This window comes from Streptomyces sp. AC558_RSS880 (genome assembly GCF_019049255.1).
In the GTDB taxonomy this organism is placed as follows: Bacteria; Actinomycetota; Actinomycetes; order Streptomycetales; family Streptomycetaceae; genus Streptomyces.
The window spans coordinates 1-57,671 of record NZ_JAGMUJ010000061.1; the positions used below are offsets into that span (position 1 = coordinate 1).

The window sequence follows — 57,671 nt, forward strand, 5'->3', positions numbered from 1 at the left end:
TCCTCGCTGCTGCACTGGACCCGCCGGATGATCGAGATCCGCAAGCAGAACCCGGCGTTCGGCCTCGGCTCCTACACCGAACTGCCCTCCTCCAACCCGGCCGTCCTCGCCTTCCTCCGCGAGTACGAGGACGACCTGGTGCTCTGCGTGAACAACTTCTCACGCTTCGCACAGCCCACCGAGCTCGATCTCAGCGCCTTCGGGGGACGGCACCCGGTCGAACTGTTCGGCGGGGTGCGCTTCCCGGCCGTCGGCGACCTGCCGTACCTGCTGACCCTCGGGGGGCACGGCTTCTACTGGTTCCGGCTCCGCAAGGACGCCGCGTAGAACCCGGGGCGGGGCGGTTTCCCCCGCTCCGCCCGGGGCACGCATGAGTAACACCCCGCCCACCGGCGGCGCCCTCGTGGCGCGCCGAAAGAGGGGAGAGGACGCGACGCCATGTCGGAAGCCGTCACACGCACCGTCACGACCCCGCCCGGCCTCCTTGCGTCACTGGATCCACTGTTGAGGGAGTGGCTGCCGCGGCAGCGCTGGTTCGCGGGCAAGGGCCGCCCGGTCACCGGGTTCTCCCTGGTCGCGGCCACCGAGATGCTGCCGCCCACCGCCAAGCTGGGCCTGTACCACCTGCTCGTGCGCGCGCACCAGCCGCTCCAGCCGGGTCACGGCGGCCCCGAGCAGCCCGGCGACTGCTACCAGCTGTTCATAGGCGTGCGCGAGGCGCTGCCGCCCCGGCTCGCGCCCGCGCTGATCGGTCATGTGACGCGGGGCCCGCTGGCCGGACGGACGGTCTACGAGGCCCTGCACGACACCCGGCCCGCCGAACTGCTCCTGGAGGCCCTGCGCACCCGGGCCCGGATCGGCGGGCTTCGCTTCGAGCGGGACCCGCGGCAGGAGATCCGGTCCGGTCTGGTGCCGCGCCTGGTGACCGCCGAGCAGTCGAACTCGTCGGTCGTCTACGGAGATACGTTCATCCTGAAGCTGTTGCGCCGGATCGTGCCCGGGATCAATCCCGACCTGGAGCTGCCGCTGGCGCTGGCCCGCGAGGGCTGCCCCCGGGTGCCCCCGCCGACGGCCTGGCTGGTCGCGGAGCCCGACGAGTCGCCCGGTCCGCCGCCCCCCGCCGAGCCGTACGTCCTGGGGGTGCTCCAGCCGTTCGTGCAGGGCGCGACGGACGGCTGGGAGCTGGCGCTGCGGGAGCTGGCCAAGGGGGAGGACTTCGTCGCCGAGGCGCGGGACCTCGGACGGGCCACCGCCGAGGTGCACACCGCGCTGGCCCGCGCGCTGCCCACGGTCACGCTGGGGCACGCCCAGCTCCGCTCCATGGCCGCCGGCATGACCGAGCGGCTCGAGGCGGCCGTGCACGCGGTGCCCACGCTGCGGCCGTACGCGGACGGGCTGCGCTCGGCGTTCACGGCGCTGGACGATCTGGCCGCCGAGGGCCGCGTCTGGACCGCGCAGCGGGTGCACGGCGATCTGCACCTGGGGCAGTGTCTGCGCTCCCCGGCCGGGGAGTGGTCGCTGATCGACTTCGAGGGTGAACCGGCGCGTCCGCTGGCCGAACGCCGGATGCCGCAGCCGGCGGTGCGGGACGTGGCCGGCATGCTGCGGTCCTTCGACTACGCGGCGCGTTCGGTGGACCCGCCGCAGCCAAACTGGGCCGTGCGGTGCCGGGCGGCGTACTGCTCCGGCTACGCGGAGGCGGCCGGCCGGGATCCGCGCACCGAGCCGGTGCTGCTGCGCGCGTACGAGACCGACAAGGCGGTCTACGAAGTGGTCTACGAGGCCCGGCACCGTCCCGAGTGGCTGCCCGTACCGCTGGCCGCCGTGCACCGGCTCGCCTCGACCGACCTGATCTGACCCATCCGACCCGCGTCCAGGAGGCTTCGCCCGTGACCCCCCGCCCCGAGTCCAGCGGTTCGCATCCGGAGCAGTCGGCCGAGCGGCAGCCCGCGGCCGCCGAGCCGGTGAAGAAGGCCGTCGCGAAGAAGGCCGTAGCGAAGAAGACCGCCGCGGCGGCGAAGGCCGTGGCCAAGAAGGTGACGGCGACGAAGGCGACCGCGGCGCCGAGGAAGGCCACCGCCAAGAAGACCCCGGTGAAGAAGACGGCGGTGAAGAGCACGGCGGCCAAGAAGTCGGTGGCGCCGCAGACGGCGGTGAAGAAGGCCGCGGCGAAGAAGACCCCGGCCGAGAAGGCGGGGGCGAGGAAGGCGGCCGTGGAGGAGACCGCCGCCGCGCAGACCGTCCCGCCCGAGATGGAGATCGCCGTCTCCCCCGCCGTGGACGCCGCCGACCGGGAGCGGCTGCTGAGCGGGACGCACCACGCCCCGCACTCCGTGCTCGGCGCGCACCCGGTGCCCGGCGGGGTCGTCTTCCGGGCGTTCCGGCCGTACGCCCTCGCGGTGACCGTGGTCTCCGGGGGCCTCACCGTCGAGCTGCACGACGACGGCGACGGCTTCTTCTCGGGACTGCTGCCACTGGGCGGGGTCCCGGCGTACCGGCTGCTCGTCACGTACGAGGGGACGGTGCAGGAGACGGAGGACGCGTACCGTTTCCTGCCCACGCTCGGTGAGCTCGACCTGCATCTGATCGGCGAGGGCCGGCACGAGGAGCTGTGGACGGTCCTGGGCGCGCACCCGATGACCCACCAGGGCGTCACCGGCACCCGGTTCTCGGTGTGGGCGCCGAACGCGCGCGGGGTGCGGGTGGCCGGCACCTTCAACTTCTGGGACGGCACCGGCTTCCCCATGCGGTCGCTGGGCTCGACGGGGGTGTGGGAGCTGTTCGTGCCGGGGATCGGCGAGGGCGAGCTGTACAAGTTCGAGATCACCCGCCCCGACGGTTCGAAGACCCTGCGCGCCGACCCGCTGGCCCGCCGTACGGAGGTGCCGCCGGCCACGTCGTCGATCGTCACGTCCTCGGCGTACGAGTGGGGTGATGCGGCGTGGCTGGAGCGGCGCGCGGAGGTGCCCGCGCACCGGGCGCCGTTCTCCGTGTACGAGGTGCACCTGCCGTCCTGGCGACCGGGGCTGACCTACCGCCAGCTGGCCGAGCAGCTCCCGGCCTACGTCAAGGACCTCGGCTTCACGCACGTGGAGCTGATGCCGGTCGCCGAGCACCCCTTCGGCGGCTCCTGGGGCTACCAGGTCACCGGGTTCTACGCGCCCACCGCCCGCCTCGGCACCCCGGACGACTTCCGGTACCTGGTCGACGCCCTGCACCGGGCCGGGATCGGGGTGATCATGGACTGGGTGCCGGCGCACTTCCCGCGCGACGAGTGGGCGCTGGCGGAGTTCGACGGCCGGCCGCTGTACGAGCACGAGGATCCGCTGCGGGCCGCGCACCCGGACTGGGGCACCCTGGAGTTCGACTTCGGGCGGCGCGAGGTGCGCAACTTCCTGGTGGCGAACGCCCTGTACTGGTGCGAGGAGTTCCACATCGACGGGCTGCGGGTGGACGCCGTCGCCTCGATGCTCTACCTGGACTACTCGCGCGAGCCGGGCCAGTGGACGCCGAACGAGCACGGCGGCCGGGAGAACCTGGACGCGGTGGCGTTCCTGCAGGAGATGAACGCGACCGTGTACCGCAGGGTGCCGGGGGTCGTGACGATCGCGGAGGAGTCCACGGCCTGGGACGGCGTCACCCGGGCCACCCACCACAAGGGCCCCAGCGGCTTCGGCGGGCTCGGGTTCGGGCTGAAGTGGAACATGGGCTGGATGCACGACTCGCTCCAGTACATGAGCCACGAGCCGGTGCACCGCCGGTACCACCACGGCGAGATGACGTTCTCGATGGTGTACGCGTACAGCGAGAACTACGTGCTGCCGATCTCCCACGACGAGGTGGTGCACGGCAAGCGGTCCCTGGTGTCGAAGATGCCCGGCGACTGGTGGCAGCAGCGCGCCAACCTGCGGGCCTACCTGGGCTTCATGTGGGCCCACCCGGGCAAGCAACTCCTCTTCATGGGGCAGGAGTTCGCGCAGGGAGCGGAGTGGTCGGAGGCGCACGGCCCGGACTGGTGGCTGCTGGATCCGCACTACGGCGCCGAGGCCGACCACCGCGGGGTGCGCGATCTGGTGCGCGACCTCAACACCGTGTACGGGCACACCCCGGCGCTGTGGCGGGGCGACACCGAGCCGTCCGGTTTCCGGTGGGTGACCGGGGACGCCGCCGAGGACAACGTGTTCGCCTTCCTGCGGTACGACTCCGACGGCTCCCCGCTGCTCGCGGTCTCCCACTTCGCGCCGGTGGTCCGGCAGGACTACCGGATCGGGGTGCCCGACGACGTGCCCGCCTGGCACGAGGTGGTGAACACCGACGCCGGCCGCTACGGCGGCGGTGACGTCACCCGCCCCGACCCGGTCAAGCCGGAGCCGCAGGGACGGCACGGGTTCCCGGCGAGCATCCGCCTGACCCTGCCGCCCCTGGCGACGGTGTGGCTGCGCCCGGCCTGAGCCGTTCCGCTCAGTTCATGGCGTCGGCCAGCGGCTCCGGCAGCGGCTCGGTGTGCAGGACGCCGAGCCGCTGGGTGGCGCGGGTGAGTGCCACGTACAGGTCGCTGGTGCCGTAGCGGCCCGGTTCGACCACGAGGACCGAGTCGAACTCCAGGCCCTTGGCCTGGCGCGGGTCGAGCAGCACGACGGTGTGCGCCAGATCGGGTTCGGCGCCCGCCGTCACCCCGTCGAGGCGGGCGGCCAGGGCGCGGTGCAGTTCGCGCGGGGCGATGACGGCGAGGCGGCCCTCGTCGGGGGTGAGTTCCGCGACGGCCTTGGCGACGGCGCCGGGCAGGTCGTCGGTGGCGCGGGCCCAGGGGCGTACGCCCGTGGAGCGGACGGAGCCGGGCGGCTCGAAGCCGGGGTGCTCCGCGCGGACCACGGCCGCGGCGACGTCCATGATCTCGGCGGGGGTGCGGTAGTTGACGCCGAGCCGGGTGTGCTCCCAGCGGTCCTCGACGTAGGGGGTGAGGATGTCCGCCCAGGAGCCGACCCCGCCGGCCTCGGAGGTCTGTGCCGGGTCGCCGACCAGGGTCATCGAGCGGGTCGGGCTGCGCCGCATCAGCAGCCGCCACGCCATCGGGGAGAGCTCCTGCGCCTCGTCGACGATGATGTGCCCGAACGCCCAGGTGCGGTCGGCGGCGGCGCGCTCGGCGGCGCTGCGGTGATCGTCCTCCTCGTGCCGTTCGGCGAAGCGCTCGGCGTCGATGATGTCGTGCGCGGACAGCACCTCGGAGGAGTCCGGGTCGTCGTCCTCCTTGTCCTCGAACTCGTACGTCCGGGAGGCGTACGAGACGTCCAGGACGCCCTGGGCGAAGGCGATCTGGGTCTGCCGTTCGCGTTCGGCGCGCTCGCGTTCGAGCCGGTCGTCCTCGCCGAGGAGTTCGGCGGCCTCGTCGAGCAGGGGCACGTCGGAGACGGTCCAGTGCCGGGTCACCGGGCGGCGGACCGCGGCGGCGTCCTCGTCGGGGAGGTAGCCCTCGGGTGCGGCGAGGAAGTCGGCGACCAGGCGCTGCGGGGTGACCCTCGGCCAGAGCCGGTCGATGGCGGACCAGACCTCGGGGTTGTCGGCGAGTTCGTCGCGGATCTGGGTGATGTCGCTGGGGTCGAGCAGGTTGGAGCCGTCGTAGGGGTCGGTGCCGATGCGTTCGGCGAGCATGTCGGTGAGCGCGTTGAGGATGTGGCCCTCGAAGTGCTCACGGGCCACGTTGTGCGGCAGTTTCGCGGCGCGGGTGCGTTCGCGGGCGACGTTCACCAGGCCGTCGTCGAGCATGAGGATCTCGCGGTCGTGCTCGATCGCGATCACCGGGTCGGGCAGCGCCTGCCGGTCGCGTACGACGTCGGCGAGGACGTCGGCCATCTCGGCGCGGCCCTTGACGGCGGCGGCCTCGGGGGTGTCCGTGCGGGTGGTCTTCACGCCGGGGTACAGCTCGCCGACGGTCGCGAGGAGTACGCCGGTCTCGCCGAGGCTGGGCAGTACCTCGCCGATGTAGCCGAGGAACGCCGGGTTGGGGCCGACGATCAGGACGGCGCGGCGGGCCAGCAGTTCGCGGTGCTCGTAGAGGAGGTAGGCGGCGCGGTGCAGGGCGACGGCGGTCTTGCCGGTGCCGGGGCCGCCCTCGACGACCATCACCCCGCGGTGCGGGGCGCGGATGATGCGGTCCTGGTCGGCCTGGATGGTGCGCACGATGTCGCCCATGCGGCCGGTGCGCGCGGAGTTCAGCGCGGCGAGCAGTACGGCGTCGCCGGTGGGGTCCTCGTGGCCGGTGCGGGTCTCGTCGCCGAGGTCGAGGACCTCGTCGTGCAGGGCGGTGACCCGGCGGCCCTCGGTGGAGATGTGCCGGCGACGCCTGAGCCCCATCGTGGTGTGGCCGGTGGCCAGGTAGAACGGGCGGGCGACGTCGGCCCGCCAGTCGATGAGGACGGGCGTGCGCTCGGCGTCGTCGGCGCGCAGGCCGATGCGGCCGATGTGGTGGGTGTCGCCGGAGGCGAGGTCGATGCGGCCGAAGCAGAGGGAACCGTCCACGGCGTTCAGCGCGGCGAGCAGCCCGGAGCGCTCGGCGACCAGGATGTCCCGCTCCAGCCTGGCCTGCCGGGGGGTGTGGCCCTGGGCGAGCGCCTCCGTGACGGACACCTCGGCGTCGCCGCGCAGGACGTCCACGCGTGCGTACAGCCCGTCGATGAATTGCTGTTCCTGCCGCAATTCCTCGTCCGGAAATTCGGTGTTTGACAATTCCGCTCCCGCCCGGATATACTGTGCTCGTTGAACTTCACTGCGACTCCTCCAAAACGAAGTCGCGAATCAATGAATATACGCAAAGAAAACCCCCGGGCGCAATTGCCCGGGGGTTTTCTCGTGCCGAGTACCAGGTCAGAGCACGTCCGCCAGCTCCTCGAGGAGCCGCCGCTTGGGCCTGGCCCCCACCATCGACCGCAGCGGCTCCCCGTCGCGGAACACCATGAAGGTCGGCATCGACAGCACCTTGTAGGCGTTGGTCGTGTCCGGATTGGCGTCCACGTTCAGCTGGACGACCTTCAGCCGGCCCTCCTCCTCGGCCGCCAGCGCGCTCAGCACCGGCGCCATCTGCCGGCACGGCGGACACCAGTCGGCCGTGAACTCCACCAGCACCGGCAGCTCCGACCCGATCACCTCTTCTTCGAAGTCCGCGTCCGTGACGTCCGGCACTCCGCTCATCACAGTTCCCCTCCCAGTTCGCACACCGGCTCCGGACCGCCCGGAACCGCAGCGTCGGCGGCCAGCCCGTCCCGCGCCGACTCCGCCCGCGCCAACTGCTCGCCGACCTTCGCCCGCACCGCGCGCAGCTCACCGATCAGGGCGTCGAGCTCGTCCAGCTTGCGCCGGTAGACCTGGAGCGAGGCGGGGCACGCGTCGCCCTCGGGGTGCCCGGCCCGCAGGCACTCCACGAAGGGCCGGGTCTCCTCCAGGTCGAACCCGAAGTCCTGGAGCGTGCGGATCTGCCGCAGCAGCTTCAGATCGCTCTCGTCGTAGGTCCGGTATCCGTTGCCGGTGCGCCGCGCGGACAGCAGTCCGCGTGACTCGTAGTACCGCAGCGTCCGCGTGGTGGTCCCGGCGCGTGCGGCCAGCTCGCCGATTCGCATGCAGACGAACGTAAGCCTTGACGTCGGCGTCAAGGCAAGGGCGTACGGGACGGAGGGAACGGAGGGAACGGAAGAAGCCGAGCGGCCGGACCCACGGGGGGTGGGGTCCGGCCGCTCGGCGGCGGTGGAGGCCCGGAGACGGGTGCCGGGCCTCCGGCGACCGGGCGGCTGAGCAACGGGGGAGTGTCCCAGCCGCCCGGGGTCTGCGGGGTGCGGAGTCGGTGGCGTGGGCCGTCAGGCCTTGGCCAGCTCCTTCTCGCCGCCCTTCTCGGGCAGCTCGGCGCGGGGCTCGTCGGCGTCGCCACCGGTGCCGTGGTCGTCCAGCAGCGTCTTCTCGTCGAAGGGGGCACGGCCGGCCAGGACCTCGGCCACCCGCTCCTTGTCGATCTCCTTCGTCCAGGTACCGACCAGCACCGTGGCGACCGCGTTGCCCGCGAAGTTGGTCAGGGCGCGGGCCTCGCTCATGAAGCGGTCGATGCCGACGATCAGGCCGATGCCGTCCACCAGGGCGGGCTTGTGCGACTGCAGACCACCGGCCAGCGTCGCCAGGCCGGCACCGGTGACACCGGCGGCACCCTTCGAGGCGACCAGCAGGAACAGCAGCAGCGGGATCTGCTCGCCGAGCGACATCGGCGTACCCATGGCGTCGGCGATGAACAGCGAGGCCATGGTCATGTAGATCATGGTGCCGTCGAGGTTGAAGGAGTAGCCGGTCGGGACGGTGATGCCGACGACCGGCTTGCTGACGCCCAGGTGCTCCATCTTCGCGATCAGGCGCGGCAGCGCCGACTCGGAGGAGGAGGTGGACAGGATCAGCAGGAACTCACGGCCCAGGTACTTGAACAGGGTCCAGATGTTCAGGCCGGCGACGATCCGCAGCATCGCGCCGAGCACCAGGAAGACGAACAGCACACAGGTGATGTAGAAGCCGAGCATCAGCACCGCGAGGCTCTTCAGGGCGTCCAGGCCGGCGGAACCGGTGACCGCGGCCATGGCACCGAAGGCGCCGATCGGGGCGGCCCACATGATCATGGCGAGGACGCGGAAGACCAGGCGCTGGATGTGCTCGATGCCGCGCAGCACCGGCTGGCCGGCGTTGCCCATGGCCTGCAGCGCGAAGCCGCAGAGCAGGGCCACCAGCAGGGTCTGCAGGACCTCGCCGGAGGTGAAGGCGGACACGATGGTGGTCGGGATGACGCCGAGCAGGAACTCGGTGGTGTCCTTCGCCTCCGCGTCGACCTGGGCGTGACCGGTCTCCTTGACCGTGTCGGTGATCGCGAGGCCGGTGCCCGGGTCCAGGATGTTGCCGACGACCAGGCCGATGGCGAGCGCGACGACCGACATCACCATGAAGTAGCCGAGCGCGATACCGCCGACGGCGCCGACCTTGGCGGCCTTCCGCACGGAGCCGATGCCCAGCACGATGGTGCAGAAGATGATCGGCGAGATCATCATCTTGATCAGGTTCACGAACCCGGTGCCGATCGGCTTCAGCTCGACCGCGAAGTCGGGGGCGATCAGACCGACGGCGATACCGAGGGCGACCGCGATGATCACCGCGATGTAGAGATAGTGCGTGCGGTCCCGCTTGGCCTTGGGTTCGGCAGGTGCCGTAGCGGATGTGCTGGTCACGGCGGCCCTCCTTGACGACGTCGTCGGCATCACCGGCGTGCGGCTCACGTCCGGGGGATGGGTTTTCGGGGAATGCCGTGACTATGCCGTGCCCTGTGAGCGCGGTCACCCTTCCGTTCATTTAGTTCACCGTGGAACCGGGAGGCAGACTGGCGGCATGCGCATCCCCCTCCCCCGGCCCCGCAGCCTCGCGGGCCAGCTCTTCGCCATGCAGGCCGTGCTCATCGCGGTCGTCGTGGCCGGGTACGCGCTGTTCACGTACGTCAGTGACCGCAGCCAGGCCGAGCAGGCGGCGGGACGCCAGGCCACCGCGGTGGCCCGTTCGGTCGCCGACTCGCCCTCCGTGCGGGAGGCGATCCGCACCTCCGACCCGTCGTCGCGACTCCAGCCGTACGCGCTGGCGGTGGTGCGGGGCACAGACGTCGACTTCGTCACGATCATGGATCCGCGGGGCATCCGCTGGACCCACCCCGATCCCGACCAGATCGGCCTGGTCTTCCAGGGCCACACCGGCCCGGCGCTGGAGGGCCGCACCTTCACCGAGACCTACACCGGCACCCTCGGCCCGTCGGTCCGGGCGGTCACCCCGGTCCGGGACGGCGACCGGATCACCGGCCTGGTCAGCGCCGGCATAAGGGTCGAGGAGATCAGCCAGCGCGCCCGGGGGCAGCTGACGGCCCTGCTCGCGGTCGCGGCCGGCGCCCTCGGCCTCGGCGCGATCGGCACGTACGTCATCAACGCCCGGCTGCGCCGCCACACCCACGGCATGAACGCGACCGAGCTCAGCCACATGCACGACTACCATCAGGCCGCGCTGCACGCCGTGCGCGAGGGGCTGCTGATGCTGGACTGGCAGTACAGGGTGGCGCTGATCAACGACGGCGGCCGGGAGCTGCTGGGTGTGGACCAGGAGGAGGACGTGGTGGGCAGACCGGTGGCGGAGCTGGGCCTCCCGGCACCGCTGACGGGCGCGCTGCTCGCCTCGGAGCCCCGGGTGGACGAGGTGCACCTGACGGCGGACCGGGTGCTGGTGGTGAACACCTCCCCGGTCACCGGCGGCCAGCGGCGCGGCTCGGTGGTGACCCTGCGGGACGTCACCGAGCTCCAGTCGCTGATGGGCGAGCTGGACTCCGAGCGGGGCTTCACCCAGGCGTTGCGGTCGCAGGCGCACGAGGCGGCGAACCGGCTGCACACCGTCGTCTCGCTGATCGAGCTGGGTCGCGCGGAGGAGGCGGTGGACTTCGCCACCGCCGAGCTGGAACTGGCGCAGGCGCTCACCGACCAGGTGGTGGCGGCGGTGAGCGAGCCGGTCCTCGCGGCGCTGCTCCTCGGCAAGACCGCCCAGGCCAACGAGCGGGGCGTGGAGCTGGTGGTGTCGGACGACAGCCGCCTGGACGACGGCCTGCTCCCGGACACCCTGCCCGCCCGGGACCTGGTCACCATCCTCGGCAACCTGATCGACAACGCCGTGGACGCGGCGCAGGGCGGGCTGCACCCGCGGGTGACGGTGACGGCACTGACGGAAACGGAAGAGGACGGCTCGGAGCTGATCCTGCGGGTCTCCGACACCGGCCCCGGCGTGGCCCCGGACCACGCGGAGGCGGTCTTCCAGCGGGGCTTCACGACCAAGCCGTCCGGTCCGGGCGGGCGGGGGCTGGGCCTGGCACTCGTACGGCAGGCGGCGGGCCGGCACGGCGGGACGCTGTCGGTGACGTCCTCGGACGAGGGCGGCGCGGTGTTCGAGGCGCGGCTGCCGCTGAGGGACGCCGCTGGCGCAAAAGGTTTGAAGGGCGCCGTATGAGCGGGGAACCCATCAGAGTGCTGGTGGTCGAGGACGACCCGGTGGCCGCCGACGCCCACGTGATGTACGTCGGCCGGGTGCCCGGCTTCGTCGCCGTCGGCAAGGCGCACACCGGCGCGGAGGCACGGCGGGCCCTGGACCGCACGCCCGTCGACCTGCTCCTCCTCGACCTGCACCTGCCCGACGTGCACGGACTCCAGCTGGCCCGCTCACTGCGGGCGGCAGGGCATCACGCCGACGTGATCGCGGTGACGTCGGCGCGGGATCTGGCGGTCGTGCGGGAGGGGGTGTCGCTCGGGGTCGTGCAGTACGTACTGAAGCCGTTCACGTTCGCGACCCTGCGGGACCGGCTGGTGCGCTACGCCGAGTTCCGCGCGTCCGTGGGCGAGGCCAGCGGCCAGGACGAGGTGGACAGGGCGCTGGCGGCACTGCGGGCACCGGGGCCGGCCGCGCTGCCGAAGGGGCTGAGCGGGCCGACGCTGGAGCGGGTGACGGGGACGCTGCGGGAGGCGGAGGACGGGCTGACGGCGGCGGGGGTCGCCGAGGCCGTGGGGATCTCCCGGATCACGGCCCGGCGGTATCTGGAGCACCTGGTGGAGGCGGGGAGGGCCGGGCGGGCGCCGGTTTATGGGCAGGTGGGGCGACCGGAGCTGGTGTATCGGTGGGCTCGGGGGGTGGAGAAGGGGCGTTAGGGGGTGGGGGTGTCCAGTTCGGCGGCGTAGGCGCGGGCCTGGGTAGCTTCGGTGGGGGCGTCGGCGCGGGTGAAGGCGTCGACTGCTTGGAGGTGGGCGGTGCGGGCCTCGAAAGGGCGGTGGGCGTCTTTGTAAGCGAGAGCCAGTCCCAGGAGGATCCGCCCCTTGTTGTACCAGTCATCGAACTCCCGGAGCATCTCCAAACCCTTGCCGTACGCCTCGATCGCCTCCTCCGCCCGGCCCGCCGTCTGCAGGACGAAGCCGAGGTTGTTCCATGCAGAGGCCTGGCGGTAGCGATCTCCGATGGCCTGGAACAGATCACGGGCCCGGGTATGGGCGTCAATCGCCTCCCCCACCCGGCCCGCCGCATGCAAGGCGATACCGAGGTTGTTCCATGCAGAGGCCTGGCGGTAGCGATCTCCGACGGCCTGGAACAGATCACGGGCCCGGGTATGGGCGTCAATCGCCTCCCCCACCCGGCCCGCCGCATGCAAGGCGAGACCAAAATTGTTCCAGGCCGTGGCCTCGCGGTAGCGATCTCCGACGGCCTGGAACAGATCACGGGCCCGGGTATGGGCGTCAATCGCCTCCCCCACCCGGCCCGCCGCATGCAAGGCGAGACCGAGGTTGTTCCGCGCAACGGCCTCATTCAGCCTGTCACCGGCAAGCTGCGTGGCCTCCCGCGCCACCTCCGCGACAGCGATCCAGTCATCGAAATACCGCCGCCAGGTCAGGTACTCCCCCAGACACAGAGCCAGCCCCACCGCCGCTCCCGCGAACCGCTCCTCCCGCCCCCACCCCACCGCAGCAACCAGACCCGCCCGCTCCGCGTCCAGCCACGCCAACGCCTGTCCCCGGTCCCCGAACCGCTCCGGCTCCTCCATCCCCGGCAACCACCGCAACCGGCCGTCAGCCGCTTCCGCCCACCGCACGTAGAGCTCCAGCACCCGTTCCCGCGCCGCTTCCCCCTCCTCCCGCAACCCCGTGTCCCCCGCCACCACACCCGCCCCGAACACCCGCACCAAGTCATGCAACCGCCACCATCCGCGCTCACTCCCCCTCTCCACGAGGTGCGCACGGGCCAGGGCCTTCAGGGCCCGCACAGGAAGCTCCTCGGCACCGGCCAGCGCGGCGACGACCTCGTCGCTCACCTCGGGCCCCGGCGCGAGGGCGAGCAGGCGCAGCAGCCGCGCGGACTCGGGCGGCAGTCGGCGGTAGGAGAGCTCGAAGGCTGCGCGGACGCTGCGCTCGCCGTCGTCGAGGTGGTCGAGGCGGTCGCGGGACTCGGCCAGTTCCGCCACGAGTTCATTCACCGGCTTGCCCGGGTCCTCCGCCAGCAGGGCGGCCGCGATCTGCAGGGCCAGCGGGAGATGCCCGCAGAGGCCGGCGAGTCGCTCGGCCGTGTCGGGGTCGTCGGCCACCCGGCTGTCGTACGGGTCGGCGATCCGCAGGGCAAGATCGAGGAGTTCGTACGCCTCCCTCGGGCCGAGCTGGTCCAGGGGAACGAGCCGCGCGCCCAACTGGGGCAGCCGGTCGCGTGACGTGACCAGGACATGGTGCCGGGAATCGCCCGGCAGGAGGGGCCGTACCTGATCCGGTGAGGAGGCGTTGTCGGCCAGGACCAGCACCGCACCACGCTGGTCAGCCCGAGCGGCCAGCGTCGAGCGGTAGAGCGCCGCCCGCTCGTCCGTCGTGGTGGGGATGTGTTCGGGCAGGGTGCCGAGGGCACGCAGCAGGGCTTGGAGGGCACGGTCGGCGGTGACGGGTTCCCGGTCGTAGCCGTGCAGGTCGATGAAGAGAACACCGCCGGGGAACCAGCCCCGTTCACGGGCCAGATGCGCGGTCTCGACGGCGAGCGCGGTCTTGCCGATGCCGCCGAGACCGGACACGGCGGCGACGAGGGTCGCCGCCGACTGTGTCCCGGCCGGGTCCAGCTCGCGCAGTAGATCCTCCGTCTCGCGCTCCCGGCCCGTGAACCCGCCGGGTCTCGGCGGCAGGCCGGCCATCGCCTCCGGGACGGCGGCCCCGCCCTGCTGGATCACGACCTGCACGCCGACCACCTCGCGCAGGAAGACCCCGCCCCGGAAGTCGGAGTGGTCACCGTCGTACCAGGACGTCCCGCTTCCCGGCGCGGACCGCTCCATGGCCCGCGCGACGGCACCGGCGACGCCGTGCGGATCGACGGCGAGCAGGCCGGCCACCGCCTCGCCCCACTCCCGTACGGCCTCCCGCCGTGCCGGATCCTGTGCCGCCTCGGCGATCTCCCGGGCGGATGCGCCGGCGTCGAGCCCCACCGCCCGCGCCAGCCTCTCCACCGCCCGGCGTCCGCCGTCCCCACCCGCGCCCTCGGCCAGGGCCGCCAGTAGTGCCGCTTCCATACGCCGTACTCGCCCCCGTCAACAACTCATGACCGTACGCCAAAGGTAGTGAGCGAAACGGGCGTTCACGCCGCCCTCGCGTACCACACGATCTGCGAGCCGAGCCCTGCCACGGCGAGCGCCTCCAGCACCGACAGCGTGATCATCAGCCCGCCACCGTCGCCGTTCGCCCAGAACACGACCAGGGCGGCCAGCGGTACCGCACAGAACGCCGTCAGGTCGATCACGGTCTGGATCGCCTTGCGGGACCGGCGCCGGGTGTCGCTCCGGTGGTACGCCTCCCACCCGAACGTCGTGAAACCACTCCCGTGCGCCGCGAGGGCGGCCAGCCGGGGGCCCAGATCGTCCCGGACGTAGAGACCGATCGCCGAGATCTTCTCGTCGTTGACGAGGTAGGTCCATCCGAGGACGAGGCACACCGGCGGCAGCGCCAGGAGCATCGAGGGCTGCTTCGCCTGGGCCGCGGCGGCGATGACGGCGGCCACGACGGCCAGCGTCACGTAGAGGAGGTTGTCCCGGAACCCGATCCTCGCCTTCTGCTCGTCCTTCACGCTCTGGTACTCGGCGAGCAGCAACTGCCCGACGGTGAGGTCCTGTTCCGACACTCGATCCCCTTCTCCCAGCTATAACTTATGACTATGCAGGAGACCCGGCCCACCGTTCTGGTCCTGACCGCACTTCCGCTCGAATACGCCGCCGTCCGCGCGCACGTCGAGGAGCGGGAGGAGCTGGTGCACCGCGACGGGACCCGAGTCGAGAGGGGTCAACTGCCCGGCACTTCCTGGCACGTCGCCCTCGCCGAGCTGGGCATGGGCGCCGAGCGGGCCGCCGCTCTCACCACCCAGCTCGTCAACTGGCTGCGCCCCGAGGCCGTGTTCTTCGTCGGTGTCGCCGGCAGCCTGAAGGACGACGTCGGGATCGGGGACGTCGTCGTGGGCACGCAGGTGTACGAGATCCACGGCGGCAAGCAGACGCCGGAGGGCTTCCTGGTTCGGCCGAAGGCCCTGCCGAGCTCGCTCGCGCTCGAACAGGCGGCCCGTTCCGCCGTGCGGGACATGCCCGACGTACAGGCGCACTTCCTGCCGATCGCCACGGGCGACGTCGTCCTGGCGGACGCCGAGTCCGAGATCGCCCGGTTCCTCCGCAGGAGCTACAACGACGCGGGCGCGATCGAGATGGAGGGCTTCGGAGCACTCCAGGCGGCCCATCTGAGCGGCCAGTTGAACGCCCTGGTGATCCGGGGCATCAGCGACCGGGCCGACGCCGAGAAGCACAAGGCCGACGCCTCGGGTTCGCAGAAGCGCGCCGCCGAGCAGGCTGCGGCGGTGACGGTGGCGGTGCTGCACAAGCACCGGCCCCGCGAGGGATCCTCCGTTCCCTCCGGCTCCGAGGAGGGTCCCCATCGGCACGGGGACGGCGGAGCGACGTACGGCGGAGACCACATCGACTTCCGGGGCGGCACCTTCCACGGCCCCGTCACCGGCAAGAGCGACGGGCGACGGTAGGGACAACAGGGGCACCACCCACGGCCCTGTGCCGCGAGCGACCGCCACCCTCCCACCCCGTCCGCTGGGCTTTACCGGCCGGTCGAAGGATCTGGAACGCCTGCTCCCGCACCTCTCCCCCGACGAGGACGACACGGCCGCGCTGCCGCTCCTCATCTTCGCCGTCACAGGTATGGGTGGCGTCGGCAAGACCGCACTGGCGGTGGAGGCGGCGCACCGGGCTCGTGCGCAGGGCTGGTTCCCGGGCGGGACACTCTTCGTGGACCTGCGCGGGTACGACGACGACCCGGTCACGGCTGATCAGGCGGTCCTGGCCCTGCTCGACGCGCTCGGCGTACGGGACGGGGACCTGCCGCCGACGGCGGACCGCCAGTACGACGCGTACCGCGCGCTCCTCGCCGAACGACGGGACCGGATGCTGCTGATCCTGGACAACGCCTCGGACCCGTCCCAGTACCTGCCGCTCCTGCCCGGCACGGACCACCACCGGGTGCTCATCACCTCCCGGGACCGCCCCGACGCCCTTCCGGTACGCCTGATCGACCTGGAAACGCTCGCCCCGGACGACTCCGTCGCCCTCGTGACCCGCGCTCTGCACGACACCGACGAAGGCGACGACCGCCCGGCACGTGAACCCGAGGCACTGCGCAAACTGGCCGGTCTGTGCGGACACCTGCCCCTGGCCCTCCAGATCGCGGCGGGCATGCTGCGTCGACGCCGCTATCGGGACATCGCTTCTCTGGTGGCCGAGATCCAGAAGGCCGAGGACGCGACCACCGTCCTCGACCACGGCAGCCCCGGAACCGATCTTTATGGACGCTCACTCGCCCTGCGGCCTGTTCTGGAGACCTCCTATCGTCGACTGCCTCCCGACCAGGCCCGGCTGCTGCGCCTGCTCTGCCTCGCGCCAAGCGCGGAGACCAGCACAGAGGCGATCGCCGCTCTTGTCGACCTTGGCACCGAATCCGTGCTGTCGCTGCTGGAGGACTTGGCCGCCAGATACCTCGTCACGCCGGTTCGTGGCGGCAACGGGACGGCTTCCGCCTTGCGGTGGCGGTTGCATGACTTGGTGCGGATGTTCGGGGTGGGCGTGGTGGCGGGGGATGCGGAGCTGCGGGAGGAGGGGGAGGCGGCGCGGGAGCGGGTGCTGGGGTTCTACGTGCGGTGGGCGGATGCGGCTGATGACCGGTTGCGGTGGCTGCCGGGGAGGGAGGAGCCGGAGCGGTTCGGAGACCGGGGGCAGGCGTTGGCATGGCTGGACGGGGAGCGGGCAGGTCTGGTGGCGGCGGTGGGGTGGGGGCGGGAGGAGCGGTTCGCGGGCACGGCGATGCGGCTGGCCGGGCGTCTGGGGGAGTACCTGTATTGGCGGCGGTATTTCGACGACTGGATCGCCGTCGCGGGGACCGCGCAGAAGACCGCCTACCGGTCGGAAAAGCGGCTGAGCGAGGCCATTGCGTGGACCAACCTCGGCATTGCCCTGCGGGAGGCAGACCGGGAAGAGGAGTCGATCAGCGCCCTCACCCGCGCCCGCGACCTGTTCCAGGCTGTCGGAGACCGCCGCCGAGAGGCCACCGCGTGGGACAACCTTGGCATCGCCCTACGGGAGGCGGGCCGGACCGAGAAGGCGGTCGACGCCCACACCCAGGCCCGCGACCTGTTCCAAGCCACTGGAGAGGACAGCGACGGCGAGGCTACGGCGTGGAACAACCTCGGCAATGCCCTGCAGGAGGCGGGCCGGATAGAGGAGGCCATCGAGGCCCACACCCAGGCCCGCGACCTGCTCCAAGCCGTGGAAAGCCGCCACCGCGAGGGCAAGGCGTGGCACGGCCTCGGCATCGCTCTGCGGAAGGCAGGCCGGGTGAAGGAGGCCATCGAGGCGTACGGCAAGTCCCTCAACATCTACCGTGAGTTCGAAGACTGGTACGGCGAGGGGCAGATCCTCCACAACCTAGCCTTCGCCCATAAGGCCGCCCACCGCCCCGTCGAGGCCCGCACCGCCTACCTCCAGTCTGCTGACGCCTTCACCCGCGCCAACGCCCCCACCGAAGCCGCACAAGCCCGCACCCGCGCCGCCGAACTCGACACCTGACCCACGTACCTCCGAGCCCCGCCCCGTCCCTGCATGCCTCCGGATGTACTCAGCCGCACTGAAGAGCGCGTCACACACCGCATACAGGGAAGCGGCCCCCGACCGCGGAAAAGGTTCCCGCAGCCGGGGGCGTTACCCGTCCCGTCGGGGGAAGCGGGACGGGGGTCACACGTTGCTGCCCTTGTGCCTCACAGCACCCGGGAAACGGCAGCCATCCGGTTTGGCACAGGGGCGAGCTCAGGAACCTTGGGCGTCAAGCTCCCGGTAGGGGTTGCCCTCCGCCGGAGTCACACGCCAATAGGTCTCGACCACGGCCTTGTACTGCCGATGGGCCGGATTCAGGCCCGTGTGTTTCAGCGCCCAGACCTCCACAGGTTCAGGAGAGTCGTCCGACGCCGGCGCCTCTGCCCCGCACGCCATACACAGGGCGGAATAGATGGCCTCCGGGGCACCCTCGCCGGTTTTCGGGCCCAGCGCCCATTCAGCCGCTTTGATGATCGAACGCGTCACAGTTCCCCCCGGCTCCGCCTGTTCACTTCCGCCACCCGGGCGCGCAGCCTCGCATCCGTCCTCGCCCGGCAACGCGGGCAGGCACAGGGCGGGAACCTGTCGAAGAGTTCCGGTACATCGGCAGGCTTGACGGTCCGCAACGGCCGTACCTGGGTACGTACGCCTGTCCGGAGATTGATCCGGTAGACCTCAATCGTCATCGTCACCGGGCATCCCCCCAGGGGTGCGCCCAGGGCCCCGCCCACGCCTGAGCGTCCGCGCGGTTGTTCCCGGCCGAGACGCCCAGGTGTGCCACGTAAGGCCGGACAAGCACACCCGTCGGCTCCCAGGCTTCCTCCGCCTCCCAGTCACGGATCGACTGCGTCCGCGCCTGCGGTGGCGTCGGGCGCCCTTTCAGGTGGAGCCGGCGCACGGTGACCAGTCGGGCACCCAACACGCATGGTGACAGGGGGAATTGCACCCGCCGGGGTGCCACAGGAGTCACTGCTCGCCGGCTGTGCCTGCCGGAGGTACGCGGTCCGAACAGGACCGCCCTCAGCCAGTCGAGCAGTTGCGTGATAAGCATGGGTTGTCGACGCTCCTCGTAAGCGTTGGCCACGCCCCGGGGCCGTTCGCGCGGTCGCCGGGGTCCTTGCGTCTCGCCATGCTGACGTGCCCTCAAGGAGCTTTCGGCACAGTTCTGGCGACATCTGAGACGTTTCAGCGGTAGCGTGGAAAAACGCCCAAACGTCCTCGGGGGAAGTCTTGAACAGCGCACTGAGATCGGCTATGCAGTCGGCCAATCTGTCGCCCAGGCAGTTGGCGGTGCGGGTAGGCGTTTCCGGCAAGACGGTGGAACGGTGGGTGGCGGACGCCGAACTGATCCCGCACGCCAGGAACCGGGAAGACGCCTGCAAGGCGTTGGGAGTTGACGAAGAGATGTTGTGGCCGAAAGCAGTAAAGGACCGAATCAAGACCGGTGGGGACCGCGAGATCATCCATTCCTACCCCTACCGGTCCTCCTGTCCATCGACGGTCTGGGCCGAACTCGTCGAGAAGTCGATGACGGACATCCTCTTCGCGGGGTACACGAACTACTTTCTCTGGATCGACCAGCCCGCGTTCGTGTCGACCCTGCGCCGGAAGCTCGACAGCGGGTGCCGTGTGCGTTTTCTGCTGGGCGACCCGGACGGTGAGACAACGCGCCACCGCGAGCAGATCGAAGACGTGGCTCTCACCGTTTCCACGCGCATCCGGATCACGCTTGAACACCTGGGCAAACTCGGTGCGCACGAGGGCCTTGAAGCACGTTTCTCCGCAGCGAGCGACGCGACCAGTCACGTCTCGCTGTCGGTCTTCCGCTTCGACGGCGAGGCGCTTGTCACGCCCCATCTGGCCCGACTGGTCGGGCACGACTCGCCTCTGCTGCACCTGCGAAAGCTCGGCGGTACCGGAATGTTCGCCCGGTTCACCGAGCATGCCGAAGAGTTGTGGTCGAGAGGAATCCCGATGGATTCTCAAGGCTAGGGTGCAGAAGGGCGCCGGTACCGTTCCGCGGATGCGCATCACGGTCCCGCGCGTCCGCCACGCCGCCCCCGAACGGCCCGGGGCCCGGCCGCACACACGCGGTCGGGCCCCGGGCCGTCGTGTTCCGCCGAAGGCGGACGGCCGTTACTTGAGGTAGACGATGCCGTCGGTGGTGACGGCCGGACGGCCGCTCGTGCCGGCGACGACGATCTTGATCGTGTGCTTGGCGCTGCCGCTCCAGGTCTTGGTCCAGATCGCGTCGCGGTACTTGGTGGTGGACGACTTCAGGTCCACGGTGGCGGTCTTGGTGCCGTCCACGTAGACGTGGGCCTGGCCGGAGGTGGCGGCGCGGGAGACGGTCCAGGCGACGGACCGGCCGGTGAAGGTCCAGCTCAGCGAGGCGTTCTTGGAGGAGCTGGTGTACGACTTGCCGCCGAGGTAGCTGGAGAAAAACTTGGTCGTCCACGTGCCGGACTTGGTGGCGGAGCTCTCCTGGAGGATGACCGGGGTGCCGGAGACCGAGGCGGTGGCGGTGTTGCCGGCCCGGTCGTAGGCCTTCATCGACCAGGTGGTGGCAGAGCCGGACTTGGCGGTGTGGTGGGCGCTGGTGACCGCGGGCCCGTAGGTCTTGGCGGTCGGGGCGGTGAGCCGGACCTCCTTCAGCGCGACGCCGTCGGCGGCCTTCCACTTCAGCGTCAGCGGAACGGCGGCGGTGTTGACGGTGCCGGTACGCAGGGCCAGGTTCGGCTTGGTGGTGAAGGTGGGGGCGGTGGTCTCGGCGACGACGGTCGCGGCCGCCGTGGTGGTCGTCCTGCCCGACTGGTGGACGGCGCGGACGGCCACCTGGTGGGTGCCGGCGGTCAGGGTGGCCTTGGCGGAGGTGGCGGTGCCGGCGGTGGTGGCCACGGTCTTGCCGTCCACCAGGAGTTCGTACTTCGAGACGAGCGCGGCCGGGGTGGTGGCCGACCAGTTCACCGTGATGCCGGCCTTGGTGTAGGTGGTCGAGCCGGAGGTGCTGTTGCCGGTGACGGACTTCAGGGTGAGGCCGGAGACCGGTCCGCCCGCCCAGGTGCGGACGGTGGCGAGCTTGTTGTAGAAGGCGTCACCGGGGCACTGGGTGTTGTAGCCGTCGCGGTGGCCGTGGATCGCGGGCAGGGTCAACCGGTCGCCCTTGGCCCAGGTCTTCCCGGAGTAGCTGCGGCCGCTGTCGCCCGCGGTGAGGGTGGCGGTGCCGGTGGGGGCGACGCCGTACTGGCCGAGCTTCCACGCGGCGATCCGGGCGACGGAGGTCATGGCGGCCGTGGAGGGCGCGGTGGAGGTGTAGGTGCCCAGCACGGATATGCCGGTGGTCTCGGCGTTGAAGCCGTAGGCGTGGGCGCCCATCACCGGCCGGTCGACTCCGCCCTTGCGGCCCTCGTAGACCGTGCCGCACTTGTCGACCAGGAAGTTGTAGCCCACGTCTTTCCAGCCCAGCTGCTTCACGTGGTACGCGTAGATGCCGCGTACCACGGCCGGGGCCTGGGCGCAGGTGTAGTCGTTGGACTCGGCGGTGTGGTGCACCACGACCGCCTTGATCTTCTCGCCGGGCAGGTAGCCCGGCTCCTCCGGGCTGATCGACTCGTCCGCGCCCCAGTCGGCGCGGGAGGTGATCGGCGGGCGCGGCGCGGTGGACGGCGGCGCGGGCGGGACGCTCACCGAAGGGCTGGGCGAGGCGGTGGGCGAGGAGGTGTCCGGGGCGGACGGCGAGACGGGAGCCGACGGCTCGGGCGTCGAGGGCTCGGGCGTCGAGGGTTCGGAGGGGGACGGCTCGGGCGGCGTCTCGGAGGCGGGAGCCTCCGGGACGGTGGCGTCCGGCTGCGGCTCGGTGCCGGTGCCCGGCTCGGTGGCCGAAGGGGTGGGATCCCCGCTCTCCTCACTCCCCTCGACCACGTACGCCGCCGGCTCCAGCGCGGTGACCTCACCGCTGCCGGGGTCGACCATGTCCAGTCGCAGGCCCTTCGGCAGCCTGGTCGAATCCTTTCCGCCGACCCGCACCTCGACGCCGTCGGACGGGCCCACCCACGCCGGTTCGGTACCGCCGCGCTCGGCGCCGCTCTCCCCCTGGCCGCTGTCGCCATCCAGCGTCAGCCACCGCGACCAGTCCTGCGTACCGGCGGCCCGGGTGCGGACCTCGACCGTGCCGCCGACGCGGGCGGACGGGTCGGACCAGGTCACGCCGAGCATGCTGAACGGCCCGGTGTCCCGCTTGCCCAGGGAGGCGGAGGCGCCGTCCCCGGAGACCCGCAGCGCGGTGGTCTCCGCCTTGCTCGTGACGGGCCCCGGCGCACCGCCGGCGCGGGAACCGCCGCTCTCCTGCCCCGTCATGGCCTGCAGGACGAGTGCCCCGGACAGACCGGCCGCGACGACCGCGGACGCCTTCCAGAAATGCCGTGGTGTGCGCATGTCAGTTCGCGAGGTCCTTCTGCGTAAGGGGAGAAGCGGAGCGGGAAACCCGCCGCCCGGACGGGCGTCGCGTCAGGAGACTCGCACGAAGGGGTGAAGGTTGCACGACAACATTGACACGCCGGAGCGAGAAGATCGAAAACCGATCACGCACAGTAAGAGAACCGGCCCCCAGCGTGACGAAGATCACTGCGCCCCTCCGGCAGAACTAATTCCACTTGCGGGCTTCTGTCGCGATTACCTCGCCTTTCTCCTCCCTATAGCTTCACAAAGACATCACAGATGTGATGCAGATGAACTCAACAGACCGAGGAATCATGACGGTTCACATACCCGAGCCCCACGAGCGCGGGCGGCCATGGAGCGGGGGGAGCCTGCGGCACATCGCGGGAAGCCTCTCCCTGGTTCTGGCCCTGGGTTTGGTCAACGGCGTTTCGACGACGGCGGTGGCGGCGGAGAACCTCCGCACGGCAGCGGACAAGCCGACGGTCACCCAGGCGGCGGACATCCCGTCCGCACGCGTGGCCGCCCGCCTGTCCGGCAAGCGCGTCGAGGCCCTGTCCGAGCGCACCGAGACCTCTACCACCTGGGTGAACAAGGACGGTTCGCTCACCACCGAACTGACCGCCGGACCGGTCCGCTTCGAGGACGAGGCCACCGGAGAGTGGCGGAAGGTCGACCTCGACCTGGAACGGAACACGGACGGCTCGGTCGCGCCCGAGGCGCACCCGCGCGGTCTGCGACTGGCGGGCGGGACCGGGAAACCGGCGGCCTCCCTGAAGGCCGCACGTGAGGCCAAAGCGGTCGACCTGGTCACCCTCGGCGAGGGCGACCAGCAGATCACCCTCCAGTGGAAGGGCGGGCTGCCCGAGCCCGAACTCGACGGCACCCGGGCGGTCTACCCCGAGGCCGTTCCCGACGCGGACGTCGTCGTCGAGGCCACCCGGACCGGCTTCGAGCAGTTCGTCGAGATCAAGAAGCGTCCCGCCGCGGACGGCTACACCTACACGCTGCCGCTGAAGGCCAAGGGCCTGAAGGCCAAGCAGCTCGCCGACGGCGGCGTCCAGTTCACCGACAAAAAGGGCAAGAAGCAGGCGGTGATGCCCGCGCCGGTGATGTGGGACTCCACCGTCGACAAACGGTCCGGTGAACACACCCACCAGGCCGAGGTCGGCATGAAGGTGGTGCAGAAGGGCTCCTCCGTCGACCTGGTGATCACCCCGGACGCGAAGTTCCTCGCCGACCCGGAGACGAAGTACCCGGTGACGGTCGACCCCTCGACCTCCTCGCTGGGCAACGTCTTCGACACCTACGTCCAGCAGGGCACCACCGTCGACTGGTCCACCGACATCGAACTGGACCTCGGCAACCCGGGCACCACGAACGCCGACGGCACCCCCCGAACAGCGCAGTCCTTCATCTCCTGGAACACCACGCCGGTCCAGGACGCCCTCGTGCTGGACGCCAAGCTGAGCCTGTGGAACTTCCACTCCGGCAACAACCTCGACTGCAAGGCGTACCCGTGGGAGGTGTGGTCCTCCGGCGCCGCCTCCACCTCCAGCCGGTGGACCAACCGTCCCACCATGACGGAGAAGAAGGCCACCTCCACCGAGACCCGCGGCAACGCCTCGTGCACCGCCCAGCCCGACGGCTGGATCAACGCCGACGTGACCACGCTGGTACAGGAGTGGGCCTCGGCCAAGGCCACCCGCGGTCACATGGGCATCCGTGCGAGCAGCGAGAGCGTGGTGGCACAGTGGAAGCGGGTCAACTCCGCCAACGCCGCCTCCAACCCGCCGAAGCTGGTGGTGAACTACAACTACCGGCCGCGCACCGGCACCAAGCAGGAGGCCGGCCCGCCGTACTTCTCCTACAGCGGTGAATACGTGGTCAACACCACCACCCCCACGCTGCGCGACACCTTCGTCGACACCGACGGCGACAAGGTCAACGGCACCTTCCAGATCTTCGACAACGCCACCAACACCCAGGTCGGCGACGTCCTCGTCTCCAAGTACGTGCCCAGCGGCCAGGTCGCCTCGGTGACCGTCCCGGCCGACGTGCTGGCCAACGGCAAGACATACAAGTTCCGCACCTCGCCCTACGACGGCAGCCACTACAACACCGGCTGGTCGGCCTGGAAGACCTTCCGCGTCGACACCACCGCGCCCCAGGCCCCTACGAAGGTCACCTCCACGGACTACCCGACGGGCAAGTGGAGCAAGGGCGCGGGCCAGGCCGGGACGTTCACCGTCACCCCGAACGGCACCGACCACAACTGGCTCGAGTGGTCCCTGGACGACGTGACCTGGAACAAGGTCGCCACCGGGGGTGCTACAGGCGACAAGACCATCTCCGTCACACCCTCCGACAACGGTGTGCAGTCCCTGCTGGTGCGCGCCGTCGACAAAGCGGACAACCGGTCATCGGTGGTCGAGTACACCTTCAACGTGGGAGCCGGCGGCTTCCTCCGTCCCGCCTCCGGCGAGCGGACCGCACGTCGTCTCACGCTGGAAGCCGAGACCGATGGTGGCAAGTACGACGCCGCCTCCTTCTCGTGGCGGCGCTCCGCAGCGGATCCCTGGGAACTCGTCCCCTCCGAGCACGTGAGTCTGGGCGGTACCGCGCTCGGGCAGTGGCCGGTGCCACTGACCGGGGGCAAGAACGCTGCGCTGACATGGAACGCGTCCGCCACCGTCGTCCCCGACGGTACCGTGGAGCTCAAGGCCGACTTCGTCGGCCCGGGTGGTGCTGCGGGCAGCACGGATCCCGTCACCGTCGTGGTGGACCGCAACGCCGGCGGTGCCGCGAGCGAGGACATCGGCCCCGGCTCGGTGAACCTGCTGACCGGCGACTACGCCCTCTCCCAGGAGGACGTGTCCGCCTTTGACCTCACCGTGACCCGCACCGCCTTCTCCCGCCGTCCCGACGCCGGCGCGCAGCAGGAGGAGCAGGCCGCGATCTTCGGACCGCAGTGGGTGCCGGGATTCGAGGCGCAGGTGAGTGAGTCCGAGTACACCCATCTGGAGAAGATCTCCGACACGGCCGTCCGTGTGATCCTCTCCGACGACAGTCCCCTCCACTTCACGGCCAACGCGGCCAGGAACGGCTGGATGTCCGAGCCGGGCGCCGAGGAGATGACGCTCAGGGGCAGCGTCGGCGGCACCTTCACCCTCTCCGACAGCTCCGGCACGGTGACGGAGTTCGCCAAGGCCGGCCCCCATGCCTCCACCTGGCAGGTCCGCAGCACCCTGGTTGACGGGCTCTCCAACACGACCACCACGGTCATGTCGGAGAACGTGACCGCGGGCGAGAAGGTGTCGGCCCGGCCCACCCGGATCATCGCGCCCACATCGGCCGCCACCGCGGCCACCTGTGCGGCCGATCCGGCGACGAAGGGCTGCCGCCTGCTGGAGTACGTCTACGCCACTGCCACGACGGCAACGCCGTCGGCGCTCGGCAACATCGAGGGGCAGGTCCGCGAGATTCGCCTGTGGTCCACCGAGCCCGGAGCCGCCGCTGCCACGTCCAAGACCGTCCAGACGTACCGGTACGACAACACGGGACGACTGCGCCAGACGTGGAACCCGCAGATCACGCCGTCCTTGGTGACCGAGTACTCCTACGACTCGGCCGGACGGGTCACCTCGCTGACGCCGCCCGGGGAACTGCCCTGGACCTTCACCTACGGCAAGGCGGGCAACGACCCGGCGGCCGGCGAGGGCATGCTCCTCAAGGCCACACGCCCCGCACTCAAGCAGGGAACGGCTGACACCGTCGAGGGTGAGGCGACGACCAGCGTCGTCTACGACGTACCGCTCTCCGGGACCGCCGCACCGTACCCGATGGACCGGGACACGGTTCGCACGTGGGGACAGCAGGACATCCCCACGGACGCCACCGCGGTCTTCCCCGCCGACGCGGTCCCTTCCTCCTCCTCCGGATCGGTGCTGGGCCAGTCGGAGTACCGGCTCGCCACCGTCCAGTACCTCAACGCGTCAGGGCAGCGCGTGAACTTGGCCGAACCGGGCGGCCGGATCGACAGCACCGACCACGACCGGTTCGGCAACACGGTACGTGTCCTGTCGGCAGGCAACCGGGAGACAGCACTCGGCGGCACGGCTGCGGCCAAGGAGGCCCTCGCCGACCTGGGGCTGGCCAACCGGCCGAGCGCCGAACGTGCCGAACTGCTGTCCACACGGTCGGTCTACGACGACGCCGGTACCCGGGAACTGGAGAAGTTCGGGCCGCTGGGCCGCGTCGAACTCGCCAAGGACCTGAAGTCGGGCGACAGCACACTCGTGACGGCAGGATCCTCCGTCCTCGCTCGGAGCTGGACCAGCAAGCGCTACGACGAGGGACGCCCCTCGGAGGCGAGCGCCGCCACCAGCAACCAGATCACCAGCACCAAGGAGGGTGCCCAGGTCCGCGAGCACCCCGGCGTGATGGCCGACGCCCAGCTGACCACTGTCGCCTACGACTGGGACAAGGGCCTGCCCACAAAGGTCGTGCAGGATCCCGGCGGCATCGCGATCACCACCACCACCGAATACGACGCCCAGGGCCGGGTGACCAAGCAGGGGGCACCGGGTACCTCGGGAACCGACGCGGGCACCCAGGTCAGCACCTACTGGTCAGCCACCGGCACCGGCGCCTGCGCCGGCCGCCCCGAGTGGGCGGACCTGCTGTGCACCAGCGGACCGGCCGGGAACATCACCGGGGGTGGAGCCAATCCGGCCCAGCTGCCCACGATGACCGCCGAGTACGACTGGTGGGGCAACACCGCGAAGACCACCGAGAAGGCCGGCACCTCGACCCGCACCATCACCCGCGGCTACGACACCGCGGGCCGCTCCACCACCGTGCAGATCACGGGCGGCATCGGAGCGGAGGTGCCTTCGACGACCACGTCCTACGACTCCGTCTCGGGTCGCGCGTACAGGACCACGTCGTCGACCGGCGGCACCATCACCCGCGCCTACGACAAGCTGGGCCGGGAAGTCTCCTACACCGACGCCGACGGAGGGACCACCACCACCGCGTACGACCGTCTCGACCGCCCCGTCAAGGTCGAGAACAGTGTTCCCAGCACCGTCACGTACACCTACGACACCGCTACCGAACCTCGAGGGCTCGCCACCAAGGTGACCGACTCGGTCGCCGGTGACTTCTCCGCCACGTACGACGCGGACGGCGCGGTGGCCACCGAGAAGCTGCCGGGCGGCTACACGCTCAAGCAGACCAAGGACGCCGCGGGCACTGTCGTGGAACGCGCCTACACCAGGGACAGTGACGGGGTGACCGTCTACAACGATGCCGTCACCTCGACGATCCACGGTCAGGCCGCCACGCGTTCCGGCTGGTCGCACCAGCAGTTCGCCTACGACGACGCCGGGCGCCTGACCCGGGTCGAGGACACCAGCGACAACGTCTGCAGCCTGCGCGCCTATACCCTGGACAAGCGCTCCAACCGGACCGGTACGGCCAGCGCCGCGGCCGCCCCCGGACTGGCGTGCCCCACCAGTGCGGGTGCCGTCACGAGCCACTCCTTCGACACGGCGGACCGGATCGTCGACACGGGTTACGCCTACGACGCCTTCGGCCGCACCACCGCCCTGCCCGGCAGCACCATCGAGTACTACGCCAACGACCTGGCCCGCCGGCAGACCGTCGGATCCCGGCGTCAGACGTGGCAGCTCGATGCCGCGCTGCGCTTCCGTTCATGGACCGTGGAGACCAACAACGCAGGCACCTGGACCCAGACGTCCGCCAAGACCAACCACTACGGCAGCGACTCCGACAACCCGAGCTGGACACTGGAGGACGCCGCCCAGGGAACGGTGACCCGTAACGTCACCTCCGCCACGGGAGCCTTCAGCGCGACCACGGGCAAGAGCGGCGGCACCACCCTGCAGCTGTCCAGCATCCACGGAGACGTCGCGCTGCAACTGCCGCTCGACAAGACCGTCGCACCGACGGTGATCGACAGCGACGAGAACGGTGCGCCGCGCCCGGGCAAGGCCACGCAGCGCTACGGCTGGTTCGGTGGCAAGCAGAGATCCAGCGAGACGCTCACCGGAATCGTCCTCATGGGCGCGCGTCTCTACGACCCGAACACCGCACGGTTCCTCCAGCTGGACCCGGTCTTCGGCGGCAACTGCAACGCCTACGACTTCGTCTGCGCCGACCCGGTCAACGGAACGGACCTCGACGGCCGGTGCGGAGCGTGGGGAAATCCGTTCAAGGCGTGTGACAAGTGGCGCATCCTGATGTGGTCGCGCTCTCCCGGAAGCCATTGGAAGACGATCCGTGAGGGCAGCAAGAGCGCCGTCAGAGCGAACGGGATCAGGTACGGCAAGTTCGGCCTGAGGCACATCAAGGACCGGCACGTCGGATACGGCAAGCGCGACAACTGGCTTGCCAGTTCCACCATGCTCCGGGACCTCAAGAAGACACTCACCTCCGGCAGATGGACGCTGGAGTGGGGCGGCGTCTACAACGGCTCCTTCAAGGTCACGTACACCTACTGGACAGGCTGTGGCTGCCGCAAGAAGAGGAAGTACGTTGTGACGGCCTTCTATCGCACCACCCGGGCACCCGATGGAAAGCCCCTCGGTGTAACGACCGCCTACCGCCACAGGAAGTACTGACTCACCACCTGTCCCGGTGGCGGAAGGGGCCTTCCCCTTCCGCCGCCGGGGCGGACAACCTCTGCGAGGAGCGGATGTCCCACATGGTTCCCCCCGGTTCACCCGATGCGCTCGTCCGCTCCGTCGCCGAGAGCATCGCGCTTCGGACAACGGGCCGGCGACAGCCGTCAGGAGCACTGGAATCGGTTGTCGAGCTCGTCGAGGCAGATGAAGCGGACATGGCCGTGGACCATCTGGCGAGAGTGATCGACCACTACCGCATCCCTATTCTCCAGACCGAATACGACCGGCTCGTCTCCGCAGCCACGCAACTGGATTCGCTGGACTCGATCACCGGGATCAGGATCGATCGACTCATCATCGAATGAGGTGTCCGACCCGGGGCGCACGTCCGATGTGAAGTGCCCCCGGCACGGCGGCAACACCGGCACACCCGTGAGGACTACCCGGCCCACCCGATCGGCTGCTTCGTCCCGGACGGCGGGCGGAGTCGGCACAAGACGTGGAACAAGACGAAGAGATTTCGTCAAGGAACACAGGAACGAAGGTCCACGGCGCCAAGGGCAGGAGCAGTCACTTCTTCGGAAGGGGGCCCTCCACCGACTGCACCAGGACCACGTGGCCGCCGCCCTCGGCCGGAGCAGCGGCCACAGCGACGCGGGCGAGGACGGCGGCCGGTGAGGGGACCGCCTAGAAGACCGACTCCGCCTCGTCCATCCGGTCCTTCGGGACCGTCTTCAGCTCGGTCACCGCCTCCGCCAGCGGCACCATCACGATGTCCGTCCCCCGCAGGGACGTCATCTTGCCGAACTCGCCCCGGTGCGCCGCCTCCACCGCGTGCCAGCCGAAGCGGGTGGCGAGGACACGGTCGTACGCCGTCGGCACGCCACCGCGCTGGACGTGTCCGAGGATGACCGGCTTGGACTCCTTGCCGAGCCGGCGCTCCAGCTCGTACGCCAGGGCCGTACCGATGCCCTGGAAGCGCTCGTGGCCGAACTTGTCGATCTCGCCCTTGCCGTAGTCCATGGTGCCGTCGGCCGGGTGCGCGCCCTCGGCGACGCAGATCACCGCGAACTTCTTGCCGCGGGCGAAGCGTTCCTCCACCATTTTGACCAGCTGGGCCGGGTCGAAGGGGCGCTCCGGCAGGCAGATGCCGTGGGCGCCGGCGGCCATGCCGGACTCCAGGGCGATCCAGCCCGCGTGCCGGCCCATGACCTCGACGACCATCACGCGCTGGTGGGACTCGGCGGTGGTCTTGAGGCGGTCCATCGCCTCCGTGGCGACGCCGACCGCCGTGTCGAAGCCGAAGGTGCGGTCCGTGGACGAGATGTCGTTGTCGATCGTCTTCGGGACGCCGACCACCGGCAGACCCGCGTCGGACAGCATGTGTGCCGCGGTGAGCGTGCCCTCGCCGCCGATCGGGATCAGCGCGTCGATGCCGAAGTCGCGGATCATGTCCGAGGCGTTCTCGCAGGCCTCGCGGAGGCGGTCGCGCTCCAGCCGGGAGGAGCCCAGTATGGTGCCGCCGCGGGCCAGGATGCCGCTGACCGCGTCGAGGTCGAGCGGGCGGTAGCGGCCGTCGAGCAGGCCGGAGTAGCCGTCCTCGAAGCCGATGACCTCGTCGCCGTAGTTGTCGACCGCCCGGTGCACGACCGACCGGATCACTGCGTTCAATCCAGGGCAGTCGCCGCCTGCGGTGAGCACTCCTATACGCATCGTGCTGTGTCTCCTGGTCGCTGTCGATACCGGTGAGCCAGTCCCGATTGTTTCACGTCCCCCGGGGCGCCGCCGACGCCGTACGGGTGGGCGGCCTAGCCAGTGCCGGAGGTATTGTCAAGAGGGGTCCGCTCACCTGGGTGGGCGATTTTTGTGGCCCCGCCGAAGACCCTTGCGGCCCTCGACGAAACGGAGAGCGCGCGTGACCCGCAGCGTGTACGTGACCGGTATCGACCGCGGCGACGGCCGCCAGGTCGTCGAACTCGGGGTCATGGAGCTCCTGACCAGGCAGGTCGACCGGGTGGGCGTCTTCCGTCCTCTGGTGCACGACGGGCCCGACCGCCTCTTCGAGCTGCTGCGCGCCCGGTACCGGCTCTCCCAGGACCCGTCGACCGTCTACGGCCTGGACTACCACGAGGCGTCCGCCCTCCAGGCCGAGCAGGGCACGGACGAGCTGGTGTCGACCCTCGTCGACCGGTTCCACCGGGTCGCCCGCGACTACGACGTGGTCCTCGTCCTCGGCACCGACTACGCCGACACCCAGTTCCCGGACGAGCTCAGCCTGAACGCCCGGCTCGCCAACGAGTTCGGCGCCTCCGTGATCCCGGTCGTGGGCGGCCGCAAGCAGACCGCCGAGTCGGTGCGCGCCGAGACCACCAACGCCTACCGCGCCTACGACACGCTGGGCTGCGACGTGCTCGCCGTGGTGGTCAACCGGGTCGACCGCGAGGACCGGGACGAGATCGCCGAGCGGCTCGCCACCCGGCTGCCGGTGCCCTGCTACGTGCTCCCCGACGAGCCGGCGCTGTCCGCCCCGACCGTCTCCCAGATCGCGCACACCCTCGGCGCGAAGGTGGTGCTCGGCGACGACTCCGGGCTCGCCCGCGACGCCCTGGACTTCGTGTTCGGCGGTGCGATGCTGCCGAACTTCCTCGCCGCCCTGACCCCGGGCTGCCTCGTCGTCACGCCGGGCGACCGCGCCGACCTGGTCGTCGGTTCGCTGGCCGCGCACAGCGCCGGCACCCCGCCGATAGCCGGGGTGCTGCTGACCCTGGACGAGGTGCCCGGCGAGCGCATCCTCACCCTCGCCGACCGGCTCGCTCCCGGCACGCCGGTGCTGTCGGTGCCGGGCACCAGCTTCCCCACCGCCGAGCAGCTCTTCTCCCTGGAGGGCAAGCTGAACGCGGCCACCCCGCGCAAGGCGGAGCGGGCGCTCGGCCTGTTCGAGCGGTACGCCGACACGGCGGACCTCACCAAGCGGGTCTCCGCGCCCAGCAGCGACCGCGTCACCCCGATGATGTTCGAGCACAAGCTGCTGGAGCAGGCCCGCTCGGACCTGCGCCGGGTCGTGCTCCCCGAGGGCGTGGAGGAGCGGGTGCTGCACGCGGCCGAGGTGCTGCTGCGCCGGGGCGTGTGCGAGCTGACCCTGCTCGGTGACGTCGACCAGATCCGCAAGAAGGCCGCCGACCTGGGCATCGACCTCGGTGACACCCAGCTGATCGACCCCGCGACCTCCGAGCTGCGCGACTCCTTCGCCGAGCAGTACGCGGCCCTGCGCGCCCACCGGGGCGTCACCGTGGAGCTGGCCTACGACGTCGTCTCGGACGTGAACTACTTCGGCACGCTGATGGTGCAGGAGGGCCTCGCCGACGGCATGGTGTCCGGCTCGGTGCACTCCACGGCGGCGACGATCCGGCCGGCCTTCGAGATCATCAAGACCAAGCCGGACGCGGACATCGTCTCCTCGGTCTTCTTCATGTGCCTGGCCGACAAGGTGCTGGTCTACGGCGACTGCGCGGTCAACCCCGACCCGGACGCCGAGCAGCTCGCCGACATCGCCGTGCAGTCGGCGGTCACGGCCGCGCGGTTCGGGGTGGAGCCGCGGATCGCGATGCTGTCGTACTCGACCGGTACGTCCGGTACCGGCGCCGACGTCGACAAGGTGCGCACCGCCACCGAGCTGGTGCGCTCGCGCCGGCCCGATCTGCGGATCGAGGGGCCGATCCAGTACGACGCGGCCGTGGAGCCGTCGGTCGCGGCGACCAAGCTGCCCGGCTCGGAGGTCGCCGGGCAGGCGACGGTGCTGATCTTCCCCGACCTGAACACCGGCAACAACACCTACAAGGCCGTGCAGCGCTCGGCCGGCGCCATCGCCGTCGGGCCGGTGCTCCAGGGGCTGCGCAAGCCGGTCAACGACCTGTCCCGGGGCGCCCTGGTCCAGGACATCGTCAACACCGTCGCCATCACGGCGATCCAGGCCCAGTCCCAGGCCCCCTCCCCGGCCCCGAGCGAGAAGGCAGCCGCCCAGTGAGCCCGTCCCGCGTCCTCGTCCTCAACTCCGGCTCCTCGTCGGTGAAGTACCAGCTGCTGGACATGCGCGACAGCAGCCGGCTGGCCTCCGGGCTGGTCGAGCGGATCGGTGAGCGGACCTCCCTCGTCCGGCACACCCCGCTCGCGTCGGGCGGCGAGACCCGGGAGCGGACCGGAGCGGTCGCCGACCACGACGCCGCCCTGAAGGCGATGGCCGAGGAGCTGGCCGCCGACGGGCTGGGCCTCGACTCCCCCGAGCTGGCCGCGATCGGCCACCGGGTGGTGCACGGCGGGAAGCGCTTCACCGAGCCGACGGTGATCGACGACCGGGTGCTGGCGGAGATCGAACGGCTGATCCCGGTGGCTCCGCTGCACAACCCGGCCAACCTGACCGGCATCCGCACCGCCACGGCGCTGCGCCCGGACCTGCCGCAGGTCGCCGTCTTCGACACCGCCTTCCACACCACGATGCCGGAGTCGGCGGCCCGCTACGCGATCGACGTCGAGACCGCCGACGCGCACCGCGTCCGCCGCTACGGCTTCCACGGCACCTCGCACGCGTACGTCTCCCGGGAGACCGCGAGGCTGCTGGGCAGGGCGCCCGAGGAGGTGAACGTCATCGTGCTGCACCTGGGCAACGGGGCGTCCGCCTCGGCCGTGCGGGGCGGTCGTTGCGTGGACACCTCCATGGGGCTGACGCCCTTGGAGGGGCTCGTGATGGGTACGCGGTCCGGAGACATGGACCCGGCCGTCATCTTCCATTTGATGCGTGTTGGCGGAATGTCCGCCGACGAGATCGACACTCTTCTCAACAAGAAGAGCGGTCTGGTCGGACTGTGCGGTGACAACGACATGAGGGAGATCCGGCGCCGGATCGACGAGGGCGACGAACAGGCGAAGCTGGCGTTCGACATCTACATTCACCGTCTGAAGAAGTACATCGGTGCCTATTACGCCGTTCTCGGACGGGTGGACGCGGTGGCCTTCACCGCCGGGGTCGGCGAGAACGCCGCCCCGGTGCGGGAGGCGGCCGTGGCGGGCCTGGAGGAACTGGGCCTGGCGGTGGACGACGGGCGCAACGCCGTACGCGGCGGCGGGCCGCGGCTGATCTCGCCCGAGGGCGCGCGGGTCGCGGTCGCGGTGGTGCCGACGGACGAGGAAATGGAGATCGCTCAGCAGACATACGCACTGGTCGGAAAGAACAACTGAGCAGGGACTTCCTCATTTGTACTTTCCGTCAGACGGAATATTCCGCTGCGAAACAAACCGATAGGATCGCCCCATGCGCCGTTCGAAAATCGTCTGTACTCTCGGCCCCGCGGTCGACTCCCACGAGCAGCTCGTCGCTCTGATCGAAGCCGGCATGAACGTGGCCCGCTTCAACTTCAGCCACGGCTCGCACGCCGAGCACCAGGGCCGGTACGACCGGGTCCGTGCCGCCGCCAAGGAGACGGGCAGGGCCATCGGCGTCCTCGCCGACCTCCAGGGCCCGAAGATCCGCCTGGAGACCTTCGCCGAGGGTCCCGTCGAGCTGGTGCGCGGTGACGAGTTCACCATCACCACCGAGGACGTCCCGGGCGACAAGACGATCTGCGGAACGACCTACAAGGGCCTGCCGGGCGACGTCTCCCGCGGCGACCAGATCCTCATCAACGACGGCAACGTCGAGCTGAAGGTCCTGGACGTCGAGGGCCCCCGGGTGAAGTCGATCGTCATCGAGGGCGGCGTCATCTCCGACCACAAGGGCATCAACCTGCCCGGCGCGGCCGTGAACGTGCCCGCGCTGTCCGAGAAGGACATCGAGGACCTGCGCTTCGCCCTGCGGATGGGCTGCGACCTGGTCGCGCTCTCCTTCGTCCGGGACGCCAAGGACGTCGCCGACGTCCACCGCGTGATGGACGAGGAGGGCCGCCGCGTCCCCGTCATCGCCAAGGTGGAGAAGCCGCAGGCGGTGGAGAACATGGAGGACGTCGTGGCGGCCTTCGACGCCGTCATGGTCGCCCGTGGCGACCTGGCCGTCGAGTACCCGCTCGAGAAGGTCCCCATGGTGCAGAAGCGCCTGATCGAGCTGTGCCGGCGCAACGCCAAGCCGGTGATCGTGGCGACCCAGATGATGGAGTCGATGATCACCAACTCCCGGCCGACCCGCGCCGAGGCCTCCGACGTGGCCAACGCGATCCTGGACGGCGCCGACGCGGTCATGCTGTCGGCCGAGTCGAGCGTGGGCGCGTACCCGATCGAGACCGTGCGGACGATGTCGAAGATCGTCCAGGCGGCCGAGCAGGAGCTGCTCTCCAAGGGCCTGCAGCCGCTGGTGCCGGGCAAGAAGCCGCGCACCCAGGGCGGTTCGGTGGCCCGCGCCGCCTGCGAGATCGCCGACTTCCTCGGCGGCAAGGGCCTGGTGGCCTTCACCCAGTCCGGCGACACGGCCCGGCGGCTGTGCCGCTACCGCGCCGCCCAGCCGATCCTGGCGTTCACCACGGACGAGTCGACCCGCAACCAGCTGGCGCTCAGCTGGGGCGTGGAGCCGTACGTCGCGCCGTTCGTGAACAGCACCGACGAGATGGTCGAGCTGGTGGAGCAGGAGCTGCTCAAGCTGAACCGCTTCAGCGAGGGCGACATCGTGATCATCACGGCCGGTTCGCCCCCCGGTGTCCCCGGCACCACCAACATGGTCCGCGTCCACCACCTGGGCGAGGCGACCGGCTGACCCGCCGAGGGCCCGTACGGCACCGAGGGCGCCCCCTGTGGCAGGGGGCGCCCTCGGTGTGTTGCGGCTCCCGGAAGGGTCCTGGCGGCGTTCAGCCGGTGGTGATGTACTGCTGCAGTCCGGGAACGTGCAGGGTGCCGCCGAACTGGCCGGCCTGCTTCACCGTCACCTTGGTGAAGTAGATCACCGGGATGTTGAGCGGCGGCGGGTGCTCCGGGTCGAACGTGACCGGGATCAGACCGAGCAGGTTGCCGGAGATGCTCTCGGTGTACATCACGGTGTCGCCGTCGCGGATGGTGGACGTCGACCCCTCGGCCGCCTGCACGTGGTGGGTCGCGCCGGACTGCTTGTCCTTGACCGTCTGGTGCAGGTCGCCGATGTCGGTGCCGTCGGAGATGACGTACTTCAGCACCTTCTTGGTGGCGCCACTGGCGGTCCGCACCTGGACGATGCCCTTGTAGTCGGCGCCCTTCAGCAGCAGGGAGCTGGCGTTGAGGGTCCAGGGTTCGTCGGGCAGCAGGAGCTTGTTGTCGACGCCGCCCTCGGCGTCGGTGGCGATCGGGCAGTCCTCGGGGTCGACCGTGGCCGACGCGGAGGGACTGGGAGAGGCGGTGGCCCCGGGGGCCGCGGTGGCCTCCTCGACGGCTTCCTCCGCGGCCTCCTCGACCGTCTCCTCGGTGGCCTCCGAGGCCTTGTCACCGGCGTCCTCGACGGTGTCCTTCGCCGCTTCGGTGACCTTCTCGGTGGTCTCCTTGACGGTGTCGGCCGCGTCCTCCGTGGCGGAGGCGGACGGGGTGGGGCTCGCCTCGGCTTCCTTGTCCTTCGGGGTGAAGACGTCCTTGATGGCGTCCCCGAGGTCCTCCAGGACGTTGCGGTCGGTCTTCGAGGGCTCCGGCTCGGGCTCGGCCGTGTCCTCGGCGGCGGGGGCGGAAGGCGCGGGCGCCGGCTCGTCCTTGTCGTCGGAACCTGAATCCGACGAAGAGGAGGTGTCCGTGTCCTCGTCCGCCTCCGGGGCCTGCTGCTCGTCGGGGGTCTCCGCCGAGGGCTCCTCGTCCGGGGACGCGCTCCCGCTCGCCGACGCGGACGGCGTGGGCGACGCGGAGGCGTCGTCCTTCCCGGCGCCCTCGACGATCTCCAGGCAGGCCTGGTACTCGTCGACGGTCAGGCTGTTCGCCGTCGGCTTCCCGTCGTTGCCGTCGGCGAGGGCCAGCGTCGGCGTGAACCCCATCCCCATGAGGACCGCCGTGGGCATCGCCGCCAGGGCTATCGCCTTGCCGCTCGGCACGTGGAATCTGGTGAACAGCGGCTTCTTGGGGGCCGCGTGACGCGGCCCGCGCACCTCGTCAGCCGACACGGTGCCCCCCTGCGACCCTGACGCCGTCCGCCTCACCGTCTTCCCCCTTCTCATGGGGAGCGGCCGGGAACTGCGGTGCCACGGCGGGGTCGTGGAGCGTGTCGTCCGGCGCCGCCTCACCCGTGGGCGCGTCGGCGCCGTCGTGCTCCCCCGCCGCCTCGACCGGCGGCTCGCCCGGCGCCCAGGAGAGGGCGAGCGCACCGCCGACCAGCGCGAGCAGGAAGCCGATCAGGAAGCCGCCTATGTTGGAGACCACCAGCGACACCAGGGCCAGCAGGATCGTCGCGACACCGGCGAAGACCCGGGTGGCCGACTGGAACCACATGGTCAGGCCCAGCGTGAACAGCAGCACGCCGATGATCAGCGACCCCGCGCCGGCCGTCGTCGCCATGGCGAGCGACATGTGGCCCAGCTTGAGCGTGGCGTAGGGGAAGTACGCGATGGGTATTCCGCCCAGCAGCGTGAACAGACCGGCCCAGAACGGCCGGGTGCCCCGCCAGTCACGGAATCGCAGACGCAGCCGGGTGAAGGCACCGGCGCTCTGGACCGGAGTCTCGGCACTCATGGAAAAAGCTCCCTGGGTCCGGTGGAGGTACGTACCGGCTCGGCCGTAGGCGTGGAGAAGCCGGAAGTGTGGGTCTGTGAGGGGGGCCCGGCGCGCGGACCGGCCGGGCGGTGGGGCGGAGAAGCGATCGCTTCTCCGCCCCCGGGACAGCTCAGCCGCCCCGGAACACCCCGGTGACGGAAGCCGTCTAGTAGCACTCCATCTTGGCGTCCGTGCCGAGACGCATCGACAGGCCGTTCAGCGTGAACGTGCCGGCCGTGGTCGCCCACGCCGTCTGCTCGACGCCGTAGAGGTCGGCCGACTCCGCCTGCTGGGCGAAGCCGCCCGGCAGCACGCTCTCGCCCTGCTTGACGTCGGGGCCGAGGGTCTTGTCCTTGACCGCAACACCGATGTCGATGTTGCTGAACTTCGCATCGGCGTCGAGCTGGGCGACGTCGATGTAGAGGTTCTTGGCCGTGACCGGCTTGTCCCTGCCCGCGTCAAGACGAAGGTAGATCGTCTTGTTGAGGACCGGGATCTTCGTCGCCACCGACTGGCACATCTTGGTGATCGTCGCGTCGGTGAACGACGAGATGGCGACCGGGACCTGCGTCTTCTTCTCACCATCGGTCGACGTGTAGACGGTGTCGATGCCGCCGTACTGGGCGAAACCCTCACCGTGCAGGTGACCGGCCGTCACCTTGAACTGCTGGCCGGACACGCTGAACGACGCCGCGAGCGCGCCCTGCGCCAGGCCGACACCCACCGCCGCCGTCGCGAGCACGCTGGGCACCATGACCACAGCGAACCGCTTCCATCTGGTCCCGCCACGCACTTGGGACTCCATATTTCCTCCTTCTCGGACGTACATCTCCTGCTCCGGCCCGTCGCCGTGAACGGCGGCTCGGCCGGGCAGGGATGGGAGAAGTGCTACGTCCTCGGGAAGGAGAGCGCCCGAGCTCGGCGGCGCGTACGACGCGCCCGATCACCGGCGATCACCCCCGAGCGACAACCACTGGTCGCGCCTGACACGCATCACGCACAACCCTGCTGGACAGGCTTCGCCGGGTGGGCGAAGACCCCCCTGTCCGAGAACCGGCGTCACTGCCGCCGGTTCTGCTCGGTGGGGACCCAGGAGTTCCCGCGGCCCGACCGGCTGTCGGGGTACGGGCAATGGACCGAGCGTCGCCGATCGTGGTGCATTCTCGCCGTCGGCACAAGGGGGTTCGTTACTGGCTAGTAACGGCCGGATAACCGCACGACGACCCGCCGGTTCCGTTCGGCGACGCTGGGTGCACCGCAGGGACCGTACAAAACTATTGATCGCTGGACATAATCCGACAGATCACCGGCCGTGACTTACTCGCAGTAACAGCGGCCGCGATTACCAAGATTTGGCAAAGCGCGGCCGCATCGGCATCCGTGATCCGTTCGACAACTCGAACCCCACGCACCCGAACCCCCGGCAAATCAACCGGAATCGGGCAACGGTGCCCGGTTGCTCAGAACAGGGCCCGCGCCAGCGCCCGGCGTGCGGCGATCACCCGCGGGTCGTCGGCGCCGACCACCTCGAACAGCTTCAGCAGCCGCACCCGTACGGTCTCGCGGTCGTCGCCCGCCGTGCGCCCCACCGTCTCGATGAGCCGGCCGAAGGCGTCCTCGACATGGCCGCCCGCCAGGTCCAGGTCGGCGGCGGCGATCTGCGCCTCGGCGTCCCCCGGCTTCTCGGCGGCCTCCTTGCGCACCTGCTGGGGGTCCATCTCCTGCACCCGCCCGAGCAGTTCGGCCTGGGCGAGGCCCAGCGTGGCCTCGGGGTTGCCCGGGTCGTCGGCGAGGACGTTCCGGTACGCCTGGACGGCACCGGCGAAGTCACCGCTGTCCAGCGCCCGTACGGCGGCCTCCAGCAGGGCGTCGTACGGACCGGCGGCCTCGGCCGGGGCGGCCTGGACGCCGCCGGGCTCGGCGTCGGGGTCGACGGCGAGGCCGGTCAGACCGAAGCGCTGCTCGCCGACCTGCACCAGCTGGTCCAGGGTCTGGCGGATCTGCGCCTCGCCCGCGGCCCCCTGGAAGAGCGGCAGCGCCTGTCCGGCCACCACCGCGAAGACCGCCGGGATCCCCTGGATCCCGAACTGCTGCATCAGCATCTGATTGGCGTCGACGTCGATCTTGGCGAGGAGGATGCGTCCGTTGTACTCGACGGTGAGCCGCTCGAGGAGCGGGCTCAGCTGCTTGCAGGGCTCGCACCACTCGGCCCAGAAGTCGATGACGACCGGGACCTCGGTGGACCGCTGCAGAACGTCGCGCTCGAAGCCGGCCTCGTCGACGTCGATGACGAGATCGGCCGGGGAGATCGCGCCCCCGCCGCCCTGCCGGGCCGCTTCCGCGCGCGCCTGCTCCGCCTTCGCCTTGGCCTCCTGGGCCGCCTTCACCGCGGCGAGGTCGACGACTCCGCTCATGGACATGTTCCGTGGCTGCATGCGTCTATCCTCCCCCGTACACCGCGTGTGCGTGAAAACGCCCGGGAAAGCCAGGCGTACGTGTGCTGTTGGCGCCGGGTCCCCACCCCACGCCGGTGGTCGTCGCTCGGCGCGCCGGTCATGCGCGCTTTCGCTACGGGTCGTAGCGTAATACCGGCCGGGGCTCGCTGAACAGCATGTTCCGGTGATCTCCCTCACGACCGCACGGAACCGGCCGGTTATCGTCGGACCATGCAGAGCCGCACCCCAGCCAGTCGCACCGGGCGCCCGCGCAGCGCCGCCGCGGATGCCGCGATCCTGGCCGCGACCCGTGCGGCCCTGGTCGAACTGGGCTGGTCCAAGCTCACCCTGGGAGACGTGGCGCTCCGCGCCGGGGTCGCGAAGACCACCCTCTATCGGCGCTGGGCGGGCAAGAACGAGCTGGTCGTGGACGCCGTCGCGGAACTTTTCGACGAGCTGACCCTGCCCGACCGCGGCTCGCTGGCCGCCGACATCGAGGGCGTGGTGCTCCAGTTCGCGGCGATCCTGGCCCGCCCGGAGGCCAGGAGCGGGCTGATGGCGGTGGTCGCGGAGTCGACGAGGGACGAGGCCCTGCGGGAACGCATCCGCGCCTCGATCGTCGCACGGCAGAAGCGTCTCGTTCTCGCCGGCCGGGCACGGGCGCAGGCGCGGGGCGAACTGCCGCCGGAGTCCGACGCCGCCACGGCGGCCCGCACCGTCGACCTGATCTTCGACATGGTGGCCGGCGCGGTGGTGCACCGCACCCTGGTGAGCGCGGAACCGGCCGACGAGGAGTGGGTGCACGGCTTCACCCGGGTCCTGCTGTCGGGCCTCACCGCCGCCCCCGGCACCGGCTGACCGGCCCTGAACCGGCCACGGTCGGCCGGTAGTCGCCTGTCGCCGCCTCCGGCGCGCTGCGAGGATCACGATCATCCCCACCGGGGACGTACGGGACACCGAGCAGCCGGGGAGGCGCGCATGACCGGGACCGGAACCGAACCCGTCACCGCACGGATCGACACCTCCAGGCCGCACCCGGCCCGGGTCTACGACTGGTTCCTCGGCGGCAAGGACAACTACCCGGTCGACGAGGAACTGGGCCGGCGGATCATGGGCGTCGACGGCACGGCCCGGCACGTCGCCCGCACCAACCGCTGGTTCATGCAGCGGGTCACCCGGTGGCTGGCCGGTGAGGCGGGCGTCCGCCAGTACCTGGACATCGGCACCGGCATCCCCACCGAGCCCAATCTGCACCAGATAGCGCAGGGCATCGCGCCGGAGTGCCGCGTCGTCTACACGGACAACGACCCGATCGTGCTGAAGCACGCCGAGGCGCTCCTGCACAGCAGCCCCGAGGGCGTCACCGACTACGTCCAGGCCGATGTGCGCGAGCCCGGCCGCATCCTGGAAGAGGCCCGCGAGAGCCTGGACTTCGAGCGGCCGGTGGCGCTGTCCCTGGTGGCGCTGACGCACTTCCTCGGCGACGAGGACGACCCGTACGGGCTGGTGGCGCGGCTCGTCGAGGCGCTCCCGTCCGGCAGTCACCTCGTCCTGTCGCAGCTCACCGCCGACTTCGACCCCGAGGCGGTCGGCCGCGGGGTCGAGATGTACAAGGCGGGCGGCGTCACCCTCGCCCCGCGCAGCCGCGCGGAGATCGCCCGCTTCTTCGAAGGGCTGGAGCCGGTCGATCCGGGTCTGGTCCAGCTGACCGACTGGCATCCCGAACTCGCGGACGGGGAGACGGTCGACGAGCACGCCGTGATCTCCCTGTACGGCGCGGTGGCCCGCAAGCCGTGACACGGCTGTGTGGAGGGGACCGCTCATGTCGAGCGGTCCCCGCCATACGGGCCGGATCACCGCGGCACGCGCGGAACCGGTCGGGGACGCGCGTCGAGCCGCAGATACGGAGTTCCGAACTCCTGGCTCCGCGCCGCAGCATCCCGACGGACGGCGCCGCGCGCCTTCCTCTCCGGTCGTTCAACCGGTGTGCCGCCGTGATTCAAGGGGCTCCGCGCCGCAGAATCCTGGCGGGCGGCGCCCTACGCCGTCCCCTCCGGTCGTCCAACCGGTGTGCCGCCGTGATTCATGGGACACAGAAGGGCACTACCTTGCTCATACTCAGACGGGCGCTGGGCACCACACTCGCCGCGGCCCTCGGTTCGCTGCTGCTGACCGTTCCGGGAGCCGCCCCGGCGTTCGCGGCGGGCGGCGTGCCGCTGCCGTTGTACTCCCTCGCCGACATGGAGGTCGACGGGAGCAACCAGCGGGTCTTCCTCAGCATGCCCGCGGGGGCGGACGGCCGGGTCGTGGTGACGGACTACGCCGGCGGGAACAGCACCTGGCTGGGCGGCCTGCCGGGCGCCGGCGGGCTGGCCCTCTCGCCCGACTCCCGGACCCTTTACGTGGCCGCGCGGGACATCGACACCATCGTCGCGTACGACACCGCGACACTGACGGAGACCGCACGGTACTTCGTGGGCGAGGACACCGCCCCGTGGAGCCTGGCTTTCGCGGGTGGGAAGCTGTGGTTCGGGTACGGCAACACCGGGGACCTCGGGTCGGTCGACGTGTCCGGTGCCGAGCCGGTGATCGAACTCGGTCTGGACGCTTCACTGGACTGGGGGGCGGAGCTCGTCGCCTCCCCCGCCGACCCCGATGTGCTGGTGGCCGGCACGGGCAACCCCAACGTCAACACCCTCACGGTGTACGACGTGAGCAGCGGGTCGCCCGAGGTGACCGCCCGACGGGTCTTCTCCGGGACCGAGATGAACGGTCTGCGGGACCTGGACGTGACACCCGACGGCCGGAGCGTCGTCGTGGCCGCCCTCGTATCGCCCGGCTACCAGGCCTTCCGCCTCGACGACCTCTCGAACCAGGGAACCCCCGCGGCTTCGCCCTCTCCCCTGGCCGTCGCCGTCGCACCCGACGGCACGGTGGCCGGAGGAACCTCCAACAACAGCGTCGGCGTGCCGGACCTGTCCTTCTACGCGCCGGGCGCTCCCGCTCCGCTGACCACGGTCGAGCTGGGCGGTGACACCGAGAGGCTGGTGGACGAGGGGCTTGCCTGGGCGCCGGACGGGAGCCGGGTCTTCGCCGTGACACAGCAGACCGGCGTCATGGGACTCCGGTTCCATGCGCGGCAGGTCGCCACCACCGTGCAGACCACCCTTGTCCTCGAGGCGCCCCCGACCAGCAGGAGGTACCGGGAACTGACCGTCACCGGCACCCTGGCTCCGGCGGCCGGCTTCGCTCCCGGCGCCACCGTCGCGGTGAAGCGCTACGACGCCGCCGCTCCGGAAGGTATCTCGCTGGGCACCGTCACCGTGGCGGCCGACGGCACCTTCGCCGTGACCGACACGCCGAGCAGTCTCGGTCCGGTGAGGTACGGCGTGGCGTACGCCGGTGACCCCTGGCACACCGCGGCCTCCGCCGAGGTGACCGTGGAGATCACCCGCCGCTGACACGGCCTCCGGCACGGACGTCGCCGTGGCCCGGATCAGGACCGCGGACCACGGCGATCTCCCCTCCGCTCGTTCTCGGAGCGGGACACCGGCTCCCCGCCCGGAACACCTCTGACCAGTGGCACGACGGCGGGGGCGGCCGCGTCGGCGGCCGCCCCCGCCGCCCTGACCGGGCGGCGTCGGGTCTAGAACCCGGCGGGCTCCGTGTAGACGCCCCACTCGTCGCGCAGGACGCCGCAGATCTCGCCCAGCGTCGCCTCCGCGCGTACGGCGTCCAGCATCGGCTCGATCATGTTGGCGCCGGAGCGGGCGGCCGCGACCATGGCGTCGAGCGCGCCGCGCACCTTCGCGTCGTCCCGGGCGGCCTTGCGCTCGCCGAGCAGTCGCACCTGCTCGCGCTCCACCTCGTGGCTGACCCGCAGGATCTCCAGGTCGCCGGTGACGGACCCGGTGTGGACGTTGACGCCCACGACCCGCTTGTCGCCCTTCTCCAGCGTCTGCTGGTAGCGGAACGCCGACTCGGCGATCTCGCCGGTGAACCAGCCGTCCTCGATGCCGCGCAGGATGCCGGAGGTGATCGGCCCGATCGGGTGCTTCCCGTCCGGGTGGGCGCGCAGCCCGCGCTCCTTGATCTGCTCGAAGATCTTCTCCGCGTCGGCCTCGATGCGGTCGGTGAGCTGCTCGACGTACCAGGAACCGCCCAGCGGGTCCGCGACGTTGCCGACGCCGGTCTCCTCCATCAGCACCTGCTGGGTGCGCAGGGCGATCTCGGCGGCCTGCTCGCTGGGCAGCGCGAGGGTCTCGTCGAGGGCGTTGGTGTGGAGGGAGTTCGTCCCGCCGAGCACCGCCGCCAGCGCCTCCACGGCCGTCCGTACGACGTTGTTGTACGGCTGCTGCGCGGTCAGCGAGACACCGGCGGTCTGGGTGTGGAACCGCAGCCACTGCGCCTTGTCGCTCCTGGCGCCGTACACGTCCCGCATCCAGCGCGCCCAGATCCGCCTGGCCGCACGGAACTTGGCGATCTCCTCGAAGAAGTCGACGTGCGCGTCGAAGAAGAAGGAGAGGCCGGGCGCGAAGACGTCGACGTCCAGGCCGCGGCTGAGGCCCAGTTCCACGTACCCGAAGCCGTCCGCGAGCGTGTACGCCAGCTCCTGCGCGGCCGTCGCCCCGGCCTCGCGGATGTGGTAGCCGGAGACCGACAGCGGCTTGTAGGCGGGGATGCCGGCCGCGCAGTGCTCCATCAGGTCGCCGATCAGGCGCAGATGGGGCTCGGGCTGGAAGAGCCACTCCTTCTGCGCGATGTACTCCTTGAAGATGTCCGTCTGCAGCGTGCCGTTGAGCACGGCCGGGTCGACGCCCTGGCGCTCGGCGGCGACGAGGTACATGCAGAACACGGGCACGGCGGGCCCGCTGATGGTCATCGACGTGGTGACGTCGCCGAGCGGGATGTCCCGGAACAGGACCTCCATGTCGGCCGCCGAGTCGATCGCCACCCCGCAGTGCCCGACCTCGCCCAGGGAGCGCGGGTCGTCGGAGTCGCGGCCCATGAGCGTCGGCATGTCGAAGGCGACGGAGAGGCCGCCCCCGCCGTTGCCGAGGATCATCTTGTACCGCTCGTTGGTCTGCTCCGCGTTGCCGAACCCGGCGAACTGCCGGATGGTCCACGTCCGCCCCCGGTAGCCGGTCGGATACAGCCCGCGGGTGAAGGGGTACTCCCCCGGCCAGCCGATCCGTTCGAAACCCTCATAGGTGTCCCCGGCCCGGGGCCCGTACACCGGCTCCACGGGATCGCCGGAGAGCGTGGTGAAATCCGCGTCGCGCTTGCGCGCGGCGTCGTACCGGGCCTGCCAGCGTCGGCGGCCCTCCTCGATGGCGTCAGCGTCCATGCCTTCAAATTTACTAGGACGTCCAAGTAAATGTCGATGGCGGACCGCCGCACGCTGCTCCGTACGGCGGTGGGACGCGTTATGCGACGGCGGGGGCCTCGTCCGCGACCTTGCCCTCCAGCTCACGGCTGATCCTGCGCTCCACGAAGAACGCGGCGGTGGGGACGGTCCCGGCGAGCAGCACCCAGAGCTGCTTCTTGACCGGCCACTTCGCCTTGGAGCCGAGGTCGAAGGCGAAGATCAGGTAGACGACGTACAGCCATCCGTGGGCGATGCTGACCACCTGCGTGAAGTCGGCAGCGCCACCCATGTCGAGCACGTACTTGCCGATCATGCCGAAAGTCAGCGCGACGAGGAGAACACCGGTGACGTAGGCCATGATCCGGTAGCGGGTCAGCACGCTCTTCTTCATGGAGTCGAGCGTAACGGGCCGTTCCGGGAGATCTTGTCAGGGGTCGCCCCCCTGCGGAGCCCCATCACCCGGGGCGCCTCCGGCGATGTGTGCGAGGAACGTGTGCAATGTGCACCGAAACCGCGAGTGCCGCATGAACACCGCGAGACGTTCTCCGCCGTTTGCCGGAGCGTCATCGCAAAGCAATGGCACTACAAATCAGGACATCGCCCTGCATAAAACCTCCTCCCCGATGTCCCACCCGACGCCGCCGGGCGCCCGCACCTACGCCCGGAGCTGCCACTCCCCCCTTCCGATGGTTTTAAGATCAACAACAGGCCGCCCCTTCGTACCGGTGGCCTGTTCCCCGTTCTCTTGGCAGCCGCGAACGTCGTCTGCCGTACGGGCCGGGCGGAAGCACGCGTGAAGAAAGGTGAACACCATGGTCCTCGGACTGCTGCGACGCCTGCGTCCGCACGGCGCCTCCGACGCCGCGCCGGGCCTCTCGGTCCCCCTGCCGGCCGGCGCGGGGGCGTTCGGCTGCGAGGCCGTCGACGTCATGGGGCAGCCGCTGGGCGCGGTCGAGGTCACGGTGACCGCGCTGGACAGCCACCGCGTCGCGGCCCGCGGCACCACCGACCCGTACGGCTACTACATGGCGGCCCTGCCGCCGGGCAGGTACAGCGTGATGCTGTCGGCGGAGGGCCTGTCACCCGTCCGCGAGACCGTCGACATAGCCGCAGGGGTGGCTCTCGCCCCCGCACGCGTCACGCTGGCGCCCGGGCGCCGGCTGGAGCTGCCGCCCGCCGGCGCCTGGATGTTCGACCCTCCGCACACCGCGATCCGGTTCATCGCCAAGCACGTGGGCATGGCTCACGTCCACGGCCGCTTCACCCGGTTCGAGGGCGGCATCCGGATCGCGGAGGACATGAGCGACTCCCGGGTCTCGGTACGCATCGACGCCTCCAGCATCTCGACGGGCAACCAGACCCGCGACAACCACCTGCGGTCGGCCGACTTCCTCGACGTCGAGAACTATCCGTACATCGACTTCACCAGCACGCGGTTCGCCTACCACGGCGGCTCCAAGTGGACCGTGCACGGCACCCTCACGATGCACGGCACCAGTCGCTCGGTGGGCCTCGACACCGAGTACCTCGGCACCGTGAACGGCGGCTACGAGCAGGAGCTGCGCTGCGCCGCCCTCGCGAAGGCGGAGCTGCACCGCGAGGACTTCACCCTCAACTGGCGTTCGATGCTCGCCCGCGGCATCGCCGTCGTCGGGCCGACGGTCCAGCTGGCGCTCGACGTACAGGCCATGTACCGGACCCACGACACACCGACCCCGCCCCACTAGGCGCGCCGTCCGGAGTCCGGATCGCCCGGACGCCGCGGCGGTTCTCAGTCCTCCTCGAAGTCCCCCGCCGCGAGCCGCAGCGGGCGGAGCATCGCGAAGATCTCGCCGCACTCCTCGGCGTCGTACGCGCCCAGACCGAAGTCCATGGCCATCAGGTCGCGGGTGGCGGCCTCGACCACCTCGCGGCCCTTGTCGGTGATGGTCGCGAGGGTGCCGCGGCCGTCGTTGGGGTTGGGGCGCTTGGCGACCAGGCCCGAGCGCACCAGGCGGTCCACGGTGTTCGTCACCGACGTGGGGTGCACCATGAGCCGCTCGCCGATCTTGGACATCGGCAGCTCACCGGACTTGGAGAAGGTCAGCAGCACCAGCGCCTCGTACCGCGCGAACGTGAGCCCGTACGGCTTGACCACCGCGTCCACCTCGGCCAGCAGGATCTGCTGCGCCCGCATGATCGAGGTGATCGCGGCCATCGACGGCACGTTTCCCCAGCGCTGCTTCCAGAGCTCGTCGGCGCGGGCGATGGGATCGAACGAGAGACTGAGCGGCTTCGGCACGGACCAGACCCTACCCGCCGGTCATATGTCGGTCAGCCCCGTCTCACTCATCGGTCCCCGGTCGTCCGTCGCCCCGCGCCAGGTGACGTTCGACGGTCTCCACCTTGGAGGTGAGGCCGTCCGCCACACCCGGGCGGATGTCCGCCTTGAGGACCAGGGAGACGCGCGGCGCGCGTGCCTCCACGGCGGCCACGGCTCGCTTGACCACGTCCATGACCTCGTCCCAGTCGCCTTCGATCGAGGTGAACATGGCGTCGGTGCGGTTCGGCAGGCCGGATTCACGGACCACCCGCACGGCGTCGGCGACGTACTCCCCCACGTCCTCGCCGACGCCGAGCGGCGTCACGGAGAAGGCGACGATCATGCCTTCACGGCCCCTTCGGCGCGGGCACGGGAGGCGATCACCGCGTCCTCGGCCTCGCGCTTGAGGCGGCGGTCGGCGAAGAAGCCACCGGTCGGCAGGACCGACATCAGGAAGTAGAAGGCGGCGGTCCCCAGCGACCACTTGGCGCGGTTCCAGGCGTCGGCCCAGAAGAGCACGTACACGACGAAGAGGAAGCCGTGGATCGCCCCCATCACCGGGACGGCGTTGAAGTCCGTGGTCCGCTTCAGGACCGAGCAGACGAGCAGCAGCAGGAACGAGATCGCTTCGGGGCCCGAGACCAGGCGGAGGCGGCGGAGGGCGGAGGCGGTCTTGATGTCCACGGGTCACCTTCGGTGGGAGAGACGTCGGCGTCTACGGGTCGGACGGCTTGTGAACGCACGCACAAGCGCGCGTCCATTGTGGCAAACCCCGTCCGCGACCGCGGGAGGGGGGCCATGAGGGTTCGATCAGGGCGCGACTCCACCTTCGGGATCTGTCGGCGGGGGCGAAGGTGCGGCTACCGTCGCAAGCGTGGCGATGTTCCGACTTCAGAGCAGCAAGGTGCTCGCCGTCGACATGACCGGGGATGCCGTGAAGGCGAAGAACGGCTCCATGGTCGCGTACGACGGTGACATGGCCTTCAAGAAGCTCAGCGGCGGCGGTGAGGGCCTGAGGGGGATGGTGACCCGGCGGCTCACGGGTGAGCAGATGACGTTGATGGAGGTGAAAGGGCACGGGACCTGCTTCTTCGCGGACCGGGCCTCCGAGATCAATCTGGTGGGTCTGCAGGGCGACAAGCTGTACGTGGAGTCCAGCAACCTGCTGGCGACGGATGGTGGTCTGCGCACCGGGACCACGTTCACGGGGATGCGCGGGGCCTCGCAGGGCAACGGGCTGTTCACGACCACGATCGAGGGCCACGGCCAGGCGGCGCTCCTGTCGGACGGGCCGGCCGTGCTGCTCCGGGTCAGCCCGCAGTACCCGCTGACGGTCGACCCGGGCGCCTATGTGGCCCACCAGGGGAACCTGCGGCAGTCCTTCCAGTCGGGTGTGACCTTCCGCACGCTGCTGGGCGAGGGCGGCGGCGAGGCCTTCCAGATCCGGTTCGAGGGCGACGGGCTGGTCTACGTGCAGCCCAGCGAGCGGAACACGATCGCGGGTGACGTCTGACATGGGCTTCCGGGAGATCAACGCGAAGATGATCGAGGCGACGGTGTCGCCGGGTCAGCGGCTGTTCAGTCAGCGCGGCGCGATGCTCGCGTACAAGGGGGACGTGAGCTTCACCCCGAACAGGGCCGGTGGCCAGGGCGGGCTGATGTCGATGATCGGCCGGCGGGTGGCCGACGAGGACACGCCCCTGATGACCGTGGAGGGCAGCGGCACCGTGCTGTTCGGGCACGGCGGCCACCACGTGCAGGTGATCGACCTCGCCGGGGACACGCTGTACGTCGAGGCCGACCGGCTGCTGGCCTTCGAGGGCACGCTGGAGCAGGGCACGGTGTTCCTCGGCTCGCAGGGCGGGGTGATGGGCATGGTCCGGGGGCAGGTCTCCGGGCAGGGCCTGTTCACGACCTCGCTCAAGGGGCACGGCTCCGTCGCCGTGATGGCGCACGGAGGGGTGATCGAGGTCCCGATCACCCCGCAGCGGCCGGTGCACGTCGACCCGCAGGCGTACGTCGCCCACCACGGCGACGTCCGCAACAAGCTGTCCACGGCCCTCGGCTGGCGGGACATGGTGGGCCGCGGCTCCGGCGAGGCCTTCCAGCTGGAGCTGAGCGGCAGCGGTGCCGTGTACGTGCAGGCGTCGGAGGAGAAGCTGTGAGCACCTACGGAACCCCGGGCGGCGCCGGTCCCACGGTCTTCGACCCGACGACGCTGCCGGCCGACGACAACGTCGATCACTACACCTTCTGCGTGGAGCTCAAGGGCACCCAGTGGTTCATGCAGAAGGGGAAGATGATCGCCTACTACGGTTCGATCGAGTTCAACGGGATCGGGCACGGGCGACTCGACCGACTCGTCCGTACGTCGTTCCATTCGCCTCTGCACGCGAGCGACTGGGTCGTGGCGGAGGGCTCGGGCAAGATGCTCCTCGCCGACCGGGCCTTCGACGTGAATTCGTACGACCTCGAGGACGGCAATCTGACCATTCGCTCGGGCAACCTCCTAGCTTTTCAGCCAAGTCTGTCGCTGAAGCAGTCGATCGTGCCGGGTTTCCTGACGCTGATCGGAACCGGAAAGTTCGTGGCCGCGTCGAACGGTCCGGTGGTGTTCATGGAACCCCCCATCCGGGTGGACCCGCAGGCGCTGGTCGGATGGGCGGACTGCCCCTCCCCGTGCCACCACTACGACCACGGCTACATGACCGGCCTGATGGGCGGTCTACGTGCGCTGACGGGCCTCGGCGGGGCCTCCGGCGAGGAGCACCAGTTCGAGTTCGTGGGGGCGGGCACGGTGCTGCTCCAGTCGTCCGAGACGCTGATGGCGGAGCAGGCCACGGGGGTGACTCCGCATGAGCCGGGGGTGCCCGGTGGTGGGGTTCCGGGAGGCCACGGACAGGGGTCGGGCACACCGCGCCTTCCCGGACAGCTGGGAGACCTCCAGCGTCGCTTCGGGCTGTGAGCGGTAGTGTGCGGGGTGTGACATCGAACGCCTGAACGCGATGTCACACGGAAGCCTTATTAGTTCGCCATTCAACTTCCTTAGGTAGACTTCATTCATGGAGACCGAGACGGCCACCCGCTGGCTGACCAATGCGGAGCAGTGCGCCTGGCGCACCCACCTGGAGGTCAACAGGCTGTTGACGTACCAGCTCGAGAAGGATCTGCAGCCGTTCGGCCTGACGATGAACGACTACGAGATCCTGGTGAACCTGTCCGAGTCGGAGGACCGGCGGATGCGGATGAGCGACCTCGCCTCCGCGACCATGCAGTCGAAGAGCCGCCTCTCGCACCAGATCACCCGCATGGAGAACGCGGACCTGGTCCGGCGGGAGAACTGCGAGTCCGACCGCCGCGGGCTCTACGCGGTCCTCACCGACCACGGGATGGAGACCATGCAGAAGGTCGCGCCCCATCACGTGGCGTCCGTGCGCCGGCACTTCATCGACCTGCTCTCCCCCGAGGCGCTCACCGAGCTCGACAAGGCCCTCAAGCCCATCGCGGAGCATCTGCGCGGGCAGCGGGGACGTCACTGACGCCTTTCAGCGGGCGAGCGGCAGGCGGAGTTCGAACAGGGCTCCGCCGGCCGGCGCCGCACCCGCCGTGAGCGTCCCGCCGTGCCGTACGGCGACGTCCCTCGCGATCGCCAGCCCCAGCCCCGCGCCACCGTCGTCGCGGCTGCGGGCGGCGTCCAGCCGTACGAACCGCTCGAAGATCCGCTCCCGGTCGGCCTCGGCCACCCCCTCGCCGTCGTCGGCCACCGCCAGGACCGCCCGGTCGCCCTCCCGCCGTACGGTCACGGTGACCCGCTCGCGGGCGTGCCGCCGGCCGTTGTCCAGCAGGTTGGCGAGCACCCGGCCGAGCTGCCCCCGCGATCCGGTCACCTCCACCGGCTCCGCGTCCACCGTCACGCCCGTACGTCCCGCGGCCTCCTCGCGGGCCAGCGCCGACAGGTCGACCCGGGCGTCGGCGGGCCGCTCCCCCGCGTCAAGCCGGGCGAGCAGCAGCAGATCGGCGGCGAGGTGCTGGAGCCGCACGGTGTCCTCGACGGCACCGTCCAGGTCGAGCAGCTCGGGATGGGCGGCGGCCACCTCCAGCTGGGTGCGCAGGGACGCGATCGGGCTGCGCAGCTCGTGCGAGGCGTCGGCGACGAACCGCCGCTGGCGCTCCACGGACGCCTCCAGCGCGGCGAGCGTCTCGTTGGTGGTGCGGGCCAGACGGGCGATCTCGTCGTGGGTCGCCGGTTCGGGGACGCGGCGGGCGAGGTCCTCGGAGGCGGTGATCGCGGCCATCTCGCTCCGGATGCCCTCCACCGGGCGCAACGCCCGGCCGGTGACCAGCCAGGTCACCGCGGCGACGACCACCAGGAGCAGTGGGAAGCCGATGAGCATCACGGTCAGCGCGGTCCGCACGGCGCTGTGCTCGGCGGCCAGGGGGGCGCCCGCGTGGACGGTGAGGCGGCCGTGGTCGGGGCTCTCGACCTCCACGGCGGCGAAGCGGTAGTCCTCGGTGTCGCCGTCGATGGTGGCGGAGCCGTTGCTGAAGGTGGTCTCGTGGCCGATCTCGCCGGGGGCCAGGGACTCGTCGGAGTCGCCGCCCCCGTCGGAGTCGTCCGAGTCCTCCGAGTCGTCGTCATCGTCGTCGCCCGGTGCCGACGGCCGCGGCTTCACCTCGGTCGTCGCCGTGCCGCTGATCCGCTCCAGGTCCTCACTGCCCGCGACCAGCTTCCCGTCCTCGTCGACGATCTGCACCGGGCCGTCGTCGCCGTCCAGCCCCGACAGTCCGCCGTACGGCGTCCGGGCGGCGAGCTCGGAGGCGACCGCCCGCGCGGAGCGTTCCGCCTGGGTACCCGCCTCGGCGGTCAGGTTGGAGCGCAGCGACAGCAGTACGGCAGTGCCGGCCGCGACGAGGGCGACGGCGACCACGAGGGTGGCGCCGAGCGTCGCCCGCGCACGGACCGAGCCGAACAGCCGGCTCACGGCGCCGTCTCCAGCCGGTAACCGGCGCCGCGCACGGTGCGGATGAGACCGGCGCGCAGTTTGCGGCGCAGGGCGCTGATGTAGACCTCGACGATGTTGGGGTCGCCGTCATAGGCGAAGTCCCAGACGTGTTCGAGGATGTCGGCCTTGGAGACCACCTCGCCGGCCCGCAGCACCAGGTGCTCGAGCACCGAGAACTCCTTGGCGGTCAGGGCCACTTCGTCCTCGCCCAGGAAGACCCGGCGGGCGGCGGTGTCCACCTTGAGGTCGCCGTGCACATGGACCGGGGAGGCCCCGGCGCCCTGGCGGCGGCGCAGCAGCGCCTTGATCCTGGCGACGAGCACGACGTACGAGAACGGCTTGGTGAGGTAGTCGTCGGCGCCGGTGTCGAGGCCCTCGGCCTCGTCGTACTCGCCGTCCTTCGCCGTGAGCATCAGGATCGGCACGTCGTGTCCGGCGGCGCGCAGGGCGGCGCAGACGCGGTAGCCGTTCAGGCCGGGCAGCATGATGTCGAGGATGAGGAGGTCGTACGTGCCCTCCGTGGCCCGGTGCAGGCCCTCCCGGCCGTCGTGGACGACGTCCACGGCGTAGCCCTCGGCGGTGAGGCCCTTGGCGAGCGACAGGGCGAGCCGCTTTTCGTCCTCCACGATCAACAGGCGCATGGGGTCAAGGGTCGCAAAGGGAACCTGAAGATCCCTTCAGGCGGTTTCAGGTTCCTCTCAGCGTCGGTCGGCGAGATTGAAGGCGTCGAAAACGAAGCAGCTCGGGAGGAACCAGCATGAAGCGCAACATCGTGATCGCCGTCGTCACGGCCGCGGCCCTGGTCGGGGGCGGTACGGCCACGGCCCTCGCGGTCTCGGGGGACGACGCGCCGACAACGCGGGCGACGGAGAACCGGGCGGCGGACGACGACGGGCGCGACGACGACCGGGGGCGCGCGGACGCCGACGATCAGGACGACGACGGCGACGACCGGGACGACAGCGACGACCGCGTCGCCTCCTCCGGTGACGTCACCGCCGCCGACGCCATCGCCGCCGCGCTGAAGCACACGCCGGGTACGGCCGTCTCCGCCGAACTGGACGACAGGGTCTGGGAGGTCGACGTCCTCGGCGGCGGGGACACCTGGCACAGCGTGCGGATCGACCCGGGCAGCGGCAAGGTCCTGGGCGCCTCGGAGGACGACGAGGACGACGCCGATGAGGTGCGGGCCGCGTTGAAGGGGGCGTCGGTGACGGCCGGGGAGGCCGCGAAGGCGGCCGCCACCGAGGGGACGGTGACGTCGGTGGACCTGGACGACGACGATGACAAGGGGTGGGAGGCCGAGACGCGTGCCTCCGGCGGGGACGAGCGGGACTGGCGGGTCGATCCGAGCAGCGGCAAGGTCACGGCGGACCGTGACGACTCGGACGACGACTGATTGTTTCCCGCCCCCGCCGCCCCCTCCCTTCCCGTCCCTGGGGGCTGCCGCCCCCAGACCCCCGCTTCGGCCCTGGACGGGCCTCATCCTCAAACTCCCCTGGAGGGGCACCCCCGGACGGGCTGGCTGATGCCGGACGGGCTGAGAAGTCAGCCCCGCGTCAGCCCCGCCACCAGTTCGTCCGCCGCCCGGTACGGGTCCAGGTCCCCGGCGATGATGCGTTCCGCCAGCGCGTCCAGGCGGCGGTCGCCGTGGAGGTCGCCGATGCGTTCCCTCAGGGCCGTGACCGCGATGGTCTCGACCTCGCGGGAGGCGCGGGCCAGGCGGCGGGTCGTCAGGACGCCGTGTTCCTCCATCCACGCGCGGTGCTTCTCCAGGGCCTCGACGACCTCGTCGACGCCCTCCGCGCGGGCCGCGACCGTCTTGACGATCGGGGGGCGCCAGTCGCCGGGGGCGCGGGACTCGCCGAGGCCGAGCATGTGGTTCAGCTCGCGGGCGGTCGCGTCGGCGCCGTCGCGGTCGGCCTTGTTGACGACGTAGACGTCGCCGATCTCCAGGATTCCGGCCTTGGCGGCCTGGATGCCGTCACCCATGCCGGGCGCCAGCAGCACCACGGAGGTGTCGGCCTGGGAGGCGATCTCCACCTCCGACTGGCCGACGCCGACCGTCTCGACCAGGATCACGTCGCAGCCGGCCGCGTCCAGGACGCGGATGGCCTGCGGGGCGGCCCACGCGAGGCCGCCCAGGTGGCCGCGCGTCGCCATGGAGCGGATGTAGACGCCGGGGTCGGAGGCGTGCTCCGACATGCGGACGCGGTCACCGAGCAGGGCACCGCCCGAGAAGGGGGAGGACGGGTCGACGGCCAGGACGCCGACCCGCTTTCCCTGTTTGCGGTACGCGCTCACCAGGGCCGAGGTCGAGGTGGACTTGCCGACGCCCGGGGAGCCGGTGAGACCCACCACGTACGCGTTCCCGGTCAGCGGCGCCAGGGCCGCCATGACCTCCCTGAGCTGTGGGGACGCCCCCTCCACCAGGGAGATCAGCCGGGCCACGGCCCGTGGCCTGCCTTCCCTGGCCTGGGCGACCAGCGAGGAGACGTCCTGCATCACAACTCCGTTCACGAGAGGGAAATCAGCAACCTGCGAAGAACCCCGGCTCAGGCCTTGGGTACCCGCACGATCAGCGCGTCACCCTGGCCGCCGCCGCCGCACAGCGCCGCCGCGCCGACGCCTCCGCCGCGCCGCTTCAGCTCCAGGGCGAGGTGCAGCACGAGCCGCGCGCCGGACATCCCGATCGGGTGACCCAGCGCGATGGCGCCGCCGTTGACGTTCACCTTTTCGATGGAAACGCCCAGGTCCTTCATTGACTGCACGGCGACCGCGGCGAAGGCCTCGTTGATCTCGATGAGGTCGAGGTCGGAAACCTCCAGGCCCTCCTTCTTCAGCGCGTGCCGGATCGCGTTGGACGGCTGCGACTGGAGGGAGTTGTCGGGTCCGGCCACGTTGCCGTGGGCGCCGATCTCGGCGATCCACTCCAGGCCCAGCTCCTGCGCCTTGGCCTTGCTCATCACGACCACGGCCGCCGCGCCGTCCGAGATCTGCGAGGAGGAGCCCGCGGTGATCGTGCCGTCCTTCGAGAAGGCCGGGCGCAGCTTGCCGAGCGACTCGACCGTGGTGTCGCCGCGGATGCCCTCGTCCTTGCTGAACAGGACCGGGTCGCCCTTGCGCTGCGGGATCTCGACCGGGGTGATCTCGGCCTCGTAGACGCCGTTCTTCTGCGCGGCGGCGGCCCGCTGGTGGGACAGGGCGGCGATCTCGTCCTGCTCGGGGCGGGCGATGCCGAGGCGGGTGTTGTGCTTCTCGGTGGACTCGCCCATGGCGATGTTCTCGAAGGAGTCGGTCAGACCGTCGTACGCCATGGCGTCGAGCATCTGCACCGCGCCGTACTTGAAGCCCTCGCGGGACTTCGGCAGCAGGTGCGGAGCGTTGGTCATGGACTCCTGGCCGCCGGCGACGATCACGTCGAACTCGCCGGCCCGGATCAGCTGGTCCGCGAGCGCGATGGCGTCCAGCCCCGAGAGGCACACCTTGTTGACGGTGAGCGCCGGGACGTTCATCGGGATGCCGGCCTTGACGGCGGCCTGGCGGGCCGGGATCTGGCCCGCGCCGGCCTGGAGCACCTGCCCCATGATCACGTACTGGACCTGGTCGCCGCCGATCCCCGCACGGTCGAGGGCGGCCTTGATCGCGAAGCCGCCGAGGTCGGCTCCGGAGAAGGACTTCAGTGACCCGAGCAGCCGACCCATCGGGGTGCGGGCGCCCGCGACGATGACGGAGGTGGTGCCGTTCGATGCGGAAGGTGCGGGAGATGCCGAAGATGCGGAAGTCATGAGCTGCGGTCCCCTTCCGGCTGCACAGCCGAGGAGTGAACGAGGGTTTACTGCGAATGTACTGACGTGCGGTGGACCCCGTCATCGCCCTTTCGGTGTGATCGCGCGCACGTTGCGTAACCATCGCGGGGGCGCTGCACTGAATCCATGCTGACGCGAATCGACCACATCGGGATCGCCTGTTTCGACCTGGACAAGACCGTGGAGTTCTACCGGGCCACCTACGGCTTCGAGGTGTTCCACTCCGAGGTCAACGAGGAGCAGGGCGTGCGCGAGGCCATGCTCAAGATCAACGAGACCTCCGACGGCGGGGCCTCCTACCTGCAGCTGCTCGAGCCGACCCGGGAGGACTCCGCCGTCGCCAAGTGGCTGGCGAAGAACGGCGAGGGCGTCCACCACATCGCCTTCGGTACGGCGGACGTGGACGCGGAGGCCGCGGACATCAAGGACAAGGGCGTACGCGTTCTGTACGAAGAGCCCCGGCGCGGCTCCATGGGGTCACGAATCACCTTCCTGCACCCCAAGGACTGCCACGGCGTACTGACGGAACTGGTCACTTCCGCGCCCGTTGAGTCGTCCGAGCACTGACCCACGTACATAAGGGCCGGTAGGGTTGGGTCCGGTCACCGCTCGATGCGTGGTGACCGAGTCCCGCCGTCTTCGGCGGCGGGATCGCCGGGGTCCGGGTTTCGGGGGGCGAGCGCGGGGCAGCAGCCCATGCTCCGCCGTTGATCTGACACCATTCCCCGGGGGCCCCGTCCGGCGGATGGGCGGAGCCCGGCCAGACTTGCGACCAGGGGACGGATGGGACCGCGCAGTGCGGGGCTACGAGAGCCAGGAGCGAGAGCCGGCGGCTGACGTCGACCACCTCTCTCGGTTCGAAGCCGAGATGAAGCGGCTGAAGACCGAGCGGGAAAAGGCGATCCAGCACGCCGAGGACCTCGGCTACCAGGTCGAGGTGCTGCGCGCCAAGCTGCACGAGGCGCGGCGCACCATCATGTCCCGGCCCGCGTACGACGGCGGTGACATCGGCTACCAGGCCGAGCAGTTGCTGCGCAACGCGCAGCTGCAGGCCGACCAGCTCCGCGCGGACGCCGAGCGGGAGCTGAGCCAGGCGCGGGCGCAGACCCAGCGGATCCTCCAGGAGCACGCGGAGCAGGCGGCCCGGCTCCAGGCGGAGCTGCACCAGGAGGCCGTGACGCGGCGCCAGCAGCTCGACCAGGAGCTGGCGGAGCGCCGGCAGACCGTCGAGTCGCACGTCAACGAGAACGTGGCGTGGGCGGA

The 57,671-nt window shown here is 70.6% G+C and carries 46 protein-coding genes (1 of these 46 running past the window's edge); 24 read left to right on the plus strand and 22 right to left on the minus strand.

Features of this window, described 5'->3' with window-relative positions; all coding sequences use genetic code 11:
• The 3 genes from KUM38_RS21350 to glgB form a co-directional block, all read left to right on the plus strand.
• The coding region (locus KUM38_RS21350) for an alpha-glucosidase C-terminal domain-containing protein (RefSeq protein ID WP_217131021.1) at positions 1-327 on the plus strand (327 nt) is incomplete at its 5' end.
• A 111-nt stretch (positions 328-438) separates the two neighbouring features.
• Complete coding sequence (locus KUM38_RS21355; protein ID WP_217131022.1) at positions 439-1,857, plus strand: maltokinase; 1,419 nt, start codon at positions 439-441, stop codon at positions 1,855-1,857.
• A gap of 32 nt (positions 1,858-1,889) precedes the next feature.
• On the plus strand, positions 1,890-4,451 hold the full coding sequence (glgB, locus tag KUM38_RS21360; RefSeq protein WP_217131023.1) for a 1,4-alpha-glucan branching enzyme: 2,562 nt from the start codon (positions 1,890-1,892) through the stop codon (positions 4,449-4,451).
• A gap of 10 nt (positions 4,452-4,461) precedes the next feature.
• Here the strand turns inward: glgB and KUM38_RS21365 are convergent, their stop codons facing one another.
• From KUM38_RS21365 to KUM38_RS21380, 4 genes are all read right to left on the minus strand, one after another.
• Positions 4,462-6,693 (minus strand): AAA family ATPase, encoded by a 2,232-nt coding sequence (locus KUM38_RS21365; RefSeq protein ID WP_217131107.1) that lies wholly within the window; start codon positions 6,691-6,693, stop codon positions 4,462-4,464.
• Positions 6,694-6,861: 168 nt separating this feature from the next.
• The gene (gene trxA / locus KUM38_RS21370) at positions 6,862-7,176 is read right to left on the minus strand and encodes a thioredoxin (protein ID WP_217131108.1); all 315 of its coding nucleotides are present in this window, start codon (positions 7,174-7,176) and stop codon (positions 6,862-6,864) included.
• 8 nt (positions 7,177-7,184) lie between these two features.
• A complete protein-coding gene (locus tag KUM38_RS21375) occupies positions 7,185-7,610 on the minus strand; it encodes a MerR family transcriptional regulator (protein WP_217131024.1) in 426 nt (141 codons plus the stop codon).
• 234 nt (positions 7,611-7,844) lie between these two features.
• Positions 7,845-9,242 (minus strand): cation:dicarboxylate symporter family transporter, encoded by a 1,398-nt coding sequence (locus KUM38_RS21380; protein WP_217131025.1) that lies wholly within the window; start codon positions 9,240-9,242, stop codon positions 7,845-7,847.
• A 157-nt stretch (positions 9,243-9,399) separates the two neighbouring features.
• Between KUM38_RS21380 and KUM38_RS21385 the strand changes: the two genes are divergently transcribed.
• Together KUM38_RS21385 and KUM38_RS21390 are read left to right on the plus strand one after the other, a co-directional pair.
• On the plus strand, positions 9,400-11,043 hold the full coding sequence (locus KUM38_RS21385; RefSeq protein WP_217131026.1) for a sensor histidine kinase: 1,644 nt from the start codon (positions 9,400-9,402) through the stop codon (positions 11,041-11,043).
• Positions 11,040-11,735 carry a response regulator gene (locus KUM38_RS21390; protein ID WP_217131027.1) on the plus strand — a complete coding sequence of 232 codons (696 nt, stop codon included), beginning with the start codon at positions 11,040-11,042 and terminating at the stop codon, positions 11,733-11,735. The genes KUM38_RS21385 and KUM38_RS21390 overlap by 4 nt, the downstream gene beginning before the upstream one ends.
• Here the strand turns inward: KUM38_RS21390 and KUM38_RS21395 are convergent.
• Together KUM38_RS21395 and KUM38_RS21400 are read right to left on the minus strand one after the other, a co-directional pair.
• Positions 11,732-14,113, minus strand: a complete 2,382-nt coding sequence (locus KUM38_RS21395) for a tetratricopeptide repeat protein (RefSeq protein ID WP_217131028.1) — start codon at positions 14,111-14,113, stop codon at positions 11,732-11,734. The two genes, KUM38_RS21390 and KUM38_RS21395, sit on opposite strands and share 4 nt — an antisense overlap.
• A 65-nt stretch (positions 14,114-14,178) precedes the next feature.
• Positions 14,179-14,718 (minus strand): hypothetical protein, encoded by a 540-nt coding sequence (locus KUM38_RS21400; protein ID WP_217131029.1) that lies wholly within the window; start codon positions 14,716-14,718, stop codon positions 14,179-14,181.
• Between the two features lie 27 nt (positions 14,719-14,745).
• On the opposite strand from KUM38_RS21400, the gene KUM38_RS21405 reads away from it, so the two are divergent.
• Together KUM38_RS21405 and KUM38_RS21410 are read left to right on the plus strand one after the other, a co-directional pair.
• Positions 14,746-15,618: a 5'-methylthioadenosine/S-adenosylhomocysteine nucleosidase gene (locus tag KUM38_RS21405; protein ID WP_217131030.1), complete on the plus strand. Its 873-nt coding sequence runs from the start codon at positions 14,746-14,748 to the stop codon at positions 15,616-15,618.
• A 142-nt stretch (positions 15,619-15,760) separates the two neighbouring features.
• Positions 15,761-17,707 (plus strand): tetratricopeptide repeat protein, encoded by a 1,947-nt coding sequence (locus tag KUM38_RS21410; protein WP_254397551.1) that lies wholly within the window; start codon positions 15,761-15,763, stop codon positions 17,705-17,707.
• Positions 17,708-17,944: 237 nt separating this feature from the next.
• Here KUM38_RS21410 and KUM38_RS21415 read toward each other — a convergent pair whose 3' ends face one another.
• Entirely contained in the window at positions 17,945-18,217 is a 273-nt protein-coding gene (locus tag KUM38_RS21415; protein WP_217131031.1) for a hypothetical protein, read from the minus strand.
• Between the two features lie 768 nt (positions 18,218-18,985).
• On the opposite strand from KUM38_RS21415, the gene KUM38_RS21420 reads away from it, so the two are divergent.
• A complete protein-coding gene (locus tag KUM38_RS21420) occupies positions 18,986-19,723 on the plus strand; it encodes a helix-turn-helix domain-containing protein (protein ID WP_217131032.1) in 738 nt (245 codons plus the stop codon).
• Positions 19,724-19,867: 144 nt separating this feature from the next.
• On the opposite strand, the gene KUM38_RS21425 is transcribed toward KUM38_RS21420, so the two are convergent.
• The gene (locus KUM38_RS21425) at positions 19,868-22,165 is read right to left on the minus strand and encodes a peptidoglycan recognition protein (RefSeq protein ID WP_217131033.1); all 2,298 of its coding nucleotides are present in this window, start codon (positions 22,163-22,165) and stop codon (positions 19,868-19,870) included.
• A gap of 317 nt (positions 22,166-22,482) precedes the next feature.
• On the opposite strand from KUM38_RS21425, the gene KUM38_RS21430 reads away from it, so the two are divergent.
• Both KUM38_RS21430 and KUM38_RS21435 read left to right on the plus strand, forming a co-directional pair.
• Positions 22,483-28,815 carry a DNRLRE domain-containing protein gene (locus KUM38_RS21430; protein WP_217131034.1) on the plus strand — a complete coding sequence of 2,111 codons (6,333 nt, stop codon included), beginning with the start codon at positions 22,483-22,485 and terminating at the stop codon, positions 28,813-28,815.
• A gap of 83 nt (positions 28,816-28,898) precedes the next feature.
• Entirely contained in the window at positions 28,899-29,183 is a 285-nt protein-coding gene (locus KUM38_RS21435; RefSeq protein WP_217131035.1) for a hypothetical protein, read from the plus strand.
• 322 nt (positions 29,184-29,505) lie between these two features.
• Here the strand turns inward: KUM38_RS21435 and KUM38_RS21440 are convergent, their stop codons facing one another.
• Positions 29,506-30,531 carry an ATP-dependent 6-phosphofructokinase gene (locus KUM38_RS21440; protein WP_217131036.1) on the minus strand — a complete coding sequence of 342 codons (1,026 nt, stop codon included), beginning with the start codon at positions 30,529-30,531 and terminating at the stop codon, positions 29,506-29,508.
• Between the two features lie 202 nt (positions 30,532-30,733).
• Between KUM38_RS21440 and pta the strand changes: the two genes are divergently transcribed.
• The 3 genes from pta (at position 30,734) to pyk (ending at position 35,551) form a co-directional block, all read left to right on the plus strand.
• Positions 30,734-32,842 (plus strand): phosphate acetyltransferase, encoded by a 2,109-nt coding sequence (gene pta / locus KUM38_RS21445; protein WP_217131037.1) that lies wholly within the window; start codon positions 30,734-30,736, stop codon positions 32,840-32,842.
• The gene (locus tag KUM38_RS21450; RefSeq protein WP_217131038.1) at positions 32,839-34,050 is read left to right on the plus strand and encodes an acetate kinase; all 1,212 of its coding nucleotides are present in this window, start codon (positions 32,839-32,841) and stop codon (positions 34,048-34,050) included. Before pta ends, KUM38_RS21450 begins: the two co-directional genes overlap by 4 nt.
• 73 nt (positions 34,051-34,123) lie before the next feature.
• Positions 34,124-35,551 carry a pyruvate kinase gene (gene pyk, locus KUM38_RS21455; protein ID WP_217131039.1) on the plus strand — a complete coding sequence of 476 codons (1,428 nt, stop codon included), beginning with the start codon at positions 34,124-34,126 and terminating at the stop codon, positions 35,549-35,551.
• Between the two features lie 91 nt (positions 35,552-35,642).
• Here the strand turns inward: pyk and KUM38_RS21460 are convergent, their stop codons facing one another.
• The 4 genes from KUM38_RS21460 to KUM38_RS21475 form a co-directional block, all read right to left on the minus strand.
• A complete protein-coding gene (locus KUM38_RS21460) occupies positions 35,643-36,905 on the minus strand; it encodes a hypothetical protein (RefSeq protein WP_217131040.1) in 1,263 nt (420 codons plus the stop codon).
• Positions 36,895-37,470, minus strand: a complete 576-nt coding sequence (locus KUM38_RS21465) for a DUF6114 domain-containing protein (protein WP_217131041.1) — start codon at positions 37,468-37,470, stop codon at positions 36,895-36,897. The genes KUM38_RS21460 and KUM38_RS21465 overlap by 11 nt, the downstream gene beginning before the upstream one ends.
• Before the next feature lie 187 nt (positions 37,471-37,657).
• A complete protein-coding gene (locus tag KUM38_RS21470; protein ID WP_217131042.1) occupies positions 37,658-38,296 on the minus strand; it encodes a DUF6230 family protein in 639 nt (212 codons plus the stop codon).
• Positions 38,297-38,951: 655 nt separating this feature from the next.
• Positions 38,952-39,926, minus strand: a complete 975-nt coding sequence (locus KUM38_RS21475; RefSeq protein ID WP_217131043.1) for a tetratricopeptide repeat protein — start codon at positions 39,924-39,926, stop codon at positions 38,952-38,954.
• Positions 39,927-40,157: 231 nt separating this feature from the next.
• Between KUM38_RS21475 and KUM38_RS21480 the strand changes: the two genes are divergently transcribed.
• The 3 genes from KUM38_RS21480 (at position 40,158) to KUM38_RS21490 (ending at position 43,387) form a co-directional block, all read left to right on the plus strand.
• Positions 40,158-40,784, plus strand: coding sequence for a TetR/AcrR family transcriptional regulator (locus KUM38_RS21480; protein ID WP_217131044.1), 627 nt, complete (start codon positions 40,158-40,160; stop codon positions 40,782-40,784).
• Between the two features lie 120 nt (positions 40,785-40,904).
• Positions 40,905-41,723, plus strand: coding sequence for an SAM-dependent methyltransferase (locus KUM38_RS21485; protein WP_217131045.1), 819 nt, complete (start codon positions 40,905-40,907; stop codon positions 41,721-41,723).
• 311 nt (positions 41,724-42,034) lie between these two features.
• Positions 42,035-43,387, plus strand: coding sequence for a hypothetical protein (locus KUM38_RS21490; protein WP_217131046.1), 1,353 nt, complete (start codon positions 42,035-42,037; stop codon positions 43,385-43,387).
• Between the two features lie 185 nt (positions 43,388-43,572).
• Here the strand turns inward: KUM38_RS21490 and KUM38_RS21495 are convergent, their stop codons facing one another.
• Complete coding sequence (locus tag KUM38_RS21495) at positions 43,573-45,273, minus strand: methylmalonyl-CoA mutase (protein WP_217131047.1); 1,701 nt, start codon at positions 45,271-45,273, stop codon at positions 43,573-43,575.
• Positions 45,274-45,352: 79 nt separating this feature from the next.
• A complete protein-coding gene (locus tag KUM38_RS21500; protein WP_217131048.1) occupies positions 45,353-45,685 on the minus strand; it encodes a DUF3817 domain-containing protein in 333 nt (110 codons plus the stop codon).
• A 421-nt stretch (positions 45,686-46,106) separates the two neighbouring features.
• Between KUM38_RS21500 and KUM38_RS21505 the strand changes: the two genes are divergently transcribed.
• The gene (locus KUM38_RS21505) at positions 46,107-47,021 is read left to right on the plus strand and encodes a YceI family protein (protein WP_217131049.1); all 915 of its coding nucleotides are present in this window, start codon (positions 46,107-46,109) and stop codon (positions 47,019-47,021) included.
• Positions 47,022-47,065: 44 nt separating this feature from the next.
• On the opposite strand, the gene KUM38_RS21510 is transcribed toward KUM38_RS21505, so the two are convergent.
• The 3 genes from KUM38_RS21510 to KUM38_RS21520 are packed head-to-tail and all read right to left on the minus strand — an operon-like array spanning position 47,066 to position 48,280.
• A complete protein-coding gene (locus tag KUM38_RS21510; protein ID WP_217131050.1) occupies positions 47,066-47,575 on the minus strand; it encodes a MarR family winged helix-turn-helix transcriptional regulator in 510 nt (169 codons plus the stop codon).
• A 43-nt stretch (positions 47,576-47,618) separates the two neighbouring features.
• Positions 47,619-47,939 carry an MTH1187 family thiamine-binding protein gene (locus KUM38_RS21515; RefSeq protein WP_217131051.1) on the minus strand — a complete coding sequence of 107 codons (321 nt, stop codon included), beginning with the start codon at positions 47,937-47,939 and terminating at the stop codon, positions 47,619-47,621.
• A complete protein-coding gene (locus KUM38_RS21520) occupies positions 47,936-48,280 on the minus strand; it encodes a DUF3817 domain-containing protein (RefSeq protein ID WP_217131052.1) in 345 nt (114 codons plus the stop codon). Before KUM38_RS21520 ends, KUM38_RS21515 begins: the two co-directional genes overlap by 4 nt.
• A gap of 196 nt (positions 48,281-48,476) precedes the next feature.
• On the opposite strand from KUM38_RS21520, the gene KUM38_RS21525 reads away from it, so the two are divergent.
• The 4 genes from KUM38_RS21525 (at position 48,477) to KUM38_RS21540 (ending at position 51,135) form a co-directional block, all read left to right on the plus strand.
• The gene (locus tag KUM38_RS21525) at positions 48,477-49,109 is read left to right on the plus strand and encodes an AIM24 family protein (protein WP_217131110.1); all 633 of its coding nucleotides are present in this window, start codon (positions 48,477-48,479) and stop codon (positions 49,107-49,109) included.
• Between the two features lies 1 nt (position 49,110).
• Positions 49,111-49,761, plus strand: coding sequence for an AIM24 family protein (locus KUM38_RS21530; protein ID WP_217131111.1), 651 nt, complete (start codon positions 49,111-49,113; stop codon positions 49,759-49,761).
• Positions 49,758-50,561, plus strand: coding sequence for an AIM24 family protein (locus KUM38_RS21535; protein ID WP_217131053.1), 804 nt, complete (start codon positions 49,758-49,760; stop codon positions 50,559-50,561). The genes KUM38_RS21530 and KUM38_RS21535 overlap by 4 nt, the downstream gene beginning before the upstream one ends.
• A gap of 97 nt (positions 50,562-50,658) precedes the next feature.
• Positions 50,659-51,135, plus strand: coding sequence for a MarR family winged helix-turn-helix transcriptional regulator (locus tag KUM38_RS21540; RefSeq protein WP_085571453.1), 477 nt, complete (start codon positions 50,659-50,661; stop codon positions 51,133-51,135).
• Between the two features lie 6 nt (positions 51,136-51,141).
• On the opposite strand, the gene KUM38_RS21545 is transcribed toward KUM38_RS21540, so the two are convergent.
• The gene (locus KUM38_RS21545; protein ID WP_217131054.1) at positions 51,142-52,578 is read right to left on the minus strand and encodes a cell wall metabolism sensor histidine kinase WalK; all 1,437 of its coding nucleotides are present in this window, start codon (positions 52,576-52,578) and stop codon (positions 51,142-51,144) included.
• Complete coding sequence (locus KUM38_RS21550; protein ID WP_217131055.1) at positions 52,575-53,240, minus strand: response regulator transcription factor; 666 nt, start codon at positions 53,238-53,240, stop codon at positions 52,575-52,577. The genes KUM38_RS21545 and KUM38_RS21550 overlap by 4 nt, the downstream gene beginning before the upstream one ends.
• A 116-nt stretch (positions 53,241-53,356) precedes the next feature.
• Between KUM38_RS21550 and KUM38_RS21555 the strand changes: the two genes are divergently transcribed.
• Positions 53,357-53,998, plus strand: coding sequence for a PepSY domain-containing protein (locus tag KUM38_RS21555; protein WP_217131056.1), 642 nt, complete (start codon positions 53,357-53,359; stop codon positions 53,996-53,998).
• Positions 53,999-54,147: 149 nt separating this feature from the next.
• On the opposite strand, the gene meaB is transcribed toward KUM38_RS21555, so the two are convergent.
• Together meaB and KUM38_RS21565 are read right to left on the minus strand one after the other, a co-directional pair.
• Positions 54,148-55,104: a methylmalonyl Co-A mutase-associated GTPase MeaB gene (gene meaB, locus KUM38_RS21560; protein ID WP_217131057.1), complete on the minus strand. Its 957-nt coding sequence runs from the start codon at positions 55,102-55,104 to the stop codon at positions 54,148-54,150.
• A gap of 50 nt (positions 55,105-55,154) precedes the next feature.
• Positions 55,155-56,387 (minus strand): acetyl-CoA C-acetyltransferase, encoded by a 1,233-nt coding sequence (locus tag KUM38_RS21565; RefSeq protein WP_217131058.1) that lies wholly within the window; start codon positions 56,385-56,387, stop codon positions 55,155-55,157.
• Between the two features lie 147 nt (positions 56,388-56,534).
• Here KUM38_RS21565 and mce point away from each other — a divergent pair, with 147 nt between their 5' ends.
• Both mce and scy read left to right on the plus strand, forming a co-directional pair.
• Positions 56,535-56,975, plus strand: coding sequence for a methylmalonyl-CoA epimerase (gene mce, locus KUM38_RS21570; RefSeq protein WP_217131059.1), 441 nt, complete (start codon positions 56,535-56,537; stop codon positions 56,973-56,975).
• A 229-nt stretch (positions 56,976-57,204) separates the two neighbouring features.
• On the plus strand, positions 57,205-57,671 hold the beginning of the coding sequence (gene scy / locus KUM38_RS21575; protein WP_217131060.1) for a polarized growth protein Scy. It continues 3,412 nt past the right edge of the window; 467 of the gene's 3,879 nt are visible here — the first part of the coding sequence; its start codon is at positions 57,205-57,207; the stop codon falls past the right edge of the window.

What these genes read in the sequence shown, in the direction of transcription:
- KUM38_RS21355 (WP_217131022.1), top strand. Translation starts at nt 439, where the DNA reads ATGTCGGAAGCCGTCACACGCACCGTCACGACCCCGCCCGGCCTCCTT.
- KUM38_RS21375 (WP_217131024.1), bottom strand. Translation starts at nt 7,610, where the DNA reads ATGCGAATCGGCGAGCTGGCCGCACGCGCCGGGACCACCACGCGGACG.
- KUM38_RS21385 (WP_217131026.1), top strand. Translation starts at nt 9,400, where the DNA reads ATGCGCATCCCCCTCCCCCGGCCCCGCAGCCTCGCGGGCCAGCTCTTC.
- KUM38_RS21390 (WP_217131027.1), top strand. Translation starts at nt 11,040, where the DNA reads ATGAGCGGGGAACCCATCAGAGTGCTGGTGGTCGAGGACGACCCGGTG.
- KUM38_RS21395 (WP_217131028.1), bottom strand. Translation starts at nt 14,113, where the DNA reads ATGGAAGCGGCACTACTGGCGGCCCTGGCCGAGGGCGCGGGTGGGGAC.
- KUM38_RS21405 (WP_217131030.1), top strand. Translation starts at nt 14,746, where the DNA reads ATGACTATGCAGGAGACCCGGCCCACCGTTCTGGTCCTGACCGCACTT.
- KUM38_RS21420 (WP_217131032.1), top strand. Translation starts at nt 18,986, where the DNA reads ATGCAGTCGGCCAATCTGTCGCCCAGGCAGTTGGCGGTGCGGGTAGGC.
- KUM38_RS21425 (WP_217131033.1), bottom strand. Translation starts at nt 22,165, where the DNA reads ATGCGCACACCACGGCATTTCTGGAAGGCGTCCGCGGTCGTCGCGGCC.
- KUM38_RS21430 (WP_217131034.1), top strand. Translation starts at nt 22,483, where the DNA reads ATGACGGTTCACATACCCGAGCCCCACGAGCGCGGGCGGCCATGGAGC.
- KUM38_RS21435 (WP_217131035.1), top strand. Translation starts at nt 28,899, where the DNA reads ATGGTTCCCCCCGGTTCACCCGATGCGCTCGTCCGCTCCGTCGCCGAG.
- KUM38_RS21440 (WP_217131036.1), bottom strand. Translation starts at nt 30,531, where the DNA reads ATGCGTATAGGAGTGCTCACCGCAGGCGGCGACTGCCCTGGATTGAAC.
- pyk (WP_217131039.1), top strand. Translation starts at nt 34,124, where the DNA reads ATGCGCCGTTCGAAAATCGTCTGTACTCTCGGCCCCGCGGTCGACTCC.
- KUM38_RS21465 (WP_217131041.1), bottom strand. Translation starts at nt 37,470, where the DNA reads ATGAGTGCCGAGACTCCGGTCCAGAGCGCCGGTGCCTTCACCCGGCTG.
- KUM38_RS21470 (WP_217131042.1), bottom strand. Translation starts at nt 38,296, where the DNA reads ATGGAGTCCCAAGTGCGTGGCGGGACCAGATGGAAGCGGTTCGCTGTG.
- KUM38_RS21475 (WP_217131043.1), bottom strand. Translation starts at nt 39,926, where the DNA reads ATGCAGCCACGGAACATGTCCATGAGCGGAGTCGTCGACCTCGCCGCG.
- KUM38_RS21480 (WP_217131044.1), top strand. Translation starts at nt 40,158, where the DNA reads ATGCAGAGCCGCACCCCAGCCAGTCGCACCGGGCGCCCGCGCAGCGCC.
- KUM38_RS21485 (WP_217131045.1), top strand. Translation starts at nt 40,905, where the DNA reads ATGACCGGGACCGGAACCGAACCCGTCACCGCACGGATCGACACCTCC.
- KUM38_RS21495 (WP_217131047.1), bottom strand. Translation starts at nt 45,273, where the DNA reads ATGGACGCTGACGCCATCGAGGAGGGCCGCCGACGCTGGCAGGCCCGG.
- KUM38_RS21500 (WP_217131048.1), bottom strand. Translation starts at nt 45,685, where the DNA reads ATGAAGAAGAGCGTGCTGACCCGCTACCGGATCATGGCCTACGTCACC.
- KUM38_RS21505 (WP_217131049.1), top strand. Translation starts at nt 46,107, where the DNA reads ATGGTCCTCGGACTGCTGCGACGCCTGCGTCCGCACGGCGCCTCCGAC.
- KUM38_RS21515 (WP_217131051.1), bottom strand. Translation starts at nt 47,939, where the DNA reads ATGATCGTCGCCTTCTCCGTGACGCCGCTCGGCGTCGGCGAGGACGTG.
- KUM38_RS21525 (WP_217131110.1), top strand. Translation starts at nt 48,477, where the DNA reads ATGTTCCGACTTCAGAGCAGCAAGGTGCTCGCCGTCGACATGACCGGG.
- KUM38_RS21530 (WP_217131111.1), top strand. Translation starts at nt 49,111, where the DNA reads ATGGGCTTCCGGGAGATCAACGCGAAGATGATCGAGGCGACGGTGTCG.
- KUM38_RS21540 (WP_085571453.1), top strand. Translation starts at nt 50,659, where the DNA reads ATGGAGACCGAGACGGCCACCCGCTGGCTGACCAATGCGGAGCAGTGC.
- KUM38_RS21550 (WP_217131055.1), bottom strand. Translation starts at nt 53,240, where the DNA reads ATGCGCCTGTTGATCGTGGAGGACGAAAAGCGGCTCGCCCTGTCGCTC.
- KUM38_RS21555 (WP_217131056.1), top strand. Translation starts at nt 53,357, where the DNA reads ATGAAGCGCAACATCGTGATCGCCGTCGTCACGGCCGCGGCCCTGGTC.
- meaB (WP_217131057.1), bottom strand. Translation starts at nt 55,104, where the DNA reads ATGCAGGACGTCTCCTCGCTGGTCGCCCAGGCCAGGGAAGGCAGGCCA.
- KUM38_RS21565 (WP_217131058.1), bottom strand. Translation starts at nt 56,387, where the DNA reads ATGACTTCCGCATCTTCGGCATCTCCCGCACCTTCCGCATCGAACGGC.
- mce (WP_217131059.1), top strand. Translation starts at nt 56,535, where the DNA reads ATGCTGACGCGAATCGACCACATCGGGATCGCCTGTTTCGACCTGGAC.